We start from the raw sequence: 55,627 nt of genomic DNA on the forward strand, positions 1-55,627 counted from the left end.
GAGGTCCTGCACCGCCGCGTCGAGCTCGTCGGCCGGTACGACCAGGTTGGCCAGCCCGACCCGCTCCGCCTCCTCGGCATGCACGAAGCGGCCCGTCGCGCAGATCTCCAGCGCGCGGGCATAGCCCACCAGGGCGGTCAGCGGCTGCGTGCCCGCCAGGTCCGGCACGAGGCCGAGGCTGGTCTCGCGCATGGCGAACTGAACGTCGTCCGCGACCACCCGCAGGTCACAGGCCAGCGCGAGCTGGAAGCCGGCGCCGATCGCGTGCCCCTGTACGGCGGCGATGGAGACGATGTCGTTGCGCCGCCACCAGGTGAAAGCCTCCTGGTACTCGGCAATGGTGGAGTCGAGCAGTTCGTCCGAACCGCGCGCCAGATCGAGGAAGGACGGCTCACCCTCGAAACCCTCGGGGGTGAACGCCTGCCGGTCGAGTCCGGCGGAGAAGGACTTGCCCTCACCGCGCAGCACCACGACCCGGACGGTGCCCGGCAACGACCTTCCGGCCTCCGTCAACGCCCGCCAGAGCGCGGGGGACTGAGCGTTTCGCTTGGCCGGATTGGTCAGTGTCACCGTGGCGACCGAGTCGTCCACGGTGAGCCGTACGCCGTCCTTGTCGAGCAGAGCCATCTGTGTGCCTCCGGTGTGCAGTCGGCCGCATTCCCGGCCTAAGTGACTGCACAGTAACCACCCGGTCGGCCGCGGGGCCGACCGGGGGTCACCGAAGGAACCGCGGTGTGGGCAGGCAAGCGTCATCCACCCCGGCCCCGGGCCTCACGGCCTGGGGGTACCCCCCAGCGGCAGCCGGGGGAGATCCGGGTCAGGCCGAAGCCGCCTTCTTGCCGCGCGTCGCGCCACCGCGACCACGCAGCACGACTCCGGACTCGCTCAGCATCCGGTGGACGAATCCGTAAGACCGGCCGGTTTCCTCGGCCAGCGCACGGATACTCGCACCGGAGTCGTACTTCTTCTTCAGGTCTGCCGCGAGCTTGTCGCGCGCGGCGCCGGTTACCCGGCTGCCCTTCTTCAGAGTCTCGGCCACCCGTGCCTCCTCGTGGGAAGTGCGCTCTGGACTTCTCATGATCACCCCTCCCCGGCTTCCTGGCCACCCATTCAGCAAGGTCGGTGCGACGGCATTTCTCGAGCAGTGGACGCACGATCAGAACGGAATCTTCTCTTCCGCTGCATGACGTCCGTCACACTTCTCCGCCCTCACCGGGAATCGCCAGGTCAGGGGCCAGATGCCGAAAAACGACGGCCCCGGCCGCATGCCCGGGCGGGCACGGCCGGGGCCGTCGTACAGAACGCAGAGGTACGAGACCGTCTCACTCAGATGATGGATCACACCTGAGCCGAATGATCCATAAGGAACTGGATCAACCCGCCGGGCGCCTGCCGGGCACCCGCCAGGCACTCTCCGGGCGCCGGTCGGGCTCCCTTCGGCGGACGTCAGGCGAGGGCGACGAGGTCCCGGTAGTCCGGGCCCCACAGGTCCTCGACGCCGTCCGGGAGCAGGATGATCCGCTCCGGCTCCAGCGCCTCGACCGCGCCCTCGTCGTGCGTGACGAGGATGACCGCGCCCTTGTACGTGCGCAGCGCGCCCAGGATCTCCTCGCGGCTGGCGGGGTCCAGGTTGTTGGTGGGCTCGTCGAGGAGCAGCACGTTCGCCGAGGAGACGACCAGCGTCGCCAGGGCCAGACGGGTCTTCTCGCCGCCGGAGAGCACCCCGGCCGGCTTGTCCACGTCGTCGCCGGAGAACAGGAACGAGCCGAGCGTCTTGCGTACGGCGACCAGGTCCAGGTCGGGCGCGGCGGAGCGCATGTTCTCCAGGACCGTACGCCCCGGGTCGAGCGTCTCGTGCTCCTGGGCGTAGTAGCCGAGCTTGAGGCCGTGGCCCGGGGTGACCTCGCCGGTGTCCGGCTTCTCGGCGCCCGCGAGCAGCCGCAGCAGCGTGGTCTTGCCGGCGCCGTTGAGGCCGAGGATGACCACGCGGGAGCCCTTGTCGATGGCCAGGTCGACGTCGGTGAAGATCTCCAGGGAGCCGTACGACTTCGACAGGCCCTCGGCGGTCAGCGGGGTCTTGCCGCAGGGCGCCGGGTCGGGGAAGCGCAGCTTGGCGACCTTGTCGGAGACGCGGACCGCCTCGAGGCCCGACAGCAGGCGCTCGGCGCGCTTGGCCATGTTCTGCGCGGCGACGGTCTTGGTCGCCTTGGCGCGCATCTTGTCGGCCTGCGAGTTCAGGGCCGCGGCCTTCTTCTCGGCGTTCTGGCGCTCGCGCTTGCGGCGCTTCTCGTCGGCCTCGCGCTGCTGCTGGTAGAGCTTCCAGCCCATGTTGTAGACGTCGATCTGGGAGCGGTTGGCGTCCAGGTAGAAGACCTTGTTGACGACGGTCTCGACCAGGTCGACATCGTGGGAGATCACGATGAAGCCGCCGCGGTAGTTCTTCAGGTAGTCCCGCAGCCAGACGATCGAGTCGGCGTCGAGGTGGTTCGTGGGCTCGTCGAGGAGCAGGGTGTCGGCGTCCGAGAAGAGGATCCGGGCGAGCTCGACACGGCGCCGCTGGCCGCCGGAGAGGGTGTGCAGCGGCTGGCCGAGTACGCGGTCGGGCAGGCCGAGGGCGGCCGAGATGGTCGCGGCCTCCGACTCGGCGGCGTACCCGCCCTTGGTGAGGAACTCGGTCTCCTGGCGCTCGTACTGGCGCAGCGCCTTCTCGCGGGTGGCGCCGGAGCCGGTGGCGATGCGCTCCTCGTTCATCCGCATCTTGCGCAGGAGGACGTCGAGGCCGCGGGCGGAGAGGATCCGGTCGCGGGCGAGCACGTCGAGGTCGCCGGTGCGCGGGTCCTGCGGGAGGTAGCCGACCTCGCCCGAGCGGGCGATGCTGCCGGCGGCGGGCTGCCCCTCGCCCGCGAGGCACTTGGTGAGGGTGGTCTTGCCTGCTCCGTTGCGGCCGACCAGGCCGATGCGGTCGCCCTTGGCGACACGGAAGGAGGCGGACTCGATGAGGACGCGGGCGCCGGCGCGCAGCTCGACGCCGGTGGCGGTGATCACGGAAATACTCCAGGGCGGGGGGACGGCGGAAGGGGGGCAGGACGCGATGCTTCGACGCCGCTAATCCGCGAGGAGATTTGCCATGGGATTCATTCTACCGGGGGTGCGCAACTAGTTATGGGGGCGTCCGCCCCTTGACGCGCGCCCTTCGACCTGCCCGCCGGCCCTCCCGTCCGCAGGTCCCGTCCGTCCCCCGTCGGGCGCGCGGATCGTCCCGCTGGGCCATGGCGCGTATCAGGATGGACCGGGTGATACCCGCCACAGAGGCGGCGACCTTGGACGCGGCGGGCGCGGTCGGCGACGACCGGATCCAGGAGGAGTTCCAGGCCGGGTGATCCCGGAGTCCTGGACGCACGGCTCGGCCCGCAAGCGCCGGCAGTGGCTCTGCCAGGGCTGCCGCACGGGGCGAGTTGACGCAGTGCAACACCTTCCGCCGACCGCCTTCCCCCGGGCTGTCAGTGCCGCCTGCCATGCTGTGCCGTGGGTCACATTCACGAGCACGAGAAGGAGTGATCGCCATGGCAGGCGTTCCGTCCGTCTTTCCGACACTGCTCTACCGCGACGCCAAGGCCGCGATCCAGCAGCTGACGGAGGCATTCGGATTCACCCAGGTCGCGGTGTACGAGGGTGACGACGGCGCCGTGATGCACGCCGAGCTGTCGTACGGGAACGGCGCGGTGATGCTCGGCAGCAAGGGCCGCGGCGGCGTGTTCGACAAGGCGATGGAGAACGCCGGGCCGGCCGGGGTCTACGTCGTGGTCGACGATGTGGACGCGCACCACCGCCGGGCCGCCGACCACGGGGTGGAGATCCTGATGGAGCCCACCGACCAGGAGTACGGCTCGCGGGACTACATGGCCCGCGACGCGGAGGGCAACATCTGGAGCTTCGGTACGTACGCGCCGCAGGTCTGATCTCCACGGCGGCGCGTACGTCCGGCGGTACGGGGGCTACACCCCGCCGGTGTGGACCTGGAAGGCGGCCCGGCGGACCGCCTTGGCCAGGGCCGGGTCCGGGTGCGCGGCGGCCAGGGCGACCAGGACCTGGACGGTGCGGGGATGGCCGACCGCGCGGACCTCGTCCAGCAGCCGCGGGACGGTGGTCCGGACGGCCGAGTCGAGGTGGCGTGCCAGCAGGTCCGCCTCGCCGTGGTCGGCGATGGCGGCCGCGGTGTCCACCCAGAGCCAGGTCGACTCCTCGGCGGTGAGCACGTCCTGGGCCTCGTCGGGATCCACCCCGTCGTGCTCGGCGAGCCAGAGCAGGGCATAGGGGCGCAGGGCGGGATCGCGGACGGCGGCGCGCACCTCGGGTTCGGCCGGGGCGCCGACCACGCGCAGGGCCTCGAAGGCGAGGCCGCGCAGCAGGGCGTCCTCGCCGCGGGCGGCGTGCAGCAGCTCGCTGACGGCGTGGCCGACGGGGCGGGCGGCGAGCCAGGCCTGGTACTCGGCGCGGGCCGGTCCCGGGGTCAGCCGGGCGCAGCCGTGCAGCATCGCGGCGGCGGACTGCTCGATGTTCCCCGCGGGGCTCTGCGCGGCGACGCAGATCTGCTCGAGCTTGACCCAGACGGCCCAGCTGCCGAGCGGGGTGAGGGCGGCCTGCGCGGGGCCGAGTGTGACGGCGTCGACGGCGGCGAGCCCGCCGAGCGCCCAGCGCAGCAGCCGGGCGAGCGGAACGGGGACCGTGTGGGGGACGGCGGCCTCCGCGACGGCGGCGGCCGCCTCGGAGCCGCTGGCTCCGGGGCCGGCCGCCGGTGCCGTGGCTGCCGTGGCTGCCGTCCCGTCAGAGGGCGAAGTCTCGCGCGCCGGGGCGTCGTAGGGGACCTCGCACCGCTCGTCGCGCAGTTCGGTGACCCGCTGGCCGAGCAGGTCCAGCAGATCCGGGACGGTCACGGGACCGGCGGACAGCTGGAGCAGGGACAGCAGTTGGGGCATCGACTCGACCACCTCGGCGACGACCGCGGGCGCGATGTCGGCGGGGGCCGGGTGGACCAGAGACCAGGCGTCGAACAGGGCGACCCAGCCGCGCAGTACGGCAGTGTCGTCGCGGTCCCAGGCGCGCAGTCGCCAGCCGGGGCGGGCGTGGCCGCCGTGCACTTCCACGAGGCCGGCGAGCCGGGCGCGGTCCCAGCCGACCCGGATCTGTCCGTGTGTCAGGTCCAGTTCACCGGCGGCCCGTTCGACATCGGCGGCGGGCAGCGCTCCCGCCGGGGCGGGCCGGCCTCCGCCGCCGGCACCGAGGTTGAGCTCGGCCCAGCGGGCGAGCCGTACGGCGTCGGCGAGCGAGGCCCGGGCCCGGTTCGCGAGTTCGCCCGTGGCCGGGGTACCCGCCGGGGGCCGGGAGGCGGGACGGGCGCGTCGGTCGGTCACCGCCTTGCGGGCCGCGGCGACGGAACGCGGGGAGACGAGTCGGAGTCTGGAGTCGCGAGCCAACTGCTCATCAGGCTTTCGGGACGTCACGGAAGCAGTCTCGCCCGTCACCGGCCGAAAGCCCAAACGGAACCAGCCATTATCGCCGGTCTCCATGGGGACATACCGGGAAATTGGCCACTCCCTGCCCCTCCGGGCACACGGCCTTCACATAAGAGGGGTCAGGAAGCGCCGCAGGGCTTCCTCATATCCGGCCGGATCAGCGTTCCACATCGCCCCGTGCGGGGCTTCGCGGACGGTCCTCAGGGCGACGAGGTCGGGGCGGGCGGCGGCGAGCCTGCGGGAGGGCTCCCAGGGGGCGAGCGTGTCGTCCGGGCCGTGGAAGATCAGGACGGGGACGCGCAGCGCCGCGGGGTCCGCCGCCGGCCCCCCGCGGTCGGCGCGCAGTCCGGCGCGCCCCTCGGCGGCCCGCACCGCGAACGGCACCAGCGCGGCCGGGGTGCGGCGGGCGGCGACGAGCGCGCGCAGGGTGGCGTGCCGGTCGAGCACCGGCGAGTCCAGCACGAGCCCGGAGATCCGGTCGGCGAGGGCCGAGCGCCCGGCGGCGTACAGGGCCATGGCCGCCCCCGTGGACCAGCCGTGCAGGACGACCCGGCGGGCGCCGTAGCGCAGGGCGTAGCGGATGGCGGCGTCCACGTCCCGCCACTCCGATTCGCCGAGGTGGCCGAGGCCGTCCGGTGAGGCCGGGGCGCCGAGGTCGCCGCGGTAGGCGAGGGCGAGGACGGGCATCTGGTGGCGGTGGAGGAAGGGCATGACCACCATCGGGTGCTCGCGGCCGGCGCCGAGCCCGTGCACGGCGATCACCCAGGTGTCGCGGGCGGCGGGCACGAACCAGGCGGGCAGCGCGCCGAGCTCGCCGGGGACGTCCACGTCGGCGTGGTCGAGCCCGAGGGCGGTGCCGGGATTGCCCTGGTGGACCTGGGGGGTGAGGGCCACCCGGGTGCCGGGGTCGAGGCTGCCGTGGGTGACGGAGAGGAGCCGGCGTACGACGGTGTCCGGGCCGTGCGCGGCTCCGTCGAGGACGGGCCCGACCACGGCGTGCACCCCCGGGGCGGCGAGCCCGTACGTACCGGGGCGCAGGGAGGCCAGCGAGCGGGTCAGCTCGATCTCCCCGGAGCCCGCGGAGTGGACGCTGAGCCGCGGCCCGCCGGGCAGGGGGCGACCGGGTTCGTGCCGCAGGGCGGCGTCGGCGGCGCAGCGGCCGGCCGCGACCGCGGCCGCGGCGGCGCCGACGAGGGTGGTCGCGACGGCCGCGGCCGTCGCTGTGGCGGTACGCACCGCTCCAGTGTCGAGGCGGCAGCCCGGGCCGGCCACTGGAGCGGAATACTCCGAATACGGCCGGGCGGGGTCGGGAAGGGATCACGAAGAGCCCCCCACAGGCCGGCCGGCGGAGTGATCTGGATCACTTCCCGAGCCCCTCCGGGGCGGACCCGGGGGCTTCCGGCCCCCTGCGGAGCCGTTCATTCACCCTGCTTTGACGTGCGTTAATCGGTATATCAGCCAAAAAAACCGGACGAAGGTCCCGATGGCACGACGGGCCAGTACACCGCTCCGCCCAAGTCAGTTCATCTTCCGTTCACTCAGGTTGCCTACGGTCGCCGAGCCACTGACGTCAAACAGAAGCCTGGGTAAATGGAGCACATAACGCTTCTCCTCGGGATCGTGATCATTACCGCTCTCGTGTTCGACTTCACGAACGGTTTCCACGACACAGCCAACGCGATGGCCACCACCATCTCGACCGGCGCCCTCAAGCCCAAGACGGCGGTGGCCATGTCCGCCGTGCTCAACCTCGTCGGCGCGTTCATGTCCGTGGAGGTCGCCAAGACGATCTCCAAGGGCCTGATCAACGAGGAGGGCATCCAGCCGGAAGTGATCTTCGCCGCGCTGGTCGGCGCGATCCTCTGGAACCTCGTCACCTGGCTGGTCGGACTCCCCTCCAGCTCGTCCCACGCCCTGATGGGCGGCCTGATCGGTGCCGCGGTCGCCTCCGCCGGCATCGGCGCGGTCAACGGCAGCGTGGTCGTCACCAAGGTGCTCATCCCCGCCGTCGCCGCCCCGATCGTGGCCGGCGTGGCCGCGATGCTGGCCGCGAAGGTCACGTACAGGCTCGGCGGCAAGGTCGGCCAGAAGACCTCCACCAAGGGCTACCGCGCCGGCCAGATCGCCTCGGCCGGTCTCGTCTCCCTCGCGCACGGCACCAATGACGCGCAGAAGACGATGGGCATCATCACCCTCGCCCTCGTCGCGGGCGGCGCCCTGGACTCCGGCGCGAACCCGCCGGTATGGGTCATCATCTCCGCCGGCATGGCCATCGCGCTGGGCACCTCCCTGGGCGGCTGGCGCATCATCCGCACCCTGGGCAGCGGTCTGACCGACCTGCAGCCGCAGCAGGGCTTCGCCGCCCAGACCTCGGCCGCCAGCGTCATCCTGGCCTCCTCCAGCCTCGGCTTCTCCCTCTCCACCACCCACGCGTGCTCCGGCGCCGTCATGGGTGCGGGCCTGGGCCGCAAGGGCGGTGTGGTCCGCTGGTCCACCGCCACCCGCATGTTCATCGCCTGGGGCCTGACCCTGCCGGCCGCCGCCGTCGTCGCCTCCGGTGCCGAGCTGGTCATGCGCACCGGTGACATCGGCGTCGCAGCCGTCGCGCTCTTCCTGATCGCCTCCTGCGTCGCCATCTGGGCCATCTCGCGCCGTCAGGTCGTCGACCACAGCAACGTCAACGACGCGCAGCCGGCCGCGGCCGAGGAGCCGGGCGTCGTCACCACGGCCATGGCCGCCGTCACCGTCCCGCCGACCATGGCCGCCGAAGCCGCCGCCGGTACGACCGCCGCGGTCACGGACGACGCCCTGAAGGCCACCATCCCGGCGGCCCCTGCGGCTCCGGCCGCCGCGGTCTGACCCCGAGAACGACAGAGGAATCCGCAGTATGAAGATCGACTGGGCAGCACTCGGCTCCGTCTTCGGGGTCAGCCTCTCCGCCACCGTCGCGCTCGTGGCCCTGTTCACGATGGGCCTGGTGGGCCTCTCCAAGCACGAGGCCGCCACCGAGCAGGGCGCCGCCGCCACCCTGGCCCGCAGCGGTGCGTACGCCTGCTTCGCGCTCGTCGCGGCAGCGGTGGCGTACGGGTTCTACCTGATCGTCGCCTGACCGGGCTCGGGCACGGCGTACGAAAGCTCCCTCCGGGTTTCCCGGGGGGAGCTTTCCCGTCCCCGTGACCTGTTCCTGTGACCTGCCTCGCCGCAGGTCAACGGCGAGTTGACGGGCCTTCGCGGTGCGTGGTGGACTGCCCGAGCCAATACGGCGGCATGGAGAGGAAGTCCGGTGCGAATCCGGCGCGGTCCCGCCACTGTCACCGGGGAGCACGCGGCACGTGCGCCCCGGGAGCCAGGAACTCCCACCGCCGGACACGTCGAACCAGGGCGCGGACCCTGAGTGAGGACATACCTGCCACCATGCGTGCCGATCGCGTCTTCGCGTACGGCGCCACGGCGGGCCTGATCGGCGACCGGATCCTCGGTGATCCGCGCCGAGGGCACCCCGTGGCCGCCTTCGGACGAGCCGCCGCCGCCGTCGAACGCGCCCTGTGGCGCGACGACCGCGCCCGGGGCCTCGTCCACACCTTCGTCTGCGCCGGGGGCGCGGCCGCCGTCGGTGCGCTGGGCGCCCGCGCCGTGCGCTCCCGGCCCGCGGCCGCCCGTATCGCCCTGACCGCAGCGGCCACCTGGGCCGTCGTCGGCGGCACCTCCCTGGGCCGCGAGGCCCGCGCCATCGGCGGCGCGCTCGCCGCCGGGGACGCCGAGGTGGCCCGCGAACGGCTGCCGCACCTGTGCGGGCGCGACCCGCAGGCCCTGGACGAGCGGCAGATGGCCCGCGCCGTCGTGGAGTCGGTCGCCGAGAACACCTCCGACGCGGTGGTCGGGGCCCTGGTGTGGGGCGCCGCAGCCGGTGTCCCCGGGCTGCTGGCGTTCCGCGCCGTGAACACCCTGGACGCGATGGTGGGCCACAAGTCGCCGCGGTACCTGCGCTACGGCTGGGCCTCGGCCCGGCTCGACGATCTCGCGGGCTGGCCGGGCGCCCGGCTGACCGCCCTGGCCGCCGTACTGGCCGGCCCCGACCGGCGGGGAGCCGTACGGGCCTGGCGTGCGGACGCCGCCAAGCACCCGAGCCCGAACGCCGGGCCCGTGGAGGCCTCGTTCGCCGGGGCGCTCGGCGTACGGCTGGGGGGCACCCTGGCGTACGGGGGGCGGGTCGAGCACCGGGCCGTGCTGAACGGCGAGGCGGGGCGGCCGGTGGAGGTCGCGGACATCGAACGGGCCGTGCGGCTGTCACGGCAGGTGACGTGGCTGGCCCTCGGGGCGTGTGTGGCACTGCGCTGTGCGGTGTCACGTCGGGCTGGGAGGGGACGCCGATGAGCGGCGGGAAGCTGGGCGGAGGACTCCTCGTCGCCGGCACGACATCGGACGCGGGCAAGAGCGTGGTCACGGCGGGCATCTGCCGCTGGCTGGCCCGGCAGGGCGTGAAGGTGGCGCCCTTCAAGGCGCAGAACATGTCGCTGAACTCGTTCGTGACGCGCGAGGGCGCCGAGATCGGGCGTGCCCAGGCGATGCAGGCGCAGGCGGCGTGCGTGGAGCCGACGGCGCTGATGAACCCGGTGCTGCTCAAGCCCGGCAGCGACCGCAGCAGCCAGGTGGTGCTGCTGGGCAAGCCGGTGGGCGAGATGAGTGCGCGCGGCTACCACGGCGGGCGCCAGGAGCAATTGCTCGGCGTCGTCACGGACTGTCTGGAGCAGCTGCGGGGCACGTATGACGCCGTGATCTGCGAGGGGGCGGGCAGTCCGGCCGAGATCAACCTGCGCCGGACCGACATCGTGAACATGGGCATCGCGCGGGCCGCGCGGTTCCCGGTGGTCGTGGTCGGGGACATCGACCGGGGCGGGGTCTTCGCCTCGTTCTTCGGTACGACGGCGCTGCTGTCGCCGCAGGACCAGTCGCTGATCGCGGGATACATGGTGAACAAGTTCCGCGGCGACGTGTCGCTGCTGGAGCCGGGCATGGAGATGCTGCGTTCCCTCACCGGGCGGGGGACGTACGGCGTCCTCCCCTTCCAGCACGGCCTGGGCATCGACGAGGAGGACGGGCTCCGGGTCTCCCTGCGGGGCGCGGTGCGCGAGTCGGTCGTGGCGCCGCCGGTCGGCGAGGACGTCCTGCGGGTCGCGGTGTGCGCGGTGCCGCTGATGTCGAACTTCACGGACGTCGACGCGCTGGCCGCGGAACCGGGCGTGGTGGTGCGGTTCGTGGACCGGGCGGAGGAGCTGGCCGACGCGGACCTGGTCGTCGTACCCGGTACGCGCGGCACGGTGAAGGCCCTGGAGTGGCTGCGCGAGCGCGGCTTGGCCGACGCCTTGGCGCGGCGGGCCGCGCAGGGCCGGCCGGTCCTGGGCATCTGCGGCGGCTTCCAGGTGCTCGGCGAGCACATCGAGGACGAGGTCGAGTCGCGGGCGGGCTCGGTGGACGGCCTCGGCCTGCTGCCGGTGCGGATCCGCTTCGAGCGGGAGAAGACCCTGGCGCGGCCGGAGGGTTCGGCGCTGGGCGAACCGGTGACGGGCTACGAGATCCACCACGGGGTGGCCGAAGTCCTCGGCGGGGAGCCGTTCCTGGACGGCTGCCGGGTCGGGTCGGTCTGGGGCACCCACTGGCACGGCTCGCTGGAGTCGGACGGCTTCCGCCGGGCGTTCCTGCGGGAGGTGGCCTCGGCCGCGGGCCGCCGGTTCGTCCCGGCGCCGGACACGTCGTTCTCCGCGCTGCGGGAAGAGCAGCTGGACCTGCTCGGCGATCTGATCGAGGAACACGCGGACACCGCCGCCCTGCTCCGCCTGATCGAGGGCGGAGCCCCGTCGGGCCTCCCCTTCCTCCCGCCGGGGGCGCCGTGACGGGCCGGGCCCCGCGGGCGGCCCGCCCCAGCCGGCCGGATCCGAACTGCCGTAGGCACATCCGTACAGAAGGAGTGAGCAACGCATGAGCACGCCCTACCCGTTCACCGCAGTGGTCGGCCAGACCGACCTGCGGCTGGCGCTCCTGCTCAACGCCGTGAGCCCAGCGGTCGGCGGCGTGCTCGTGCGCGGCGAGAAGGGCACCGCCAAGTCCACCGCCGTCCGCGCGCTGTCCGCGCTGCTGCCGCAGGTCGACGTCGTCCCCGGCTGCCGGTTCTCCTGCGCGCCGGGCGCACCCGACCCCTCGTGCCCGGACGGCCCGCACGAGGCCGGCCCCGGAACCGCTCGCCCCGCCCGGATGGTGGAGCTGCCCGTCGGCGCCTCCGAGGACCGCCTCGTCGGCGCCCTCGACATCGAACGTGCCCTCGCCGAAGGCGTGAAGGCCTTCGAGCCCGGTCTGCTGGCCGACGCGCACCGCGGGATCCTGTACGTCGACGAGGTCAACCTGCTCCACGACCACCTGATCGACCTGCTCCTCGACGCCGCCGCGATGGGCGCCTCCTACGTCGAGCGCGAGGGCGTCTCCGTACGCCACGCCGCCCGCTTCCTGCTCGTCGGCACCATGAACCCCGAGGAGGGCGAGCTCCGCCCGCAGCTCCTCGACCGGTTCGGGCTGACCGTCGAGGTGGCGGCCTCCCGCGAGCCCGTCCAGCGCGTCGAGGTGGTGCGCCGCCGGCTCGCGTACGAGGACGACCCGGCCGGCTTCGCGACCCGCTGGGCCGGCGACGAACAGGACGTGCGCGCCCGTGTCGTGGCCGCCCGGGCCCTGCTCCCGCAGGTCCGCCTCGGCGACGCCTCGCTGCTCCAGATCGCCGCGACCTGCGCCGCCTTCGAGGTCGACGGCATGCGCGCCGACATCGTGATGGCCCGTACGGCGACCGCGCTGGCCGCGTGGGCCGGGCGGACCGAGGTGCGCAAGGAGGACGTACGGCAGGCCGCGCTGCTGGCGCTCCCCCACCGACGCAGGCGTGCCCCCTTCGACGCGCCGGGCCTCGACGAGGACAAGCTCGACGAGATCCTGGACCGGTTCCCCGACGAGGAGCCGGAGAACGAGCCCGACCCGGAGCCCGAGGGTCCGGACGACGGCGGCCCGGACGGCGGAGGCCCGGACGGCGGAGGCGGCGGGGTCCCCCCGCAGGGCGGCGGACCCGGGGCGCCCGAGGCCCCTGAGTCCCCCGAGGCCCAGGACGACGCGACCCCGCCGGCCCCGGACGCACCGGAGGCCCCCGAGCCGCAGCCCGCCTCCCAGGACGGCGCCGCGCCCGAGCAGGCCGCCGTACGGGCCGCCGAGCCGTTCCGGACCAAGATGCTCAGCGTGCCGGGCCTCGGCGAGGGCGCGTCCGGGCGGCGTTCGCGCGCCCGGACCGCGCACGGCCGGACCACCGGCGCCCAGCGCCCCCGCGGCCACCTGACGAAGCTGCACCTCGCCGCGACCGTCCAGGCCGCCGCCCCGCACCAGAAGGCACGCGGGCGCACCGGGCGCGGGCTCGTCGTCCGCAAGGACGACCTGCGCCAGGCCACCCGGGAGGGACGCGAGGGCAACCTGGTCCTCTTCGTCGTCGACGCCTCCGGCTCGATGGCCGCCCGGCAGCGCATGAGCGCGGTCAAGGGCGCGGTGCTCTCGCTGCTGCTGGACGCCTACCAGCGCCGGGACAAGGTCGGTCTGATCACTTTCCGCGGCGCCGCCGCCGAGCTGGCGCTGCCGCCCACCTCCTCGGTGGACGCGGCCGCGGCCCGGCTCGAGCAGCTGCCGACCGGCGGGCGCACCCCGCTCGCCGCGGGCCTGCTGAAGGCCCACGAGGTGCTGCGGATCGAGCGGATGCGGGATCCGAGCCGCCGTCCGCTGCTCGTGGTCGTCACCGACGGGCGGGCCACCTCGGCCGGTTCCGCCGGCGGCCGGGCGGACGGCACGCCGCGCGAGCTGGCCGGGCGCAGCGCCCGGCTGCTCCAGGCCGAGGGCGTCGCGTCGGTGGTCGTGGACTGCGAGTCGGGGCCGGTCCGGCTGGGGCTGGCCGGCGTACTGGCCGCCGACCTCGGCGGGCCCGCCGTCACGCTCGACGGGCTGCGGTCCGACTCGCTGGCCGGGCTCGTGAAGAACGTACGTACCGCAGTGACTTCCCCGTCTCACCACACCACCAGGAGGGCCGCGTAATGCCGCAGGGACAGCCGACCGTCATTCCGGACGACGGACTCACGACGCGCCAGCGCCGCAACCGCCCGCTCGTCTTCGTCCACACCGGCCCGGGCAAGGGCAAGTCGACGGCGGCCTTCGGGCTGGCGCTGCGCGCGTGGAACCAGGGCTGGCCGATCGGGGTGTTCCAGTTCGTCAAGTCGGCGAAGTGGAAGGTCGGCGAGGAGAACGCGCTCAAGGTGCTCGGCGCCTCCGGCGAGGGCGGCCCGGTCGTCTGGCACAAGATGGGCGAGGGCTGGTCCTGGGTCCAGCGGGACGCGCAGCTCGACAACGAGCAGGCGGCCAAGGAGGGCTGGGAGCAGGTCAAGCGCGACCTGGCCGCCGAGACGCACAGGCTGTACGTGCTCGACGAGTTCGCGTACCCGATGCACTGGGGCTGGATCGATGTCGACGAGGTCATCGAGGTGCTCCGCAACCGTCCCGGTACCCAGCACGTGGTGATCACGGGACGCAACGCGCCGGAGAAGCTGGTGGAGTTCGCGGACCTGGTCACGGAGATGACCAAGGTCAAGCACCCGATGGACGCCGGCCAGAAGGGCCAGAAGGGCATCGAGTGGTGACATCGCTCCGGTTCAGCGTGCCGCGTCTGGTGATCGCCGCGCCGTCCTCCGGCAGCGGCAAGACCACGGTCGCGACGGGCCTGATGGCGGCCTTCTCGGAGCGCGGCCTCGCCGTGTCCCCGCACAAGGCCGGGCCCGACTACATCGACCCCGGCTACCACGCGCTGGCCACGGGCCGGCCGGGGCGCAACCTGGACGCCTTCATGTGCGGGCCGGAGCTGGTCGCTCCGCTGTTCGCGCACGGGGCTGCGGGGTGCGATCTCGCGATCGTCGAAGGCGTGATGGGGCTCTACGACGGGGCCGCGGGGCGGGGCGAGCTGGCGTCGACGGCGCAGGTCGCGAAGCTGCTGCGGGCGCCGGTGGTGCTGGTGGTCGACGCCTCGTCGCAGTCGCGGTCGGTGGCGGCGCTGGTGCACGGCTTCGCGTCGTTCGACCCGCAGGTGCGGCTGGGGGGCGTGATCCTGAACAAGGTGGGCTCCGACCGGCACGAGGTGATGCTGCGGGAGGCGCTGGAGGAGGCCGGGATGCCGGTCCTCGGTGTCCTGCGGCGGGCTCCGCAGGTGGCTGCGCCCTCGCGGCACCTGGGTCTGGTGCCGGTCGCCGAGCGGCGGTCGGACGCGCTGTCCTCGGTCGCGGCCCTGGCCGAGCAGGTCCGGGCCGGCTGCGACCTGGACGCCCTGATGGCCCTGGCCCGTTCCGCGCCGCCGCTGACCTGCGAAGTCTGGTCCCCGGAGCAGGCTCTGTCCGGCGCCGCCGGGCGCGGTTCGGCCCCGGGGGCGTTGGGGGCGCCGGGGGTCTCCCCGGCGGTGGTCGGGGGAGGGTTCGGGGGCAGCGCCCCCGACAGCTGCGCCGCACCCGTCATCGCCGTCGCGGGCGGACCGGCGTTCACGTTCTCCTACGCCGAGCACGCCGAGCTGCTCACCGCCGCCGGAGCGGAGGTCGTCACCTTCGACCCCTTGCGGGACGAAACGCTCCCGCCCCGCACCACCGGCCTGGTGATCGGCGGCGGGTTCCCCGAGGTGTACGCCCCCGAGCTCGCCGCCAACGAGCCGCTGCGCAAGGCCGTCGCGGGTTTCGCCGCGGACGGCGGGCCCGTCGCCGCCGAGTGCGCCGGGCTGCTGTACCTCGCGCGGTCGCTCGACGGGAAGCCCATGTGCGGGGTCCTGGACGCCGACGCGCGGATGTCGGAGCGCCTGACCCTCGGCTACCGCGAGGCCGTAGCGGTGTCGGACAGCGCCCTCGCCGCCACCGGTACCCGGCTGCGCGGCCACGAGTTCCACCGCACGGTGATCGAGCCCGGCGCAGGTGCGGCCCCCGCCTGGGGGTTCACCCACCCCGAACGCCGGGTCGAGGGCTTCGTACAGCAGGGTGTGCACGCCAGCTATCTGCACACGCACTGGGCGGCGGAGCCCTCCGTCGCCCGCCGCTTCGCGCAAGCGGCGGCAGCGTACCGGTGACATCAGTCCGCGAGGCCCACCACCAGCCAGATCCCGGCCACCCCGCCCACCGTGCACATCAGCGTGGACAGGGCGGGGTGCTTGTGGTGCGCCTCGGGCAGGATCTCGGCGGCCGCCAGGTACAGCAGGGCCCCGCCGAAGAAGCCGAGGTACGCCCCGAGCGGTTCCTCCGGAAGGGTGAACAGCAGCGTGGACGCCGCGCCCAGCACCGGGGCGACCGCGTCCGCGAGGAGCATCATCACGGCCTTGCGGCGGGCGTTCCCGTACAGCCGGGTGAGCGTGTACGTGTTGAACCCGTCGGCGAAGTCGTGCGTGATGACGGCCAGCGACACGGCCGCCCCCATCCCGCCGCCGACCTGGAAGGCCACGCCCAGGGCCACTCCGTCGGCGAAGCTGTGGCCGACCATCGCCGCGGCCGCCGTCAGCCCGACCTCGGGGACGCGGCCCCCGTTCTCGGCTCCGTGCGCGGCCTGCCGTACCGCCAGCACGCGTTCCACGACGTGCGCGATCAGGAACCCGGCCACGAAGAGCAGCAGCGCGAGCGGGACGCCGAACACCTCGCGGCCCGCCGCGCGCAGCGACTCCGGCAGCAGGTCGAGGCCCACGACGCCGAGCATCAGCCCGCCGGCCAGGCCCAGCACGAGGTGGCGGCGGTCGGTGACGCGTTGCGCCGTCCATCCGCCTGCCAGGGTCATCAGGAACGCGCCCAACGCCACGATCACGGCCATGTGCCCCTGAATACCGACTCCTCGCCCCGTGCGCACGTGTGCGCGCGGGCGGCGGGCCACGAACCATTGACGACTACGGAGGGGACATGATCCCGGTGGGCGAGTACGCGACGCAGCTGGTGGTCGGGGTCGGCGGACGCGCGGGGGTGTCCGTGGCGGAGGTCTGCGCGCTGGTCGAGGAGACGCTGCGGGGGGCCGGGCTGGCCGCCGGGGCGGTGAAGGCACTGGCCACGGTGGAGTCGAAGGCGGGCGAGGCCGGGATCACGGGCGCGGCGAAACGTTTCGGCGTGCCGCTGCTCAGCTATCCCGCCGAGGAGCTCGCGGGCATCTTCGTACCGCACCCCTCCGACGCGGTCCGCGACGCCACCGGGACCTCCTCGGTGGCGGAGGCCGCGGCGCTCGCGGGCGGCGGGGAGCTGCTCGTACCGAAGCGCCGGTCGGTGGCGGCTACCTGCGCCGTGGCCACTGCGCAGGCCCACGACCTGCGCCATCACGGGGACGCGGAGGTGCGCGGCGACGGCGGCGCGCTGGTGGACCTCGCGGTGAACGTACGGGCGCACACCCCGCCCGAGTGGCTCAGGCAGCGCATCGCGGCTTCGCTCGACGCTCTCTGCGCATACCCCGACGGGCGGACCGCCCGCGCGGCGGTGGCGGCTCGGCACGGGCTGCCGGCCGATCGGGTGCTGTTGACGGCCGGGGCCGCGGAGGCGTTCGTGCTGATCGCGCGGGCTCTTGGTGCGCAGCGGCCGGTCGTGGTGCACCCGCAGTTCACGGAGCCGGAGGCGGCCCTGCGCGACGCGGGGCACACGGTGGAGCGGGTGGTGCTGCGGGCGGCGGACGGGTTCCGGCTGGACCCGGCGGCGGTGCCCGAGGACGCGGACCTGGTGGTGGTGGGCAACCCGACGAACCCGACGTCCGTCCTGCACCCGGCGGCGGCGCTGGCCGCGCTGGCCCGGCCGGGCCGGATCCTGGTCGTGGACGAGGCGTTCATGGACGCGGTCCCGGGTGAGCGGGAGGCGCTGGCCGGGCGGACGGACGTGCCGGGTCTGGTGGTGCTGCGGAGCCTGACCAAGACGTGGGGGCTGGCGGGGCTGCGGATCGGCTACGTGCTGGCCGAGCCGGAAGTGATCGCGAAGCTGGCGGCGGCGCAGCCGCTGTGGCCGGTGTCGACGCCGGCGCTGGTGGCGGCGGAGGCCTGCGTGGCCCCGGCGGCGCTGGCGGAGGCGGAGGCCGCGGCCCGGCAGATCGCGGTGGACCGGGCGCATCTGCTGGCGGGGCTCACGGAGTTCGAGGAGATCACGGTGTCGGGGGTGGCGGAGGGGCCGTTCGTCCTGATCCAGGTGGAGGGCGCCATGGAGATCCGGACCCGGCTGCGCGCCCTCGGCTTCGCGGTCCGCCGCGGGGACACCTTCCCGGGCCTGGACCGCTCCTGGCTCCGCCTGGCGGTCCGCGACCGCGCCACGACGGGCCGTCTCCTCCAGGCCCTCGACCACGCCCTCGCACTGACCGCCCGCTGACCTGCCCCTCCCCGACCCGCCCCTCCCCGACCGCGGCAGCCGAACCGCCCACGCCGAGCGGCCGATGCCTCTGACCTGCGGCGCCGCGAATATCCGGACGGTCCGGCTCCGTTGGCGGGGCGGGGCGGGGGTAGGCGATGATCTCCGCACCAGCAGGGACACCCGGGGGGGCGGAATGAAGTCAACAGCAAAAACGGGCGCGGCACTGGCCGCGGTGGCGGTCGTGGCCGGCGGGATCCTCGCCATGCCGAGCCTGCTCGACCACGGCAAGGACGCCGGCGAGCAGCGGCTCCAGGGCAAGCCCGGCCAGGGCAAGGCGAGTCCCACGGCGCCCGCCGGCGCCAAGCCGTTCACGCTGGTCGCGACCGGCGACATCATCCCGTACCCGTCGATCATCCAGCGGGCCGCGGACGACGCGCAGGGCAGCGGCCAGAGCCACGACTTCCGGAAGATACTCGCCGGGGTCAAGCCCCTGGTGGCCGCCGCCGACCTGGCGATATGCCACCACGAGATACCGTACGGCCGGCCCGGCGGCCCCTACACCGGATATCCCGCGTTCAAGGCCCCGCACCAGCTGGCCGACGCCCTGAAGGACGCCGGGTACGACAGCTGCTCGACCGGCTCGAACCACACCCTGGACGACGGATACGACGGCCTCGTCCGCACCCTGGAGCACCTGGACCGGGTCGGCATCAAGCACGTCGGCTCGGCCCGCAGCGCCGACGAGGCCAAGGCCCCGGCGGTGCTCTCCGCCGGCGGCGCCAAGGTCGCCCAGCTGGACTACACGTACGGGACGAACGGCATCCCGGTGCCGGCCGGGAAGCCCTGGTCCGTCAACCTGCTCGACCAGAACCGGATCATCGCCGACGCCCGCGCGGCCCGGGCGGCCGGCGCGAACGTCGTCGTCCTCAGCGTCCACTGGGGCACCGAGTGGCAGACGGCACCCGACCAGCAACAGCACGATCTGGCGCAGGCGCTGACCGCCTCGCACGGCCCGGACGGGCTCCCCGACATCGATCTGATCCTCGGTACGCACAACCACGTGCCGCAGCCCTACGAGAAGATCAACGGAACCTGGGTCGTCTTCGGCATGGGCGACCAGGTCGCCAGCTTCTACGAGGCCGACAAGGCGCGCGGCAACATGTCCTCGATCCCGCGCTTCACCTTCGCCCCGGCGGCCGCCCACCCCGGCCGCTGGGAGGTGGCCAAGGCCGAGTACCTCACGCAGTACTCGGACATGACCCCGCCGTTCCGCGTCGTCTGCGCCTCCTGCGCCCCCTCCGACTCCGGGCTCGGCGCCGCCAAGCAGGCCGCGTACGCCGCCGTCGACAAGCAGGTCAGCGCCGCCGTGCTGTCGCGCGGAGCCGACAAGCAGGGCCTGGAGCACGCCACCCGCTGATCCACGGCACCACGGACTCCGTCAGGAGGCCGCGAGGCCGCGAGGTCACGAGGTCACGAGGTGCGGCCGCGCCGGGTCACGACCAGCGCGGTCACACCGGCGCCGAGCAGGACCAGGGCACCGCCCGCGACGTACGGGGTCAGCGAACCGCCGCCGGTCTCGGCCAGGTTGGCGTCGGCGGTGATGCCGGCCCCGGTCCCGGAGGCGGCCGACTGCGCCTTGATGTCGGGCTTCGCCGACGGCTCCGGGGCCGGCCCGGCCGGGGATTCGCAGTGCGCCTCGGCGAGCACGACCTCGCCCTCGACCTGCGCCACGTTCAGGTCCAGCGGGTTCACCGACACCTTCAGCCGGAGCGCGGCCGCGGCGGCCGTGGTGGAGGTGGTCTCGGTGCCGGAGAGCTCCAGGCTGACCAGGCCCACCTTGGGGATCTCGACCTTGGTCGGGCCGCCCGCCGAGAGGGTGACCTTCTTGCCGAGCACGGTCACCGTGCCCAGCACGTTCGAGCCGGCCACGGGCTTCTTGCCCGCCTCGCACACGGCCTTGGAGGTGACGTTCTCCACCTGGATCAGGGAGAGCAGCGGCAGCCCCGGCACGTGCACCTCGGCGTTGGCCAGGTGGACCTCCGCCTCGGCGCGGTTCTTGTCGGCGGTGGCCTTGGAGGTGGCCACGTCCGCGCGCAGCACGCTCACCGGCCGGCCTCCCTCGACCCCGTCCAGGGTCACGGAGAGGGCGGTCTTCTCGGCCGTCGCGGGGGCGCTGACCTCGTTGAGGGTGGTCTTCAGCGGCAGGTCGACGGTCTTGTTGAGCAGGCCCACGTCCAGTCCGGCGCGCAGGACGACCGCACCGGCCTTGCCCTCACCGCCGCCCGTGGAGCCGCCGCCTCCGGTGGCGAAGGCGGGCGGGGCGGTGAGCAGGGCGACCGCTCCCGTGGCGAGCAGGACGGCTGCGGGCATGCGGAAGGTGTTGCTGTTCAAGATGGTGGAACCCCCGGGGAGATGGGAGCCGTCGCGCCGCCAATGGGGGACATCGCGCGCCGACGGCCTCTAACCCTCGGAATCTTTACGCACGGAGAGTGAACGGGCGGCAACCTGGGGTGAGTTCACCCCAAAGGGTGGTTTCCATGCAGGTATTCGATTCACTGCGCATCACGAGGAACGGGAGTTCTTTTCCGCCACGAATCCGAGGGGAATACGCCGACGCCGGCGCCCCGGACGGCCACTCATAACGACCACCGTGGCACCGGCGTCACGCGGTGCGTCAACCAGCGCGTCAGCCGCCGCGCCAACCCTGCGCTCAGGCGCGGACCTTGCCGTTCACGACCACGCGCCGCGGCTGCGCCAGCGCCCGTACGTCGGCCCGCGGGTCGGCGTCGTAGACCACCAGGTCGGCCGGCGCCCCCTCGGTCAGACCTGGCCTGCCGAGCCACTCGCGTGCCGCCCACGTCGTCGCCGAGAGGGCCTCCAGGGCCGGGATCCCGGCCCGCACCAGCTCCGAAACCTCGGCCGCGACCAGGCCGTGCGGCAGGGAACCCCCCGCGTCGGTGCCGACGTACACGCCGATGCCCGCGTCGTAGGCGGCCCGTACGGTGTCGTACCGGCGCTCGTGCAACCGCCTCATGTGCGCCGACCAGCGCGGGAACTTCGCCTCGCCGCCCGCCGCCATCTTCGGGAACGTCGCGATGTTCACGAGCGTCGGGACGATCGCCACCCCGCGCTCCGCGAACAGCGGGATGGTGTCCTGCGTGAGCCCCGTGGCGTGCTCGATGCAGTCGATGCCCGCCTCGACCAGGTCGCGCAGCGAGTCCTCCGCGAAGCAGTGCGCGGTCACCCGGGCGCCCAGCCGGTGCGCTTCGGCGATGGCCGCCTCGACCTCGGCCCGCGGCCAGCAGGCCGCCAGGTCCCCGACCTCGCGGTCGATCCAGTCCCCCACCAGCTTCACCCAGCCGTCGCCGCGCTGCGCCTCGCGGCCCACGTACGCGACGAGGTCGGCGGGCTCGATCTCGTGGGCGAAGTTACGGATGTAGCGGCGCGGGCGGGCGATGTGCCGGCCGGCCCGGATGATCTTCGGGAGGTCCTCGCGGTCGTCGATCCAGCGGGTGTCGGAGGGGGTTCCGGCATCGCGGATGAGCAGGGTGCCGGCGTCGCGGTCGGTCAGGGCCTGCCGTTCGGCGGTCTCCGCGTCGACCGGACCGTGGGCGTCCAGCCCCACGTGGCAGTGCGCGTCGACCAGGCCGGGCAGGGCCCAGCCGGACACCGTGGTGATCTCGCGGGCCCCGTGCGGGCGTTCGTACGAGATCCGGCCGCCGACCACCCAGAGCTCGTCGCGCACGTCGTCGGGTCCGACGAGCACACGCCCCTTCACATGCAGCACGTCATCGGTCATGTCCCGCACTGTACGTGCGTGCTGGGTAGGCTCTTGCGGTAGCCCCGGACGAAGAGAGCACCGCCGTGAACCACCCCCTCCTGGACCTTCCGCCGCTCACCGCGGAGCGCTTCGCGCAGATCGAGCAGGGGGTCGCTGACCTGCTCGGCACCCGCCAGGACGTGGTGATCACCCAGGGCGAGGCGCTGCTGCCGCTGGAGGGGTGCATCCGCTCGGGGGCGCGGCCCGGTTCGACGGCGCTGAACATCGTCACCGGCCCGTACGGGACCACCTTCGGCAACTGGCTGCGCGACTGCGGGGCGGCGGTGGTGGACCTGGCCGTGCCCTTCGACACCGCGGTGACCGCAGGCCGGGTCGCGCAGGCGCTGGCCGAGCACCCGCAGGTCGACTTCGTCTCGCTGGTGCACGCGGAGGCGGCGACCGGCAATACCAACCCGGTCGCGGAGATCGGCGAGGCCGTACGGGCCCACGGCGCGCTGTTCATGCTGGACGCGGTGGCGTCGGTGGGCGCGGAGGCACTGCTTCCGGACTCGTGGGGCGTGGACCTGTGCGTGATCGGCGCCCAGAAGGCGATGGGCGGCCCGGCGGGCGTGTCGGCGGTGTCGGTGTCGGAGCGGGCATGGGCCCGGTTCGCGGAGAACCCGGCCGCGCCGCGCGGCTCGTACCTCTCCCTCCTGGACTGGAAGGATCGCTGGATCGACGGCGGGCGCAAGGCGCTGCTGCACGCTCCGGCGCAGCTGGAGATGCTGGCGCTGGAGGCCTGCCTGGACCGGATCACGGCCGAGGGCCTGCCCGCGGTCATGGCCCGTCATGCGGCGGCCGCGGAGGCGACCCGCTCGGGCGCGGTGGCGCTGGGCCTCTCCCCGTACGTCGGCCGGGCCTCGGAGGCGGCCCCGGTGGCCACCACGCTGCGGGTGGCGGACGCCTCGCTGGTGGTGGCCAAGGCCCTCGCCGCCGACCCGGCTGCCCCCCTCGCGGCGGGCGGCGGCGCGCTGGCCCGGGAGATGGTCCGGGTGAACCACTACGGCCGGGACGCGTCGCTGTCGGCGGTGCTGTCCTCCCTGACGGCCCTCGCCACCGCCCTGCGGGCGGACCCGGCCGAGGCGCTGGCCGCTGCGGAGGCGGCGTGGGCCGAGGCGCTGCACTGACCCCGTCCTCCTCGTAGTGCGTGCGGGCGGGCCTTTCGGTCGGCCCGCACGCACGCACGCATCACGAGGAGACGCCGTTGTCAGGCCTGCCGCGGGGCGGCGCAGGCGCCGCCGGGCTCGCAGGCCTCGGCCCCGGCGGCGGGCTCGGCGACCTCGCGGCCCGCCCACGCCTGCTCCAGCGCCCGGGTGAACACCTCGGCGGGCTGCCCGCCGGAGATCCCGTAGCGGCGGTCGAGGACGAAGAACGGCACGGCGTTGGCGCCGAGTTCGGCCGCCTCGCGCTCGTCGGCCCGCACCTCGGCGGCGTACGCGGAGTCGTCGGCGAGGACGGCACGCGCCTCCGCCTCGTCCAGCCCGGCCTCGACGGCGAGCGCGACGAGCACCTCGGCGTCGAAGACCGACCGCTCCTCGGCGAAGTTCGCACGGTAGGCGAGGTCGAGCAGCTCCTCCTGGCGGCCGCGGGCGGCGGCCAGGTGCAGCAGACGGTGGATGTCGAAGGTGTTGCCGTGGTCGCGGCCGTCGGTGCGGTACGTCAGCCCCTCGGCGCGGGCGCTGCCGGCGACGTGCTCCTCCATGCCGCGCGCCTCCTCGAGGGTGCGGCCGTACTTCTTGGCGAGCATCTCCAGGACCGGCGCCGTGCTGCCCTTGGGGCTGTTCGGGTCGAGCTCGAAGGACCGGAAGACGACCTCCACCTCGTCGCGGTGCGCGAACTCGGCCAGCCCCTTGGTGAAACGGGCCTTCCCGATGTAGCACCAGGGGCAGGCGATGTCGCTCCAGATCTCGACGCGCATGATCCTTCTTCTCTCCGGGTTCGTCGGGGCACCGCGGCTGCGAGCCGCGGCGGTTTCGTGTTCAACCACCTGGCGGAGCGTCTCATTCCCCGGACCCGGACGGCGGGCCGACGCTGAGCCAGAGCGTGAGGTGCGAGGCGGACCGGGCGGCACCCGCCGGATCCGGGCGCCAGCCGTGGCGGGCGTAGAAGGCCTGGGCCCGCAGGTTGTGCTCGTAGACCTCCAGCCGGACCCGGTCGACGCCGGCCCGCCGCCAGGCGTCGAGGCAGGCGGCGTGCAGGGCGGCCCCGGTGCCGCGGCGCCAGTGGACCGGGTCGACGTGGAGCTGGGTGAGGGTGGTCTCGCCGCCCTCGGTCCGGAAGGCGGCGACCCCCGTGAGCTCGCCGTCCCGCTCCGCGCAGAACACCCCGCCGTCGGCGGCGGCCCGCGCGACCGCCCGGGACCAGCCCTCGCGGGTCCGCGCGAGTTCGGCTTCGCCGGCGTAGGCCTGCTCGGGGACGCGGCCGCGGTAGTAGGTGGCCCGGGCCCGGGTGTGGAGGGCGGCTATGGCGTCGAGGTCTGCGGATTGCGCGGTCCTGATCATGGGAAAGGAAACGCGCCGGGAACCGTGTCGGTTCCCGGCGCGTCACGCGACGCCCGGCGCGGCTACTTCTTCAGCCACGCCTCCATCATCTTCTGGGCGATGGGGGCGGCGAGCCTGCCGCCGCCGATCTCGGAGCGGTCGGTGTCCGAGTTCTCGATCACCACGGCAACCGCGATCTGCTTGCCGCCCTGCTTGCCGTACGAGGTGAACCAGGCCAGCGGCGGCAGGCTGTTGTTCACGCCGCGCTGCGCCGTACCGGTCTTGCCGCCCACCTCGGCGCCCGCCACCTGCGCGGGCTTGCCACCGCCTTCGGTGGCGACGGTCCGCATGGCGTCCTGCAGCATCGACGCGGTCTTGCCGCTCATGACCTGCTCGGACTTCGGGTTCTTGAAGCTCTCGAGCACGTTGCCGTTCGCGTCGGTGACCTCGGAGACCGAGTGCGGGGCGACGAGCTTGCCGCCGTTCTCGATCGCGGCGGTCACCATCGCCATCTGGAGCGGGGTGGCCTGCACGTCGAACTGGCCGATACCCGTCTGCGCGACCTGGTCGACCGACATCTTGTTCGACGGGTACTTGCTCGCCGGCCGGGCGGTGACGGGCGTCGCGGTCTCCGTGTTGAAACCGAGCTTCTCGGCCATCGCCCGCATCTTGTCCTGCCCGAGCTTGTGCGCCAGCTCCGCGAAGACGTTGTTGCAGGACAGCCGCAGGGCGGTGCGCGCCGAGACGTTGTTGCAGGCCGCGGATCCCGCCTCGCTGGGCAGCAGGGTCCGGGTCCCGGGAATCGTGTACGGGTCCGGGGTGCCGGTCGGCGCGTCGAGGTTGGTGACCAGCCCGTTCTCGATGGCCGCCGCCAGGGTGACCAGCTTGAAGGTGGAGCCCGGCGCCTGCGGCTTGCGCAGGGCCACGTTCTCCATGGCCTTGCCCTTGTCCTCGATCAGCTTCTCCCAGGCCGCCTTGTCGTTGGCGCCGGTGATGCTGCCCGGGTCGTAGGAGGGGTTGTTCACGATGGCGAGGATCTCGCCGGTCGCCGGGTCGATGGCGACGGCGGCGCCCTGCTTGCCCTGGAGCGCGTCGTACGCGGCCTTCTGGACGTCCTTGTCGATGGTGGTCAGCACATTGCCCGGCGCGGCCCGCTTGTTGGTGAGCATGTCCATCACGGTCTTGAGCCGGTCGTCGGACCCGTTGAGGATCTTCTTGTAGACGCCCTCCAGCATGCTCGTGCCGAAGGCCTGGGAGCTGTAGCCGGTGATCGGCGCGTAGAGCGGACCGTCGACGTACGTGCGCTTGTACCCGAAGTCCTTGCCCTCCGTCTTCACCGAGCCGGTGATCGCCTCCCCGCCCACGATGATGTTGCCCAGCGGGTTCTCGTACTGCCCGATGAGGTTCCGCCGGTTGTTCTCGTTGTCTGCGAGGGCCTGGCCTTGGTAGGCCTGCACCCAGGTGACCCGCACCAAAAGGGCCAGCACCAGGAGCAGACAGAAGACCGACGCACGCCTGATCGTCTTGTTCATCCCCCAGAAGGACGCACCAAGGCCCCCGGTCGTTCCGCTCTGCCCCGATTGTGGCCGGGTTCTCAGCTTTTCTTCATGATGAAGCCGCCCTCGTAGGCCGCGATGACCGCCTGGGTGCGGTCGCGGGAGCCGGTTTTGGACAGGACCGCGGCGACGTGGGTCTTGACTGTCTGGGGGCCGACGCCGAGGCGTTCGCTCATCTCGTGGTTGGACAGTCCGGTGGCCATCAGGCGCAGTACGTCGGCCTCCCGCTCGGTGAGCCGGGCCACCCAGGGGGCGGCGGGGCCCGGGGCACCGGGGGCGTGGGCCGCGGCCAGGGAGCGGACGGCGGCCGGGAAGAGCAGGCAGTCGCCGCGGGCGACCAGGCGGACCGCGCCGACCAGCTCGTCGGGATCGGCCCGCTTCAGGAGGAACCCGGCGGCGCCCGCGCGCAGCGCGTCGTAGACGTACGCGTCGTTCTCGAAGGTGGTGACGACCACGATCCGGGGCGGTTCGGACATGGTGGCGATGATCTGCTCGGTGGCCCGGATGCCGTCGATCTCGGGCATCCGGACGTCCATCAGCACCACGTCGGGGGCCAGGGAGCGGACCACCGGGACGGCTTCGGCGCCGGAAGCCGCCTCGCCGACGACCTCGAGGTCCGGTTCGGCCTCGAGGATGACCCGCAGGGCGGTGCGGACCATGCGCTCGTCGTCGGCGAGCACGATGCGCAGCGGCGGCCGGGGCGCAGCGGTCATCGGGCTCCTCCGCCGAGCGGGAGGACGGCCCGCAGCCGCCACAGCCCCTGGTGCGGGCCGGCTTCGACGCGGCCGCCCAGCAGGGTGGCCCGCTCGGCGGCGCCGTGCAGCCCACGGCCCCCGGTGGTGCGGGGCTGCTGCCCGTCGGCGGTGTCCGGCGGATTGGTCATGGTGATCTCCAGTTCACGGTGGGTGCCGTCTTGCCTGCCTTGTACGGCGATCCGCAGCTCGATCGGGCTCGTACCGTGGCGCAGGGCGTTGCTCAGGCCCTCCTGGACGATCCGGTACGCCTCACGGGAGGTGATCGCCGGGAGCTGCGCCCAGTCCCCTGCCGGTCCGGGGGCCTGGTGGGCGGTGACGGTGGTGCCGGCGGCCCGGGTCCGGGCCAGCAGTCCGTCGAGGTCGGCGGAGAGGGTCGGCGCGGGTGCGGCGTCGGGCCGGGCCGGGTCGCCGTCCCGCAGCAGACCCAGTACGGCGTCCAGCTCGCCCACCGTCCGCCGGGTGGTGTCCTCGATCGCGGCCAGTGCCTCCCGTACGAACTCGGGGTCGCTGTCGAGCACCCGCCGGGCGGCGACCGCCTGGAGGGTGACGGCGCTCAGGGCGTGCCCGACCGCGTCGTGCAGCTCCCGGGCCAGCCTGTTGCGCACGGCCAGGTCGGCGGTCCGCTCCTCGGCCGCGGCCAGCCGGTCCGCCGCCGTCGGCCCGAGGAGTACGGGTGCCACCCGGGCCAGCAGCGCCCCGGCCCCGGCGGCGCACAGGACGAGCCCGCACAGCAGCCCGATCCCGAGCAGCGGGGCGGTGTACGGCGCGGCGCCGGTGCTGAACCAGCCCATCCCCATCCGGGCGTCCCGCAGCCCGCTCACGAACGGCAGCGCGATCAGCACCACCGCCATGGGCGGCACCGCGAGGCTCATCCCGCTGATCACCGCACCGACCCCGAGGTGCAGGGTCCACCAGGCCGAGGTCCGCCCCCGGGCCGCCCAGGACCGGGCCGGCCCCTCGGCCAGCCGCTCGCCCGGCACCCCGCACAGGGCCCGTACGGCGCCCACCGACATCGGCCGGACGAGCCCGAACACGGCGGTCACCGCGACCAGCGGCAGGGAGAGCCCGTAGGCGGCGAAGGTCAGCGGGGTGGAACCGAAGACGTTGCCCCCGCCCGCCGCGACACTGACCACCACCTGGGCGAGGAGGAAGTACGGCATCAGCAGGGCCCCGCCGAGGATCAGGTGGACCCAGCGCAGCCGGGCCCGCGCCCCCAGCAGCCGGCCCACGCCGGCCCGTGTCCCCGTCCGCATCCCGCTGCCCCCCGGCGTCCCGCTGCCCCCGTCGGTCCTCTCCCGCTCGAGCCGGTCCCCGTCACGCAGTGCGGCGTGAGCCGAGGAACCGGGTCAGGACGACGGCGGCGAGCAGACCGGTGATCATCTGGCCAGCGTAGGTCAGGACCATCACGGTGGTGACCTCCTTCGCGGGATCGGTGGTGCCCATCGAGGAGATCAGCAGCCACAGGCCCCAACCCGCCGCAGCAGCAGACCCGATCCACGCGACGGCCAGTGCCCACCGGGCCTGTCGGGCTCCGCCCCGGGCCAGGTTCACCGCGCCCGCCCCCGCGACCAGCAGGCATATCCCGTGGGTGGCGAACACCGCGCCGGTCTGGGGACTGAACTGCGATATCTGCGAAGCGCTCAGCCCGACCGTGCCGCCGAACGCCCAGGTGAGATGCATCGCCGCCGCGGCCACGGCCAGCACCGCCGCGGCTCCCGCCACCACCCCCGTGGGTGACGGGAGCCGCTCGCCCTGGACGCCCTGCCACCGGCTGCCCCAGCGCTCCCGCGCATAGGGGACGAACAGGCCGGCCAGGGTTATGGCCTGCACGATGAAGCCGCTGTAGACGACGTTGAACACCCAGGGGTCGAGGAAAGGCTCCTTGGCCGCCTGCGCGGCCGCATCCGGCCCCAGTCCCACTGCCCCCAGGAGGAGTTGGGCGGGAAAAGCCACGACGATCGGGACGAGCAGCCCGGTGGCGATGAAGACCGGGACGGTCAGCAGCCAGGACGGCACCCGCATGCCCCAGGGCCGGGTGAACACCAGCACGAGCACGATGACGGCCGCGTCCATGACCAGCGTGACGGCGTTCGCCACTTTGAAGAACATCCCGGTCCCCAGCAGCACGCTGCCGTCCGGTATCCCGATGCGGCTCCCCGCCACCCAGGCGCCCTTGAGGCACAGGTACGGCACGGTGGCGGCCAGGGCCGCCGCCCGCAGGACGCCGCGCGCGGTCCCCGGCCCGGGGGCCGACGGCCGCACCGGGTACGTCTTCTCGCTGGTGTGCACCGCTCGTGTGGTCATGACTCAACGGTCGCGTGCGCGCCGCCCCGCCACCTCCCCCATGAAGGTGAACCGCCTCCCCCGCCCGGGGGAGGAAGCTGCCCGTCCACCGCCTCACATGCGGCGGGTCGCCACCGACAGCCGGTCCCGCGCCTCGAACAGCGCCGCCTTGATCCTCTGCTCGTGACCCGCCGTCAGCCGGGCCACCGGCACCGAGCAGCTCACCGCGTCCCGGGCCGGCGTCCGGTAGGGCACCGCCACCCCGAAGCAGCGCAGCCCGAGCGTGTTCTCCTCCCGGTCCACCGCGTAGCCCTGTTCCCGTACCAGCGCCAGCTCCTCGACGAGCCGCTCCCGGTCGGTGATCGTGTGCTCGGTGACCGCCTCCAGCCGCCTGGGCAGGAGCGCCCGTACCTCCTCGTCGGAGTGGGTCGCCAGCAGGGCCTTGCCCAGCGCCGTCGAGTGCACGGGCAGCCGCCGCCCGACGCGGGTGAACGGCCGCAGGTAGTGCTGGGACTGGCGGGTGGCCAGGTAGACGACGCTCGTACCGTCGATCCGGGCCAGGTGGATGGTCTCGGTGGTGTCGTAGGAGAGCCGGTCCAGGGTGGGCCGGGCCGCGGCGACGACCTCGTCCCCGTCGATGTACGAGCTGCCGACGAGCAGGGCGCGCACACCGATGCCGTACCGCGTGCCCGTGGCATCCGTCTCCACCCACCCCAGGTTCACCAGCGTGCGCAGCAGCATGTAGAGGCTCGACTTGGGCAGCGAGAGGTCGTGCTGGATGTCGGCCAGGCTGTGCAGTCCGGGCCGCGCCGCGAAGTGCTCCAGCAACAGGACCGTGCGGACGGCCGATTTGACGGCCGCCGGCGCTCCGGGGCCCCCGGCCGCCGAGCTCCCCGAGATCTCCGGGCTCCCCGGCTCAGCTGTGGTCATTCGCCTTCTTGCCCCTCTTGTCTCTTGTCAACGTGGAAGACCCGGAAATAGAGTCCTGAACGGATGTGATCATTCATCCATCGGAGCGGCGTTCAGAATACTGAACGCCACCGCGCGGGTCAGCGTAGATCCAGGAGGCAGTGCGCCATGGCAGCAACACCAGTCTGGAGTGTGGACCCCCGTAGCGGGAAGCAGCGCGAACAGGTTGCGGTGGAAGCCACATCCGACGAGGTGGACGAGGCCGTACGCGCCGCCCACGCGGCGCGCGGCGCGCTCGCCGACCGCACCACCCGCGCGGCCTTCCTGAGGGCGGCCGCCGAGCTGCTCGACGAGGCCGCGGCCCACGTGATCGAGGCCGCCGACGCCGAGACCGCTCTCGGGCCGGGCCGGCTCACCGGGGAGCTCGCCCGGACCACCGGCCAGCTGCGGGCCTTCGCCGACGCAGTGGACGAGGGCTCGTACCTCGACATCCGCATCGACCGCGCCGATGCCGGCGCCGTCCCGCCGCGCCCCGAACTGCGCCGCTACAAGGTGCCGCTGGGCGTGGTCGCGGTCTATGCCGCCTCCAACTTCCCGCTCGCGTTCTCCGTCCCCGGCGGGGACACCGCGAGCGCACTGGCCGCCGGCTGCCCGGTGGTCGTCAAGGCGCACCCCGACCACCCGGCCACCTCCGAGCTGTGCGCGTCGCTGCTGCGCCGGGCGGCGGTGGCGGCCGGTCTGCCGGCCGAGGTCGTCGCCGTCGTCCACGGGTTCGACGCGGGCCTGGAGCTGATCCGCCACCCCCTCGTGTCCGCCGCCGGATTCACCGGTTCCATCCGGGGCGGGCGGGCGCTGTTCGACGCGGCCGCCGCACGGCCCGTACCCATCCCCTTCCACGGCGAACTCGGCTCCCTCAACCCCGTCGTGGTCACGCCCGCGGCCGCCGCCGAGCGCGCCGAGGAGATCGCCGCCGGGCTCGCGGGCTCGGTCACCCTCGGCGTCGGCCAGTTCTGCGTCAAGCCGGGCCTGGTCCTCGTCCCCGAGGGCGCGGACGGCGACCGGTTCACCGGCGCGCTGACGAAGGCGCTCGGCGAGACCGAGCCGGGCGTCCTGCTCGACCACCGGATGCGGGAGAACTTCATCTCCGGCGTGCGCGAGCGGGCCGCGCTGCCCGGCGTCACCGCACCCGTCACCCCCGGCTCCGGCGGCGAGCACACCGTCGGCGCGGGATACCTGGCCGTGCCGGCCGAGAGCCTCCTCCGGGGCGGCGCGTACGAGGTGCTGCTCGAGGAGTGCTTCGGACCGGTGACCGTGGTCGTCCGGTACGCCGACCAGCGCGAGGCGGGGTCGGTGCTCGGCCTGCTCCCCGGGAACCTGAGCGCCACGCTCCAGCTGTCCGCGGCCGAGGCCGACGGTGGTCCGGGCCCGGCGGGGGAGCTGATCGCGCAGGTCACGGCGCTGGCCGGGCGGATCGTGGTCAACGGCTGGCCGACCGGGGTCGCGGTGGCCCCGGCCCAGCACCACGGCGGCCCGTACCCGGCGGCGACCTCGCACTCCACCTCGGTCGGCGGGACCGCCATCGAGCGGTGGCTGCGGCCGGTGGCCTACCAGTCGGTGCCGGACGCGCTGCTTCCGGAGGAACTGCGCGAGGCGAACCCGCTGGGGCTGCCGCGCCGCGTCACCGGCGGCTGAGGCGGCCCCCACGGCCGGGCCCCGTCCCGACGGGCCCGGCCCCGCCCGTCCCCTCCCCGCGCCGTAAACCCGTTGCCCGCCCCGCCCCCGCGGGGCAGGCTGCCGGTATGCCGTGACCTCACGGGTTCACGTACGAACAGCGCAGCGACAACGGCGTCGTCATCACGCACCAGGGGCGGGCCGCCGGCACCCTGCGGGGCGGGCGGGCCGAGAAGTTCCTCACGGAGGTGGAGTCCGGCGACGCGCAGCTCGTGATGGCCCGCTGGACCGGCGCGTACAAGTTCGGCAACGAGCGGACGGCGCAGAACCACCCCCGCAACCGGCGCTGAAATCCGCCGCGCGGGTAAGGGAACGGCAAAGCCGCTCCGGTCGTTCTCCGGGCATGACCGCTATGACCCCAGGTTCCAACCTGCCGCTCAATACCGTCCGTGTGACGGTGGACGTCGCTGCCCCGGTGCGGCTCGACGTATCGGGACTCCTTCTCGCGGCGGACGGCAAGGTGCGTTCCGACGCCGACTTCATCTTCTACAACCAGCCGTCCGGGCCCGGTGTCAGCTACCGGTCGGGCGGCGGGGCGGCGCCGGACTCGATCACCGTGGACACGGGCGCGCTGCCGCCGGGCATCGAGCGGATCGTGGTCACGGCCAGCCCCGACGCCGCCGGTCAGACCTTCCAGGGCATCGAGCCCACCGCCACCGTGCGGCATGCGGACAGCGGCGCGGTGATCGCCACCTTCACCCCTCCGCAGCTGGGCACCGAGACCGCGCTCGTGGTCGTGGAGGTCTACCAGCGCGGCGGCGTGTGGAAGGTGCGCGCGGTCGGCCAGGGGTACGCCAACGGCCTCGCCGGGATCGCGACCGACTTCGGGGTCTCCGTGGACGAGGAGCCCGCCGCGCCGCAGGCCCCTGCCGCCCCGGTCACTCCTTCGGCCCCGGTCTGGGGCCAGACCCCGGCGGCCCCGTCCGCCCCGTCCGCCTCCTCCTGGCCGAGCGCCCCCTCGACCCCGGCGGCACCGCCCGCTCCCCCCGCTCCGCCCACCGCGTCCCCTGCCGCCGCCGGCACCGGGAAGATCAACCTCGACAAGGGCCGGGTCAGCCTCCAGAAGAACCAGACCGTCTCCCTGGTCAAGAACGGCCGCCCGCTGCTCTCCCAGGTGAAGATGGGCCTGGGCTGGGAGCCGGCGTTCGGCGGCCGGGACATCGACCTCGACGCCTCCGTCATCGCGTACGGCCCGCAGCGCAACCACATCGACAGCTGCTACTTCGGCAAGCTGTCCATCCTGGGCGGCGCCGTCAAGCACTCGGGCGACAACCTCACCGGTGAGGGCGCCGGGGACGACGAGGTGATCGTCGTGGACCTCGGGCGGCTGCCGGCCGAGGCCACGGGCCTGGTCTTCACGGTCAACTCCTTCTCCGGCCAGAAGTTCACCGAGGTCGCCAAGGCCTACTGCCGCCTGATCGACGCGGCGAGCGGGGAGGAGCTGGTGCGCTTCGACCTCACCGGCGCCCAACCGCAGACCGGGGTCATGATGGCCAAGCTGGTTCGCCAGTTCTCGGGCGAATGGGAGATGACGGCCATCGGAGAGTTTGTGAAGTCCCGCACAGTGCGCGGCATGGTCCAACCGGCCTCACAGGCGCTCTGAGCAGGTGGGCGGGCACATGGAGCCACCGTGACCGACCGGCCGAGGGCCGAGGTGATGGATTCCACCCTTAATCCGGAGGTGACTGTCAGTGCCCGCCCGTAGCCTTGAAAGCATGTACAGCACACTCCGGCCCGCGGGTCCCGCCCGTCCGTCCGCCGCCGAGGCGAACGAGGCGATACGGCACCTCGTCGAGACCCGGGTGGACGAGGAGTGGCCCTCCGAGGCGTATGAGTTCCTGCTCGAGGAATGGGCCGCAGCCAGCCGCACCGAGATCGCCGAGGTCGCCGCCGCCCAGTGAAGGGCGGCGGCGCAGCCGTCGATCGTGAAGGCCGGCCGCCGGAATCGGCCGTTCCCCGGATCACCGGCCGTCGGGGTGTCAGTGCGCGCGCCGCCACGGTCCGGTGATGGCCAGCATGATGCCGGGCTCCTGGATGTTGGCGTACAGCGTGCGCCCGTCCGGGGAGAAGCAGACCCCCGTGAACTCGGAGTATTCCGGCGCCTGCGCCGTCCCGTTGTTCAGCTCGTTGCGCGCCAGCGGGTACGTACGCCCCGACTCGGTTGCGCCGAACAGGTGCTGCAGGCCGCTGCCGTCCTCCGCGATGACCAGGCCGCCGTACGGGGAGACCGTGATGTTGTCGGGACCGTCGAAGGAGCCGTCCTTCGCCGGGTCGGCGTTCACCCCGAGCACCACCATCAGCCGGACCGTGCGGCGCTTCGGATCGTAGAACCACACCTGTCCGTCGTGCGCTGCGCCCGGGCTCTCCTCACGGGCGTACGAGGAGACGAAGTAGGCTCCCCCGTCGGCCCACCACATGCCCTCCAGCTTGCGGGCGCGGGTCACCGCGCCGTCCGCGAACTGCTTGCGCACCGACATCGTCCGCGCGTCGCGGTCCGGCACGTCCACCCAGTCGACCCCGTAGACGGTACCGGTCTTCGTCGCGCGCGAGAGGTCGTCGACGAACCGGCCCGCCCCGTCGAAGCACTTGGCGGCGGCCAGCGCGCCGGCGTCGGCCGCGAGGGTACGGAGCTTGCCGCGCCCGTGGTGGAAGCCGCTCGGCGGGGTCCAGCGGTAGAGCAGCCCGTTGGGGCCGGAGGCGTCCTCGGTCAGGTAGGCGTGGCCCTGGCGCGGGTCGATGACCACGGCCTCGTGGGCGTACCGCCCGAAGGCCTTGACCGGCTGCGGGTCGCGGTTGGCGCGGCGGTCGTGCGGATCGACCTCGAACACGTACCCGTGGTCCTTGGTCATCCCGTTCTTGCCGGCGAGGTCCTCGGTCTCCTCGCAGGTCAGCCAGGTGCCCCAGGGGGTGGCGCCACCCGCGCAGTTGGTCGACGTACCGGCGACGCCCACCCATTCGGCGACCTCGCCGCCGCGGCGGACCTCGACGACCGTGCAGCCGCCGGCGGCGGCCGGGTCGTAGACGAGGCCCTCGGCCAGGGGGACGGGGTGGGCCCAGCGGTCGCGCTTGCCCTTGAGCTCGTGGTTGTTGACGAGGAGGGTGACCCCGCGGTGGCCCTCGAAGGCGGCCGTGCCGTCGTGGTTGGACGGCGTGGACTCGCCGGACTCGAGCGTCGTGACACCGCTGTGGGTGATCACGCGGTAGCTGAACCCGGCGGGGAGGGCGAGCAGTCCGGCCGGGTCGGCGAGGAGCGGTCCGTAGCCGGGCTCGCAGGGGCGGCCTTGCTCGTCGCGCCGGGTGCTGTCGTCGGCCGCCAGCGCTCCCGGGGCGGTGGCGAGTGCGCCGACCGTCCCGGTGAGCGCGACTCCCGCGCCGGCGATGACGGTGCGGGCGGTGAAGTCTCTACGGCTGAGCGGCATCGGGTCTCCTGGGGTGGGGAGGTGGTGCGCTTGTCGTACGGTCGTCGGCGCACACGCTCCCGCCCGCACGTGAACGGCGGCTGAACTACCCGCGAAGGGGAACCGGCCCCTTCCCCGTGGCCGCAATGGCCAACTCCGATTCAGGAACGGCGCGTTCCGGCCCTTGCTGCGGCCCTCGCCCCGGCTTTCACACCGGCCCCCGCCCCACCCCTCGCCCTCGCCCTCGCCCCCGCCCGCCCCCGCACCGCGCCCGCATCGCGTCAGGACTGCCGCGAACGGGCCTTGAAGGCGGCCTTGCGGGCCTCCTTGGCGGCCTTCTTGTCCGGGTGCATCCGGCCCATCGCCTCCAGCACGTACGCCGTCGCCGGGTGCTCCACCCGCCAGACCTGGTCGAAGAAGCCGGCGTGGTGCGCGGTCAGCGACTCCATCAGCAGCGGCAGTTCCGCCGCCTCCCCGTCGGCCGCGAGCTGCGCCGCGATCGTGTCGACGGTCAGCCAGAACACCATCGCCCCGTCCGGCGCCGGTACGTCGGCCGCCCCGCGCTCGGACAGCCAGACCCGGGCGAGCCCGCCGAGCTCCGGGTCGTCCAGCACCGCGCGGACCGCCGGCTCGGCGTCCGGACCGGCCGGGGCGAGGGCCTGCTGGCAGCGCAGCCGGCGCAGCGGGCCGCCCTCGTCGGCGCCCCGGGCGGCGGCCAGCAGTTCGGCGACAGCGACGGGCAGTTCGCGGCCCGCGAGCCACTGTTCGATCTCGGCCTGGGCGGCGCCCTCGGGATAGCCGCAGACCCCGTCGAGCAGGGCGTCCGCGCCCTTGTCGGCCAGCTCTCCGACGGCGGGGGCGGCGACCCCGGCCTCCAGCATGCGGGCGCGGATCCCGTAGAGGCCGAGCGGGGTCAGCCGCACCATCCCGTACCGGGAGACGTCCTCGTCGTCGGCCGCGCCGGCCACCGAACCGGCGGCGAACTCCTCGTCGCCCGCCTCCGCCATCAGCGCCTCGTCGACGGGCTGGAACTCGACGAGCCCGATCGGCTCCAGCTGCCGGAACTGGTCGTCGAGGCGCATCATCGCGTCCGAGACCTGCTCCAGCACGGCGTCGGTCGGCTCGCTCATGTCCTCGGGGATGACCATCGAAGCGGCGAGCACGGGCAGCGGAACGGGTCCGTCCGAGGCGCCGCGCTCGGTGACGGTGAGCAGGTAGAGGTTGGCGAGGATCCCGTCGAGGAAGTCCGCCTCGCGGCGCGGGTTCCAGTCGAGCTGGTCGAAGTCGATCTCGCCGCCCGCGTCCAACGCGTCGACGAGGTCGTCCAGATCGGGCACGGCCGCGTCCGCGAGTACGGTGTCCAGGGCCGCCAGCCACAGGGCGAGCACCTCGCCGGGCGCGCCGCCGGCGACCAGGGCCAGGTCCTCGCCGGGCACGGCGGTGCCGGACTCCTCCTCGCCGTCCTCGTCGCCGTCTTCGGGTTCGGTCACGTCGACGAGGCCGGTGTCCACGGCCACCCGCCAGGCCTGGCTCGCGAGCATCGGGCCTTCCTCGCCGGCGGCATCCAAGCCGAGCGCGGCGGCGGCCTCGGGCAGCTGCGCGGCGACGAGTTCGCCGCCGATGTCGACGCGGGTGTCCGGTCCGGCCCAGCGGGCCAGCCGTACGGCGCGGGCGAACAGCGGGGCGACGAGGGCGTCGCGGGCCAGTTCCGCATCGGAGGGCAGCCGGACCGGCGGCAGCGTGGGGTGCGGATCTGCGGACATGGGGCGGTCTCCTCGCGGACGCGGTGGGGCGGTGGGCACGGCCGCTCCGGGGCGGTGGTTCGGCCGCTCCGGGACGGTGGTTCGGCCGCCGCGGGGCGGCCGTCCGGCGCACCAGCGTAGACGCATTTCGGGCGCGCCTGACGGGCCATCTCCTTTGGTTCATCCCACAGTCAGCTCCCGTATCCCTTGGAGGCCTTGACAACTTCCCTGCCCACACAGGAAATTGACGCGCGTAGATCTATGGGGAACCTCCGGGATCCCTGCGGTTCTCCTGCGGCTCGGCCGCGGAAGCTCCGTACGTATCCCGCCAAAAGCACGCATCACCCTCTTCGCTTCCTTCCTCCACACACCGGAGTTCCTGACCATGCGCTCCTCGCATCCCCGTTCCGCCGCCGTCGCGGCCCTCGTCGCCACCGCCCTGGCCACCGGCCTGCTGGCGGGCACCGCCGACGCGGCCGAAGGCGCCGCGTCCGCCGATCCGATACGCATCCACGACATCCAGGGCACCACCCGGATATCGCCGCTCAACGGCAAGCAGGTCGCCGACGTCGCGGGCATCGTGACGGGCGTGCGCACGTACGGCTCGAAGGGCTTCTGGATGCAGGACCCCGACGCCGACGACGACGCGGCCACCAGCGAGGGCATCTTCGTCTTCACCAGCTCGGCCCCGACCGTCGCCGTGGGCGACGCGGTCAAGGTCTCCGGCCTGGTCGGCGAGTACATCCCGGGCGGCGTCTCCTCCGGCAACCAGTCGGTCACCCAGATCTCCAAGCCGGCCGTGACCGTGGTCTCCTCGGGCAACGCGCTGCCCGAGGCCACCGTGATCAACGAGTACAACGTGCCCGCCGAGTACGCCCCGGCGGGCGACCCGGCCGCCGCCGGCAGCATCAACGGCCTGACCCTGGACCCCTCGCGCTACGCCCTGGACTTCTACGAGTCCCTCGAGGGCATGAACGTGAAGATCGGCACCTCCCGCGTGGTCGGCGCCACCGACCCGTACGCGGAGCTGTGGGTCACGGTGAAGGGCTGGGAGAACACCGCCAAGCGCGGTGGCACCATCTACGGCTCGTACGAGTCCCAGAACACCGGCCGGCTCCAGATCCAGCAGCTCGCGCCGCTGGCGCAGCAGCCCTTCCCGGTGGCCAACGTCGGCGACAAGCTGACCGGCACCACCGAAGGCCCGCTGGACTTCAACCAGTTCGGCGGCTACACTCTGGCGGCCCGCACCCTCGGCACGGTCACGGCGGGCACCCTCGCCCCCGAGAAGACCAAGGCACAGGCCGCGAACGAGCTCGCGGTGGCCACGTACAACGTGGAGAACCTCGACCCGGGCGACCCGCAGCAGAAGTTCGACAACCTGGCGAAGGCCGTCGTCGCGAACCTCGCCTCGCCCGACATCCTGGCCCTCGAGGAGATCCAGGACGACAACGGCGCCAAGAACGACGGCACCGTGTCCGCCGAGCAGACGCTGACGAAGTTCACGGCGGCGATCGCGGCGGCGGGCGGCCCGGCGTACCAGTGGCGCACCATCAACCCGGAGAACGGCAAGGACGGCGGCGAGCCCGGCGGCAACATCCGCCAGGTCTTCCTGTTCAACCCGGCCCGCGTCTCCTTCACCGACCGCGCGGCGGGCGACGCGGTGACGGCGACCGGTGTCGTCAAGGAGCAGGGCAAGGCCGCCCTGACCCACTCCCCCGGCCGGATCGACCCGGCGAACCCGGCGTGGGAGGACAGCCGCAAGCCGCTGGCGGGCGAGTTCGTCTTCCGCGGCAAGACGGTCTTCGTGATCGCCAACCACTTCGCCTCCAAGGGCGGCGACGAGGGCCTGGCCTCCTCCCACCAGCCGCCGGTCCGCAAGTCGGAGGCCAAGCGGCTGCTCCAGGCGCAGGCCGTGAACGGCTTCGTCAAGCAGCTCCTGGCGACGGACAAGAACGCGAAGGTCCTCGCCGTCGGCGACATCAACGACTTCGAGTTCTCCGGGACCGCGAAGGCGCTGGAGGACGGCGGGGCGCTGTACTCGGCGATCAAGTCGCTGCCGAAGTCCGAGCGTTACTCGTACGTCTACCAGGGCAACGCGCAGGTGCTGGACCAGATCCTGACCAGCCCGGCGATCAGGTCCTTCACGTACGACAGCGTGCACATCAACGCGGAGTTCTCGGCACAGAACAGCGACCACGACCCGCAGGTGCTCCGCTTCCGCCCGTAGCCGGGTAGCTGCCCCGAGGCCGCAGGGGGCCCGGACGCCGCCCGGTCCGGGCCCCCTGCCACACTTCTGGCCATGATCTTCCGTACGGCCACCCGTGAAGACCTGCCCGCCGTACTGGCCCTGCTGGCGGACGCCGGCGAGGAGCGGGCCGAGGTCACCGAGGCGCACGAGCGGGCGTTCGCCGCGATCGAGACCGACTCCCGCAACGAGATGCTGGTGCTCGTCGAAGGCGGGGCGGTGCTCGGCTGCCTCCAGCTGACGTACGTCCCGGGCCTCGGGCAGGGCGGGCGGGACCGGGCGCTGGTCGAGGCCGTGCGGATCCGCGCGGACCGGCGGGGCGGGGGGCTGGGCGCGGAGCTGATGCGGCTGGCGGTGGCGCGGGCGCGCGAGCGCGGCTGCGGCCTGGTCCAGCTGACCAGCAACAAGCAGCGGTCGGAGGCCCACCGCTTCTACGAGCGGCTGGGCTTCGCACGCAGCCACGAGGGATTCAAGCTGCGCCTGGCGGACTGAGCGCAGGAGCCGTAAGGGCCGCAGGAGCCACAGGGGCGCTCCGCGGACAGGTCAGGGACTTTCACCCCTGGCGTGACGCTCGACACATCATGACCCATTCGACCCGGGTTGTGGTGTTGAGTGTCCCCACGCTCCACCATGTCCGCCCGTATCCCCGGAGGACCGCGTGTTCCCCTCCATCTCCCCCGCCGAGGAAATCGGTCTTGCCGTCCTGCTCGTGGCCGCCCTCGTCTGGGTTTTCGGCCTCGGCCACATGCGGCGGGGCGCCCGCTTCCACCACCCGGAGCCCGGCGCGTTCGAGGGCATCGCGGTCATCCCGGCCCAGCGCAGTGCCGCCGCGCACCCGATGGAGTCGGTCGAACTGACCGAGGCGGAAGAGGCGGCTTTCGCAGGCCTCATCCGCGCTTTCCCCCACTCCTGACCCACCCGCCCCCGGGAACGCCCTCCCCCGCTCGGGGAGGGAGGGCGTTCCCGGGCACCGGAGACGCCGAACGCCCTCTCCGCCCCCTGTCGGGGCGGGGAGGGCGTTGTGGCTGCTGCCGCCGGGGCGCGGAGGTCAGTTGTGGCTGTGGAGGACCTCGTTCAGGCCGCCCCAGACCGCGTTGTTCGGGCGGGCCTCGACCGTGCCGGTGACCGAGTTGCGGCGGAAGAGGATGTTGCTGGCGCCCGACAGCTCCAGGGCCTTGACGATCTGGCCGTCCGGAAGGGTGACGCGGGTGCCCGCGGTCACGTACAGGCCCGCCTCGACGATGCACTCGTCGCCCAGCGCGATGCCGACGCCCGCCTCGGCGCCGATCAGGCAGCGCTCGCCGATCGAGATGATCTGCTTGCCGCCGCCCGAGAGGGTGCCCATGGTGGACGCGCCGCCGCCGATGTCGGAGCCGTCGCCGATCACGACGCCCGCCGAGATGCGGCCCTCGATCATGGAGGTGCCGAGGGTGCCGGCGTTGAAGTTGACGAAGCCCTCGTGCATGACGGTGGTGCCCTCGGCGAGGTGCGCGCCGAGGCGGACGCGGTCCGCGTCGGCGATGCGCACGCCCTTGGGGGCGACGTAGTCGGTCATCCGCGGGAACTTGTCGATCGAGGTGACCTGGAGGTACAGGCCCTCGGCGCGCGCGTTCAGCCGTACGGCCTCCACCTGGTCCACGGCGACCGGGCCCAGCGAGGTCCAGGCGACGTTGGCGAGCAGCCCGAAGACGCCGTCCAGGCTCTGGCCGTGCGGCTTGACCAGGCGGTGGCTGAGCAGGTGCAGGCGCAGGTACGCGTCGTGCGCGTCCAGCGGCTTGTCCTCGATCGAGGAGATCACGGTGCGGACGGCTACGACCTCGACGTCGCGGACCGCGTCCAGGCGGATCGCCTTGGCCGCGGCGGCGCCCAGGAGCTCCACGGCCTGATCGGCGGTGAGGCGCTCGGTGCCGGCCGGGCCGGGCTCGGCGACCAGCTCGGGGGCGGGGAACCAGGTGTCGAGGACGGTGCCGTCGGCGGCGATGGTGGCAAGTCCGGCGGCGACGGCGCCGGTGGTACGCGTAGCAGTCATGTCCGAAACCTAACCGGCGACGGCCTGAGGTTGCGAACCGGTCTCATGTGCCGGTCGGCCCGCGTGTCGCCCCTGCCGCGCCGACACCCACAGCACCGCCCCGCCCGCGCCCGCCGCCAGCGCCGCGCACAGCGGCCACAGCAGCCCGGGCGCGGCCGCGTACAGGGCTCCGCCCAGCGGCGGCCCGAGGACGACACCGCTGACCGAGACCCCCGCGTACAGGCTCTGGAACCGCCCGATGGCATGCTCGGGCGCCCGGTCGGCGACGTACGCGGTGGCGGTGGTCTTGTACAGGATCTCGCCGAGGCTCAGCAGCACCATCATCACCACGGCGTTCGCGAGCCCGGCCCCGGGCAGCAGCGCCGCGTACCCGGCCCCGACCAGCACCAGGCCGGTCCCGATGACCGGGAGCGGCGGCCGGGCGCGCAGCGCGACGGCGGCCGGGAGCTCCAGCAGCAGGATGACGGCGCCGTTGAGGGCGATCACGAAGCCGAACGCCCGGGTGTCGAGGCCGTGGTCGGCGAGGAAGACGGGGAAGGTGCCGTACTGCTGGCGGTAGACGAGGTCGCTCACCAGGATCGCGCCGAGCAGGACGAGCACGGCCGGGCGGGCCCGGAGTTCCTCCCACACGCCGCGGCCCAGACCCCCGTCCGGGGCCGCGGCGGCGGTGCGTGAGGCGCCGCGGGCCGGGACGGCCCGCGCGGTCCAGAGGGCGAGGAACAGGGTCCCGAGGCCGTCGCCGACGAAGAGCCAGTCGTACGAGAGCCCGGTCGCGATCAGGGCCCCGAGGGGCGGGCCGAGCGTGAAGCCGCCGTTGGAGACGCAGCGGACGACGGCGAAGGCCTGCCGGCGGGCCCCCTCGGGGACGGTGACGGCGACCAGCGCGGAGTTCGCGGCCCGGACCACGCCGGAGGCGTACTGGGCCAGCGGCAGGGCGGCGTAGAGCCCGACGGTGGGCAGGAGCGGGAAGGACATCAGGGTGAGGCCGCCGGCGGTGGAGGCGGCGAGCAGCACCCGGCGGTGGCCGAAGCGGTCCCCGTACCAGCCGCCCGTGAAGTTCCCGGCGACGAGGCCGATGCCGCCGATGCCGGTGACCAGGCCCGCCTGGGCGGCGCCGAGGCCGCGCGGGCCGGTCAGGCAGAGGAACACGAAGACGAAGGTGAAGCTGACGACCGCGTTGACGAACACCCCGGCCGCCAGCAGCCACACCACTCGGGGCACGTCTTTGAAACCTTGCACCACGCCCGCCCGCTCCCCCGCAGATCCCGGCCGAACCCCTAGTGAGTTCCCTTTAGGAACTAACTATGTCAGCATGACAGCCTTGGGTCAACGGACAAAGGAGTGCCCATGGCCCAGCGCACACACCTCGACGACGCGGACTGCGCCATCGCCCAGGCCCTCGACGTGGTGGGCGACTGGTGGACGCTGCTGATCGTGCGCGACGCCGCGCGCGGCGTGCACCGCTTCGACGCGTTCCAGCGCGAGCTGGGCATGTCCCGGAAGGTGCTGGCCGAGCGGCTGAAGCTGCTGGTCGAAGCCGGGGTGCTGACGCGCGAGCCGTACCAGGACCGCCCGGTACGGCACGAGTACCGGCTGACCCCGCGCGGGCGGGGGCTGCTGCCGGTCCTGGTGGCCCTCCAGGACTGGGGAGACGCATGGGTCCTGGGAGAGGGAGAGATGACGGCGACGACGCAGGAGTCCTCGCGCGAGGCGGAACGGGTGCACGCGCTGCGCGGCACGCGGCTGCCCGAGCTGGTGCTGCCGGACCGGTTCGGGGAGGTCCGGGATCCGGTGGCGGACTCGCCGTTCACGGTCCTGTACTGCTTCCCCGGCGCGTACGCCCGGGCCGAGTCCTACCCGCCGGGGTGGGCGGGGATCCCCGGGGCGAAGGGCTGCACGTTCGAGTCGTGCACGTACCGGGACCAGCTGGCGGAGTTCACGGCGGCGGGGGCGACGGTCCACGGGGTGTCGACCCAGCGGCCCGATGAGCAGCGGGAGTTCGCGGAGTCGGAGGGGCTGCGGTTTCCGCTGCTCTCGGATGCGGATCTTTCGCTGACGGCGGCGTTGCGTCTGCCGACGTTCCGGGCGGCGGGGGTGAGCCGGCTGAAGCGGTTGACGCTGGTGGTGGACCGCGGGCGCACGGTGCGCGAGGTGATCTATCCGATCCGGGACATCGAGGCGAGCGTCGCGGCGGCATTGGCCGTGGTCCGGGCCGGCGACTGACGCCGGGGCCGCTGCCCGGCCGCCGGGGCCGGGGGGCGCTGCGCGGGGCTTTCTCCCCGCCCCGGCCCTTCTCCGTTTCCCGGGGCTCTGCCCGGACCCCGCCCCCGGCGGCTCCGCCCCTGAACCCCCGCGCCTCAGACGCCGGCGGGGCCGGAGCCGCCGGCCAGGACCCGGGTCAGGATTTCGCGCGCGCAAGGCTCGTCGTACTCCGTGTCCGTCAGGAGTACCTGCAGGCTGATGCCGTCCATCACCGCCACCAGCGCCCGCGCCGTCTGCGGGTCCACCCTGCGGGCCAGGGCCGCCGACACCGACTCCGACCACTCCGCCGCCACCGGGCGCAGCGCCGGCCGCCGCAGCGCCGCCAGGTACAGCTCGTACTCCAGCTCCGCCCGCGCCCGGTCCGCCGTCAGGAACTGCCCCAGCAGTCGCGCCAACGCCCCCGCCAGATCCGGGTCGTCGACATCCGGCACCGGCACGAAGCCCTCGTTCGCCTGCCGCAGCGCCGCGACCAGCAGGTCGTCCAGCGTCTTGAAGTGGTACGTGGTCGAGCCCAGCGGGACGTCCGCCTCCGCCGCCACGCTGCGATGGCTCAGCCCGGCGATGCCCTTGGCGCCCACCACCCGGATCGCCGCGTCGATGATCCGCTGCCGCCGCTCCGGGTCGTACCTGCGCCCGCCGGTGCCCGCGGGGGCCATCAGTGCGCCCCGCCCAGGTTCAGCAGCACCACGCCGCCGACGATCAGCGCGATCCCGGCGATCTTCGTGGCGGTGGCCGCCTCCCCCATGAGCACCATCCCGATCGCGGCGATGGCGGCCGTGCCGACCCCGGCCCAGATCGCGTACGCCGTGCCCACCGACATCGACTTCAGCGTCTGGGCGAGCAGCGTGAAGGCGACGGCGTAACCGACCAGGGTGCCCAGCGACGGCCACAGCCTCGTGAAGCCGTCGCTGAACTTCATGGCGGTGGTCCCGGCCACCTCGGCGGCGATGGCCGCGGCAAGCAGTACGTAGGGCATGTGTACGAGGGTACACATCGTTGTGTACCCCCGTACACAACAGTCGGCCGGGATCAGTTCAGCGTGAACCAGGCCGCGCGCGCCTTCTTCCACTCCGGGTGCGTCAGGTCCTTGGCCTCGACCCCGTCCCCGTACAGGTCCGCGGACCCGCTGTCCGTGACCAGCTGCACCCGCGCCCCCGCCACCGACAGGTCCGGCACGTCCACGATGGCCTCCCAGCCACCCGGGTCGGTCGTCGGCAGGTCGGTCCGCTTGACCGGGGCGTGGCCCGCGACGCCGTCCCACTGGTACAGCGCGTACGGGTCCGAGTTGTCGTCCGCGGCCCAGGAGCCGGCCAGGATCAGGTACTGGTCCGCCGCGTTCTTGCGGATGTCGCGGACCGACAGGCCCCCGAGGTCGAGCTCGATGCCCGCGCCGAACGTCGCCTCGGCTCCGCTCGACAGGACCTTGTCGAAGTTGGTCACCGGCACGATCAGCGCCTTGCCGTCGAGCGCGGCCGGCGTCAGCGGGGCGCGGAAGCCCAGGTACGCGGTCGTGGTCGAGCCGGGCGCGAACTCCAGACCCTCCACGTTGAAGCCGTCGACCTGCTTCGGCGCCTGCCCGTCCGCGGTCCCGGCCGCGAAGCCGTAGCGGTTCCCGTTCGCCGTGTCCCAGGCGACCAGGTCGTCGCGGAGCTGCTGGTACGAGCGCCCGTACGCGAGCTGCGTACCCGAACCGGAGCCGGTCACCGTGGTGGTGAACACCGTGTTCCGGGGCGCCTTGTACACGCCGTCCTTGTTGTTGCCGAGCGAGCCCGTCCAGTAGATGGTGTCGCCGATGCGGGTCGCCCCCTCGATGTCCACCTCCTTGGTGACGCCGAGCTGCGAGCTGAAGTCCCAGGTCTTCACCGGCGCACCCGAGCGGGAACGGTCGTACAGCCGCAGCACGTTGTTCTCGTCGTCGGCGACCACGGTGTAGCCGCCGCCGACGTCCACGGCGGCCGAGGAGTCCGAGGCGCCGGTGAAATAGCGTGCGTCGGCCGGGTTCTGCACGGCGGCCGAGGCGGCGTAGTACAGGGTCTTGGTGGCGGTCTTGCCGCCCAGCCCGGTCACCTTGACGGTGAGGTTGGTGTAGCCGCGGCCGCGCGCGGTGACGGCCAGCTGCCGCACCGCCCCGGCCCCGGTGACGGTCACGTCGCCCGTGCCGGCGACCGAGGCCTTGCTCGACGCGGACGCGCTGACCGTCAGCGCGGACACGTCGGCGCCGCTCTGACCCACGGTCACGTTCACCACGGGGTCGCCGACCGCGCCGATGGCGCCGGACAGGTACGCCGCGGACAGGCTGATGGTCGGCGTCCCGTACGTCACCGCCTGGGCGGGCACGGCCGTGAGCGTCCCGGCGACGACCAGCGCCGCGGTCCCTGCGATACCAAGCTGCTTCTTCATCGGTGTCCCCACGAGTCGAGCCGAGCGCGAACCACACGTCACGCCGTGACGGCCGTCGAGAAGATTCGGCCACCGTGGCCAACTCCCGGTGCACTTCAATCGTCCGCCGGACGAACACGCAGGGCATCTCGGAGCACGCGCTCCCGAAAGCACCCGGAGCGCGCGAAGGGCCCCCGGCGCGGTGCCGGGGGCCCTTCGTGAAGCGATACGGCTCAGACGTTGAAGCCGAGCGCGCGCAGCTGCTCGCGGCCGTCGTCCGTGATCTTGTCCGGGCCCCACGGGGGCATCCAGACCCAGTTGATGCGGAGCTCGTTGACGATGCCGTCCGTCGCCGACTTCGCCTGGTCCTCGATGACGTCCGTCAGCGGGCAGGCCGCCGAGGTCAGCGTCATGTCGAGGGTGGCGATGTTCGCGTCGTCGATGTGGATGCCGTAGATCAGGCCCAGGTTGACGACGTCGATGCCCAGCTCGGGGTCGACCACGTCGTAGAGGGCCTCGCGGACCTCCTCCTCGGTGGCCGGCTTGATCGACGCCTCGGGCGTCGCGTTCTCGGTCATGCCGTCTCCCTCTCCGCGCCGTCGCCCAGTGCCTGAGCGGTCGCGTCCTTCCAGGCCATCCAGCTCAGCAGAGCACACTTCACGCGAGCCGGGTACTTGGAGACGCCGACGAACGCGACCGCGTCCTCCAGCACCTCCTCCATGGCCTCGTCGGGCTCGATCTTGCCCTTCGACTGCATCATCTCCAGGAACACACCCTGGATCTTCTGCGCCTCGGCCAGCTCCTTGCCGACGAGCAGCTCGTTCAGCACGGACGCGCTGGCCTGGCTGATGGAGCAGCCCTGGCCCTCGTACGAGACGTCGGTCAGCGTCTCGCCGTCGTACTTCACGCGCAGCGTGATCTCGTCGCCGCACGTCGGGTTGACGTGGTGCACCTCGGCATCGCCGTCGCGCAGGCCACGCCCGTGCGGGTGCTTGTAGTGGTCCAGGATCAGTTCCTGGTACATCGAATCCAGCTTCACTGCGGCCCCAACGCCTTCGTCGTGTTCCTCGTCATCCGAAGAAGCTCCGTACGTGCTCCAGCCCGTCGATCAGTGCGTCGACATCGGCCGGAGAGGAGTACAGGTAGAAAGACGCTCGCGTGGTCGCGGGAATTCCGTAGCGCAGGCAGACCGGGCGCGCGCAGTGGTGTCCCACACGGACCGCGATGCCCTGCTCGTCCAGAACCTGGCCGACATCGTGGGGGTGGATGTCACCGAGCGTGAAGGAGATCGCGGCGCCGCGGTCCTCGGCCGTGGTGGGGCCGATGATCCGCAGGTCGGGGACCTCCAGGAGGCGCTTCACCGCGTACTCGGTGATCGCGTGCTCGTGCGCGGCGATCTTGTCCATGCCGATCGCGGTCAGGTAGTCCACGGCCGCGCCGAGGCCGACGGCCTGGGCGATCGGGGGCGTACCCGCCTCGAACTTGTGGGGCGCCGGGGCGTACGTCGAGGCGTGCATCGACACGGTCTCGATCATCTCGCCGCCACCGAGGAACGGGGGCAGGTCCTCCAGCAGCTCCTGGCGGCCCCAGAGCACGCCGATGCCGGTCGGACCGCACATCTTGTGGCCGGTGAAGGCCACGAAGTCGGCGCCGAGCGCCTGCACGTCCAGCGGCATGTGCGGAGCGGCCTGCGAGGCGTCGATCAGTACCAGCGCGCCGACCTCCTGCGCGCGGCGGACGATCGCCTCGACCGGGTTGATCGTGCCCATGATGTTGGAGACCAGCGTGAAGGAGACGATCTTCGTCTTCTCCGTGATGACCTCTTCGATGTTGGACAGGTCGAGCCGGCCGTCGTCGGTCAGGCCGAACCACTTCAGCTTCGCGCCGGTGCGCTGCGAGAGCAGCTGCCACGGGACGATGTTGGAGTGGTGCTCCATCTCCGTGATGGCGATCTCGGTCTCGCGGTCGACCCGGTAGGGCTCGTCCGCCCAGCCGAGCATGTTCGCGACCAGGTTGAGCGACTCCGAGGCGTTCTTGGTGAAGATCACCTCGTCGCGGCTCGGCGCGTTGATGAAGGCGGCGACCTTGTCGCGGGCGCCCTCGTACAGCGCCGTGGCCTCCTCGGCGAGCACGTGCACGCCGCGGTGGACGTTGGCGTTGTGCTGCTCGTAGTACTCGTTCAGCGCGTCGAGCACCTGGCGCGGCTTCTGCGAGGTCGCCGCGTTGTCCAGGTAAACGATCTTCTTCCCGTCGTGGACCACACGATCCAGAAGGGGGAAGTCCTTGCGGATCGCCTCGATGTCGAGGAGGCCAGGCAGCTGTGTCACGCGGTCGCGCCACCCTTCACGTACTTGTCGTAGCCCTCGGCCTCCAGCTGGTCCGCCAGCTCGGCGCCGCCGGACTCGGCGATCCGGCCGTTCGCGAACACGTGCACGAAGTCGGGCTTGATGTAGCGCAGGATGCGCGTGTAGTGGGTGATCAGCAGCGTGCCGACCTCACCGGTCTCGCGGACACGGTTGACACCCTCGGAGACGATGCGCAGGGCGTCGACGTCGAGGCCGGAGTCGGTCTCGTCGAGGATCGCGATCTTCGGCTTGAGGAGCTCCAGCTGGAGGATCTCGTGGCGCTTCTTCTCACCGCCGGAGAAGCCCTCGTTGACGTTGCGCTCGGCGAAGGCCGGGTCCATCTGGAGCTGCTCCATCGCGGACTTGACCTCCTTCACCCAGGTACGCAGCTTCGGCGCCTCGCCGCGGATGGCGGTGGCCGACGTACGCAGGAAGTTGGAGACCGAGACGCCGGGGACCTCGACCGGGTACTGCATGGCGAGGAAGACGCCGGCGCGGGCGCGCTCGTCGACGGACATCTCCAGGACGTCTTCGCCGTCGAGGGTCACGGTGCCACCGGTGATGGTGTACTTCGGGTGACCGGCGAGCGAGTACGCCAGGGTGGACTTGCCGGAGCCGTTCGGACCCATGATGGCGTGCGTCTCACCCTGCTTGACGGTGAGGTCGACGCCCTTGAGGATCTCGCGGGCGCCGTTCTCGGCCTCGACGGAGACGTGCAGGTCGTGGATTTCAAGCGTTGCCATGGATACCTCAGGACTCCTGGGTGAGGGAGACGAGCACGTCGTCCCCTTCGATCTTTACGGGGTATACGGGAACGGGGCGGGTCGCGGGCAGACCGGACGGCTTGCCGGTGCGCAGGTCGAAGGCCGACCCGTGCAGCCAGCACTCGATCATGCAGTCCTCGACCTCGCCCTCCGAGAGCGAGACGTTCGCGTGCGAGCAGATGTCGTTGATCGCGAACACCTCCCCCTCGGCACGGACGATGGACACCGGCGTGCCGTCGAGTTCCACCCGCTTCGGGGTGTTCTCCTCCAGCTCGCTCAGCGCACAGGCCTTGACGTAGGTCATCAGACGGACGCCTCGAGCTCGGTCTCGATCTTGGCGAGGAGGCGCTCCTCGATGTCCGGGACACCGATCTGCTGGACGAGCTCCGCGAAGAAGCCGCGCACGACCAGACGGCGGGCCTCGCCGGCCGGGATGCCGCGGGCCTGCAGGTAGAAGAGCTGCTCGTCGTCGAAGCGGCCGGTCGCGGAGGCGTGGCCGGCGCCGACGATCTCGCCGGTCTCGATCTCCAGGTTCGGCACCGAGTCGACCCGCGCGCCGTCCGTGAGGACGAGGTTGCGGTTCATCTCGTAGGTGTCGGTGCCCTCGGCGCTCTTCTCGATGAGGACGTCGCCGATCCAGACGGCGTGGGCGCCCTCACCCTGCAGCGCACCCTTGTAGACCACGTGGGACTTGCAGTGCGGGGCGTCGTGCGTGACCAGGAGGCGGTGCTCCTGGTGCTGGTCGGCGTCCGTGAAGTAGAGACCGAGGAGCTCGGCCTCGCCGCCGGGGCCCGCGTAGCTGACCCGCGGGTGCAGGCGTACGACGTCGCCGCCGAAGGTGACCACGATCGACTTGAAGGTCGCGTCACGGCCGACCAGCGCGTTGTGCTGGGAGCAGTGGACGGCGGTGTCGTCCCAGTCCTGCACGGACACGACGGTGACCTTGGCGCCGTCGCCGACCAGGAAGTCGACGTTGGCGGCACGCACGCCGTCACCGGTGTGGTCGATGACGATGACGGCCTCGGCGAAGGCCTGTACGTCGAAGACGGTGTGCCCGAAGGTCGTGCCGCCCTCTCCGTGCAGCGAGACGCGCACCGGCTCGGTCAGGACGGCCTCCTTGGGCACGGTGACGACCGTGGCCTTGGCGAAGGACGAGAACGCCTGGGCGGCGATCCGGTCCACCGGGGTGCCGGCCTTGCCGATGCGCGCGTCGTCGCGCTCCACCGACTCGACGGTGACGCCCTCGGGCGCGTCGATCTGGGCCTTCATGGTGCCGTTGGCGACCGCGGTGCCGTCGTGCAGACCACGCAGGCGCGCCAGCGGGGTGAACCGCCACTCCTCCTCGCGGCCGTGGGGGACGGGGAAGTCCGCCACGTCGAAGGACGGGGGTGCGCTCATCCGGGTGGCGACGGTGGACTCGGCGGCCACCGCGATCGCGCCGGCGGTGGTCGAACCCGCCGGAATGTTCTGAGCCTCAGCCATGGCTGTCGTCTTGCTCGCTCTCTTAAAAGAACAGGGTCTACGTCAAAGGTCGTGCTGCAGATTCGGGGCGGGCGGGATTAACCGACCGAACCCTCCATCTGCAGCTCGATCAGCCGGTTGAGCTCCAGTGCGTACTCCATGGGCAGCTCGCGCGCGATGGGCTCGACGAAGCCGCGCACGATCATGGCCATGGCCTCGAACTCCGTCAGACCGCGGCTCATCAGGTAGAAGAGCTGGTCGTCGGAGACCTTGGAGACCGTGGCCTCGTGGCCCATGGAGACGTCGTCCTCGCGGACGTCCACGTACGGGTACGTGTCCGAGCGAGAGATCGTGTCGACCAGGAGCGCGTCGCAGAGCACGTTCGACTTGGAGCCGTGGGCGCCCTCGCCGATCTCGACCAGGCCGCGGTACGAGGTGCGGCCGCCGCCTCGAGCCACCGACTTGGAGACGATGTTGGAGGAGGTGTTCGGCGCCATGTGGACCATCTTGGAGCCGGCGTCCTGGTGCTGGCCCTCGCCCGCGAAGGCGATGGACAGGGTCTCGCCCTTGGCGTGCTCGCCCATCAGGTAGACGGCCGGGTACTTCATGGTGACCTTGGAGCCGATGTTGCCGTCGATCCACTCCATGGTCGCGCCCTCGTACGCCACGGCGCGCTTGGTGACCAGGTTGTAGACGTTGTTCGACCAGTTCTGGATGGTCGTGTAGCGGCAGCGGCCGCCCTTCTTCACGATGATCTCGACCACGGCGCTGTGCAGCGAGTCCGAGGAGTAGATCGGGGCGGTGCAGCCCTCGACGTAGTGGACGTAGGCGTCCTCGTCGACGATGATCAGCGTCCGCTCGAACTGGCCCATGTTCTCCGTGTTGATACGGAAGTAGGCCTGGAGCGGGATGTCGACCTTGACGCCCTTGGGCACGTAGATGAACGAGCCGCCCGACCACACGGCGGTGTTCAGCGACGCGAACTTGTTGTCGCCGACCGGGATGACCGTGCCGAAGTACTCCTGGAAGAGCTCCGGGTGCTCCTTGAGCGCGGTGTCCGTGTCGAGGAAGATGACGCCCTGCTCCTCCAGGTCCTCACGGATCTGGTGGTAGACGACCTCGGACTCGTACTGGGCCGCGACACCGGCGACGAGGCGCTGCTTCTCCGCCTCCGGGATGCCGAGCTTGTCGTACGTGTTCTTGATGTCCTCCGGCAGCTCCTCCCACGAAGCGGCCTGCTTCTCGGTGGAACGCACGAAGTACTTGATGTTGTCGAAGTCGATGCCGGAGAGGTCGGAGCCCCAGGTCGGCATGGGCTTCTTGTCGAACAGCTTGAGGCCCTTGAGACGGAGCTTCAGCATCCACTCCGGCTCGTTCTTCTTGGCCGAGATGTCGCGGACGACATCCTCGGACAGACCCCGCTTGGCAGCGGCACCGGCCGCGTCGGAGTCGGCCCAGCCATATTCGTAGGTGCCCAGGCCATCGAGCTCAGGGTGAGCAGTCTCCGTGGTCATGCGGGGTTCCTCCCGGCCGTGCTTGCAGATACTGATGTGTCGGTCTGTGCGGTGCCCGCGCCTCGCGGGATGAACGTGGTGCACACCCCGTCGCCGTGGGCGATCGTGGCGAGGCGCTGCACATGCGTCCCGAGCAGGCGGGAGAAGACCTCGGTCTCCGCCTCGCACAGCTGCGGGAACTGCTCGGCGACATGGGCGACCGGGCAGTGGTGCTGGCAGAGCTGTTCACCGCTGTGCGGACCGGGAGCGCTCTTCGCCGTAGCAGCGTACCCGTCGGCGGTCAACGCCTTGGCAAGGGCCTCGGTGCGCTCCGCGGGGGCGGCGGCGTCGAGGCTTTCCCGGTAGGTCTCGGCCTGTGCGTCCATCCGCGCCCTGGCGAAGGCGGCGACGGCCGCCTCCCCCTGCTCGCCTCCGCCGGCGGCCTGCGCGATCCAGCGCAGTGCGTCCGCGGCGAGCGAGTCGTAGGACTGGTCGAACGCGTCGCGGCCGCAGTCGGTCAGCGCGAAGACCTTGGCGGGCCGGCCCCGGGTGCGCGTGCCGTAGACGCGCTGCTCACGGGCTTCGACCACGTCGTCGGCGACGAGCGTGTCGAGGTGGCGGCGGACGGCGGCCTGGGTGAGGCCGAGACGCGCGGCGAGGTCGGCGACGGTGGACGGACCGTGGTCCAGGATGGAGCGCGCGACCCGGTTGCGGGTTGACCGCTCCCCGGTAGCGAGTTCCCCCTGAGGGGTCTCGAGCATCCGTTCGCCGTATTTCACAACGCCATTGTTGCGTAATTAGTCGAGCCCCGACAAGCCGTGACCGACGCCACTCCTGGTGGCCTCTATCACTAAGGGTTACCTAATCTCTCTACGCAGAGTTAATCGGCGGGCAGTGCTCCGTTGCCGCACCGGCCCTCCCGCGAACCGGTTCACGGCCCCCACCAGCAATCCCCTGCCCACGGCGTTCCCCGGCACGGCGAACATCGAACGGCAGAGAAGATCACCGAAACCGACGGGGCCGTCCAGGGCCGCACGGCTGAAAAAGTCATGGATTCGCAGGTTCGTACGCCTCCGACCCCGGGACCCGGGACCCCCTCTCCGGCTCCGTAGACTCACCCGCATGAGCAATGACCCCGCCGTGGAGATCCGCGGACTGGTGAAGCGGTACGGACCCAGAACAGCGGTGGACGGCCTGGACCTCACCGTCGGCAAGGCTTCGGTCACCGCCGTCCTCGGTCCCAACGGCGCGGGCAAGACGACCACCGTGGAGACCTGCGAGGGCTACCGCCGCCCCGACGCCGGCACCGTCCGCGTCCTCGGCCTCGACCCGGTCACCCAGGCCGAGGCGCTGCGCCCGCGGATCGGCGTGATGCTCCAGTCCGGCGGGGTGTACTCCGGCGCCCGCGCCGTGGAGATGCTGCGCCACATGGCCAAGCTGTACGCCGACCCCCTCGACGTGGACGTCCTGGTGGAGCGGCTCGGGCTGGGCGGCTGCGGCCGCACCGCCTACCGCCGGCTCTCCGGCGGCCAGCAGCAGCGCCTCGCCCTCGCCATGGCCGTGGTGGGCCGCCCCGAGCTGGTCTTCCTGGACGAGCCCACCGCGGGTCTGGACCCGCAGGCCCGCCGGGCGACCTGGGACCTCGTACGGGAGCTGCGCGCCGACGGGGTCGGCGTCGTCCTCACCACCCACCACATGGACGAGGCCGAGCAGCTCGCGGACGAGGTCGCCATCGTCGACGCGGGCCGGGTCATCGCCCACGGCAGCCCCGAGCAGCTGTGCCGCGGCGGCGCCGAGAACACCCTGCGCTTCACCGGCCGACCCGCCCTCGACCTCGGCTCGCTCCTGAAGGCACTGCCCGACGGCACCGAGGCCGCCGAGCTCAGCGCGGGCGTCTACCGGGTCACCGGCGCCGTGGACCCGCAGATGCTGGCGACCGTCGCCTCCTGGTGCGCACAGAACGGGGTGATGCCGAGCAGCCTCTCGGTGGAGCGGCACACCCTCGAAGACGTCTTTCTGGAGCTCACCGGTAAGGAGCTGCGCGCATGAGCGCCGGTACGTTCGCCCCCAATCCGGGGGCCGCGCCCGTGTCCCGCATGATCCTGGCGCAGGCCGCGCTGGAGACCCGGATGCTGCTGCGCAACGGGGAGCAGCTGCTGCTGACCGTGATCATCCCGGCGCTGCTGCTGGTGCTCTTCTCGGCGGTCGACATCGTCACCGTGCCCCTTGAGGAGGGGGGAGCCGAGAAGTCCGTGGACTTCCTCGCTCCCGGCATCCTGGCGCTGGCGGTGATGTCCACCGCCTTCACCGGGCAGGCCATCGCCACCGGCTTCGACCGCCGTTACGGGGTGCTCAAGCGGCTCGGCGCCTCACCCCTTCCGCGGTGGGCGCTGATGGCCGCCAAGACCCTGTCCGTACTGGTCACCGAGGTGCTGCAGATCGCGCTGCTGACGGTGATCGCCTTCGCTCTGGGCTGGTCCCCGCACGGGAACCCCCTCGCCGTCGCCGCGCTGGTCCTGCTGGGCACGGCCGCCTTCTCCGGGCTCGGGCTGCTGATGGCGGGCACCCTCCGGGCGGAGGCCACGCTGGCCGCCGCCAACCTGGTGTTCCTGCTGCTGCTGGTCGGCGGCGGGGTGATCGTGCCGATGGAGAAGTTCCCCGGCGCCGTGCAGTCCGTACTCGGTCTGCTGCCGATCTCGGCGCTGTCCGACGGGCTGCGCGAGGTGCTCCAGCACGGGGCCGCGCTGCCCTGGGGGGACGCGGGCGTGCTCGCCGCCTGGGCCGTCCTCGGACTCGGCGCCGCCGCGAAGCTCTTCCGGTGGGAGTGAATCCCCTCCGCCGTTCGTTGGCCCGGCAGGAGGATGGGCGCCGCCCCGCAGGGGCGGTGCACACCAGGACGCCGGGGGGCGGGCATGGCGCAACGGGAAGACGTTCTACGGCTGGACGCGCAATGGGCACGGATCCGGTCGGGGGCCGCACAGGCGGCGCCCGCCGAGGCCGAGGCTCTGCTGACGGAGCTGATCGGCGCGCTGCGCGAACCGGCGCGGGCCGATCCGGAGTGCGCGGCACGGCTGGGCCTTCGCCTGGGTGACCTGGCGGCCCGCCGGTTCGCCGGCGGCGACCGGGCCGGGGCCCTGGCGGCCGTCGAGGAGGGGCTGCGGCACGCGCAGCAGGCGGCCGGCCACGCCCCGGAGTACGCCCGCTGGTACGCCCGGGGCCTGATCAACCAGGGCGTCTGGCTGTCCTGGCCGCTGAGCGACGGGGAGCGGCTGCCCCGCTATCCGCTCGGCCCGGCGGCCGAGACCGGCCCGATCGCCATGCAGCGGGCGGCGGGCGAGCGCGCCCGGGACCTGACCCGGGCGGCGGTCGAGGTCTGGGCGGGCCTGGACCAGCACGATCCGGTCAACCGGCGCGGCCTCGCGCAGGCCAAGGTGTTCCTCGGGGACCGCCTCGCGGAGCTGGGCTCCGCCGAGGAGGCGGTGGCGTGGGCGGTGGACGCGGAAGCCGGTTTCCGCCAACTGCTGCTCGCGGCACCCGGTTCGGAGGAGTCGCAGGAGGCGGAGGAGGCCATCGACCACATCGGCCGCCAGCTGGAACTGCGCCTGCGCTTCCTGTCCTTCGACTCCCTGGCGGGCCTGCGCGCGCGGGGCCTGCTGCCCGACCCCCTGCTGCCCCAGGCCGTGGTGGCGGCCCGGATCCACGGGGTGGCCGAGCCCGAGATCGCGGCCCGGCTGCACCTCGGCGCCGAGCAGGTCCGCACGATGCTGGAGGTCACGCCCTGGCGCGCGGTGTGGCGCTTCGAGGTGCGAGGTCCTGACGGGCTGTGGACCGTACAGGAACATCCGTGGCACAGCGGGACGGACGTAAGAAACAGGACAGCCGAGGATGTAGGCACTGAATTGGCGCACGGGTTCACGAGGTCCGCGGACTACCCCGGCGACGGCGGCCATTGGCGCGTGCGTGTCTGGTGGCACGAGGAAGGCGACCCCGCCGGGGCCCGGTTCCGGCTGGTCGTCGGGCCCGACACGGCCACGGGCGGGCCCGCGGGGACCCCCTCGTGAAAGTTTGCACAAGGC

52 protein-coding genes, 1 pseudogene and 1 riboswitch (2 of these 54 cut by a window edge) are annotated in these 55,627 nt (G+C 72.7%); of the genes and pseudogenes, 23 read left to right on the forward strand and 30 right to left on the reverse strand.

The features are described from left to right. The 3 genes from AB0I68_RS00305 to AB0I68_RS00315 form a co-directional block, all read right to left on the reverse strand. A protein-coding gene (locus AB0I68_RS00305) for an enoyl-CoA hydratase/isomerase family protein (RefSeq protein WP_363174900.1) crosses the window boundary here: on the reverse strand, window positions 1-627 show its 5' portion. The gene continues 153 nt to the left of window position 1, outside the view; only the first 627 of its 780 coding nucleotides appear in the window; its start codon is at window positions 625-627; the stop codon falls past the left edge of the window. 190 nt (window positions 628-817) lie between these two features. Then, window positions 818-1,039 (reverse strand): helix-turn-helix domain-containing protein, encoded by a 222-nt coding sequence (locus AB0I68_RS00310; protein ID WP_005319113.1) that lies wholly within the window; start codon window positions 1,037-1,039, stop codon window positions 818-820. A gap of 407 nt (window positions 1,040-1,446) precedes the next feature. Beyond that, window positions 1,447-3,045 carry an ABC-F family ATP-binding cassette domain-containing protein gene (locus AB0I68_RS00315; RefSeq protein ID WP_363174901.1) on the reverse strand — a complete coding sequence of 533 codons (1,599 nt, stop codon included), beginning with the start codon at window positions 3,043-3,045 and terminating at the stop codon, window positions 1,447-1,449. A 275-nt stretch (window positions 3,046-3,320) separates the two neighbouring features. Between AB0I68_RS00315 and AB0I68_RS00320 the strand changes: the two are divergent. Continuing rightward, window positions 3,321-3,479, forward strand: a pseudogene (locus AB0I68_RS00320) (neutral zinc metallopeptidase); the annotation flags it as partial. 84 nt (window positions 3,480-3,563) lie between these two features. Next, window positions 3,564-3,959, forward strand: a complete 396-nt coding sequence (locus AB0I68_RS00325) for a VOC family protein (RefSeq protein ID WP_363175354.1) — start codon at window positions 3,564-3,566, stop codon at window positions 3,957-3,959. Window positions 3,960-3,995: 36 nt separating this feature from the next. Here the strand turns inward: AB0I68_RS00325 and AB0I68_RS00330 are convergent, their stop codons facing one another. Next, complete coding sequence (locus AB0I68_RS00330; protein WP_363175355.1) at window positions 3,996-5,411, reverse strand: hypothetical protein; 1,416 nt, start codon at window positions 5,409-5,411, stop codon at window positions 3,996-3,998. A 207-nt stretch (window positions 5,412-5,618) separates the two neighbouring features. Then, window positions 5,619-6,749, reverse strand: a complete 1,131-nt coding sequence (locus tag AB0I68_RS00335; RefSeq protein WP_363174902.1) for an alpha/beta fold hydrolase — start codon at window positions 6,747-6,749, stop codon at window positions 5,619-5,621. A 354-nt stretch (window positions 6,750-7,103) separates the two neighbouring features. Between AB0I68_RS00335 and AB0I68_RS00340 the strand changes: the two genes are divergently transcribed. The 7 genes from AB0I68_RS00340 to AB0I68_RS00370 all read left to right on the forward strand — a co-directional run bounded on the left by AB0I68_RS00340 (window position 7,104) and on the right by AB0I68_RS00370 (window position 15,672). After that, window positions 7,104-8,372 carry an inorganic phosphate transporter gene (locus AB0I68_RS00340; protein ID WP_363174903.1) on the forward strand — a complete coding sequence of 423 codons (1,269 nt, stop codon included), beginning with the start codon at window positions 7,104-7,106 and terminating at the stop codon, window positions 8,370-8,372. Window positions 8,373-8,400: 28 nt separating this feature from the next. Further along, a complete protein-coding gene (locus AB0I68_RS00345) occupies window positions 8,401-8,622 on the forward strand; it encodes a hypothetical protein (RefSeq protein ID WP_363174904.1) in 222 nt (73 codons plus the stop codon). Between the two features lie 115 nt (window positions 8,623-8,737). Beyond that, window positions 8,738-8,889, forward strand: a riboswitch (cobalamin riboswitch). Window positions 8,890-8,927: 38 nt separating this feature from the next. Then, complete coding sequence (locus AB0I68_RS00350) at window positions 8,928-9,887, forward strand: cobalamin biosynthesis protein (RefSeq protein WP_363174905.1); 960 nt, start codon at window positions 8,928-8,930, stop codon at window positions 9,885-9,887. Window positions 9,888-9,898: 11 nt separating this feature from the next. After that, window positions 9,899-11,404 carry a cobyric acid synthase gene (locus AB0I68_RS00355; protein ID WP_363175356.1) on the forward strand — a complete coding sequence of 502 codons (1,506 nt, stop codon included), beginning with the start codon at window positions 9,899-9,901 and terminating at the stop codon, window positions 11,402-11,404. Between the two features lie 85 nt (window positions 11,405-11,489). Continuing rightward, a complete protein-coding gene (locus AB0I68_RS00360) occupies window positions 11,490-13,616 on the forward strand; it encodes a putative cobaltochelatase (RefSeq protein WP_363174906.1) in 2,127 nt (708 codons plus the stop codon). Further along, window positions 13,616-14,215 carry a cob(I)yrinic acid a,c-diamide adenosyltransferase gene (cobO, locus tag AB0I68_RS00365; protein WP_363174907.1) on the forward strand — a complete coding sequence of 200 codons (600 nt, stop codon included), beginning with the start codon at window positions 13,616-13,618 and terminating at the stop codon, window positions 14,213-14,215. The genes AB0I68_RS00360 and cobO overlap by 1 nt, the downstream gene beginning before the upstream one ends. Next, entirely contained in the window at window positions 14,209-15,672 is a 1,464-nt protein-coding gene (locus AB0I68_RS00370; RefSeq protein ID WP_363174908.1) for a cobyrinate a,c-diamide synthase, read from the forward strand. Before cobO ends, AB0I68_RS00370 begins: the two co-directional genes overlap by 7 nt. Window positions 15,673-15,674: 2 nt before the next feature. On the opposite strand, the gene AB0I68_RS00375 is transcribed toward AB0I68_RS00370, so the two are convergent. Beyond that, window positions 15,675-16,400: a ZIP family metal transporter gene (locus tag AB0I68_RS00375; protein WP_363174909.1), complete on the reverse strand. Its 726-nt coding sequence runs from the start codon at window positions 16,398-16,400 to the stop codon at window positions 15,675-15,677. A gap of 86 nt (window positions 16,401-16,486) precedes the next feature. Here AB0I68_RS00375 and cobC point away from each other — a divergent pair, with 86 nt between their 5' ends. Together cobC and AB0I68_RS00385 are read left to right on the forward strand one after the other, a co-directional pair. After that, window positions 16,487-17,917 (forward strand): Rv2231c family pyridoxal phosphate-dependent protein CobC, encoded by a 1,431-nt coding sequence (gene cobC, locus AB0I68_RS00380; protein WP_363174910.1) that lies wholly within the window; start codon window positions 16,487-16,489, stop codon window positions 17,915-17,917. A 175-nt stretch (window positions 17,918-18,092) separates the two neighbouring features. Continuing rightward, window positions 18,093-19,316, forward strand: coding sequence for a CapA family protein (locus tag AB0I68_RS00385; RefSeq protein WP_363174911.1), 1,224 nt, complete (start codon window positions 18,093-18,095; stop codon window positions 19,314-19,316). Between the two features lie 53 nt (window positions 19,317-19,369). On the opposite strand, the gene AB0I68_RS00390 is transcribed toward AB0I68_RS00385, so the two are convergent. Then, complete coding sequence (locus tag AB0I68_RS00390) at window positions 19,370-20,290, reverse strand: SCO1860 family LAETG-anchored protein (protein WP_363174912.1); 921 nt, start codon at window positions 20,288-20,290, stop codon at window positions 19,370-19,372. Window positions 20,291-20,609: 319 nt separating this feature from the next. Further along, a complete protein-coding gene (locus tag AB0I68_RS00395; RefSeq protein ID WP_363174913.1) occupies window positions 20,610-21,698 on the reverse strand; it encodes an amidohydrolase family protein in 1,089 nt (362 codons plus the stop codon). Window positions 21,699-21,763: 65 nt separating this feature from the next. On the opposite strand from AB0I68_RS00395, the gene AB0I68_RS00400 reads away from it, so the two are divergent. Further along, a complete protein-coding gene (locus AB0I68_RS00400) occupies window positions 21,764-22,846 on the forward strand; it encodes an aminotransferase class V-fold PLP-dependent enzyme (RefSeq protein ID WP_363174914.1) in 1,083 nt (360 codons plus the stop codon). Between the two features lie 80 nt (window positions 22,847-22,926). Here AB0I68_RS00400 and AB0I68_RS00405 read toward each other — a convergent pair whose 3' ends face one another. The 7 genes from AB0I68_RS00405 to AB0I68_RS00435 form a co-directional block, all read right to left on the reverse strand. Then, the gene (locus AB0I68_RS00405; RefSeq protein WP_363174915.1) at window positions 22,927-23,637 is read right to left on the reverse strand and encodes a DsbA family oxidoreductase; all 711 of its coding nucleotides are present in this window, start codon (window positions 23,635-23,637) and stop codon (window positions 22,927-22,929) included. An 82-nt stretch (window positions 23,638-23,719) separates the two neighbouring features. Next, entirely contained in the window at window positions 23,720-24,220 is a 501-nt protein-coding gene (locus AB0I68_RS00410; protein WP_363174916.1) for a GNAT family N-acetyltransferase, read from the reverse strand. Window positions 24,221-24,282: 62 nt separating this feature from the next. Next, window positions 24,283-25,731: a penicillin-binding transpeptidase domain-containing protein gene (locus AB0I68_RS00415; protein WP_363174917.1), complete on the reverse strand. Its 1,449-nt coding sequence runs from the start codon at window positions 25,729-25,731 to the stop codon at window positions 24,283-24,285. Between the two features lie 62 nt (window positions 25,732-25,793). Further along, entirely contained in the window at window positions 25,794-26,468 is a 675-nt protein-coding gene (locus AB0I68_RS00420; RefSeq protein ID WP_363174918.1) for a response regulator transcription factor, read from the reverse strand. Continuing rightward, window positions 26,465-27,763 carry a histidine kinase gene (locus AB0I68_RS00425; RefSeq protein WP_363174919.1) on the reverse strand — a complete coding sequence of 433 codons (1,299 nt, stop codon included), beginning with the start codon at window positions 27,761-27,763 and terminating at the stop codon, window positions 26,465-26,467. Before AB0I68_RS00425 ends, AB0I68_RS00420 begins: the two co-directional genes overlap by 4 nt. Window positions 27,764-27,824: 61 nt before the next feature. Further along, a complete protein-coding gene (locus AB0I68_RS00430; RefSeq protein ID WP_363174920.1) occupies window positions 27,825-28,814 on the reverse strand; it encodes a hypothetical protein in 990 nt (329 codons plus the stop codon). A 93-nt stretch (window positions 28,815-28,907) separates the two neighbouring features. After that, window positions 28,908-29,723: an IclR family transcriptional regulator gene (locus AB0I68_RS00435; RefSeq protein WP_363174921.1), complete on the reverse strand. Its 816-nt coding sequence runs from the start codon at window positions 29,721-29,723 to the stop codon at window positions 28,908-28,910. Window positions 29,724-29,870: 147 nt separating this feature from the next. On the opposite strand from AB0I68_RS00435, the gene AB0I68_RS00440 reads away from it, so the two are divergent. The 3 genes from AB0I68_RS00440 to AB0I68_RS00450 all read left to right on the forward strand — a co-directional run bounded on the left by AB0I68_RS00440 (window position 29,871) and on the right by AB0I68_RS00450 (window position 33,334). After that, on the forward strand, window positions 29,871-31,394 hold the full coding sequence (locus tag AB0I68_RS00440) for an aldehyde dehydrogenase (NADP(+)) (RefSeq protein ID WP_363174922.1): 1,524 nt from the start codon (window positions 29,871-29,873) through the stop codon (window positions 31,392-31,394). Window positions 31,395-31,785: 391 nt separating this feature from the next. Then, on the forward strand, window positions 31,786-33,036 hold the full coding sequence (locus AB0I68_RS00445; protein ID WP_363174923.1) for a TerD family protein: 1,251 nt from the start codon (window positions 31,786-31,788) through the stop codon (window positions 33,034-33,036). A gap of 112 nt (window positions 33,037-33,148) precedes the next feature. Beyond that, entirely contained in the window at window positions 33,149-33,334 is a 186-nt protein-coding gene (locus AB0I68_RS00450; protein ID WP_363174924.1) for a hypothetical protein, read from the forward strand. A gap of 78 nt (window positions 33,335-33,412) precedes the next feature. Here AB0I68_RS00450 and AB0I68_RS00455 read toward each other — a convergent pair whose 3' ends face one another. Together AB0I68_RS00455 and AB0I68_RS00460 are read right to left on the reverse strand one after the other, a co-directional pair. Continuing rightward, window positions 33,413-34,852: an alkaline phosphatase PhoX gene (locus AB0I68_RS00455; protein ID WP_363174925.1), complete on the reverse strand. Its 1,440-nt coding sequence runs from the start codon at window positions 34,850-34,852 to the stop codon at window positions 33,413-33,415. A gap of 260 nt (window positions 34,853-35,112) precedes the next feature. Next, window positions 35,113-36,594, reverse strand: coding sequence for a hypothetical protein (locus AB0I68_RS00460; RefSeq protein ID WP_363174926.1), 1,482 nt, complete (start codon window positions 36,592-36,594; stop codon window positions 35,113-35,115). A gap of 364 nt (window positions 36,595-36,958) precedes the next feature. Between AB0I68_RS00460 and AB0I68_RS00465 the strand changes: the two genes are divergently transcribed. The 3 genes from AB0I68_RS00465 to AB0I68_RS00475 all read left to right on the forward strand — a co-directional run bounded on the left by AB0I68_RS00465 (window position 36,959) and on the right by AB0I68_RS00475 (window position 39,731). Continuing rightward, window positions 36,959-38,800 carry an endonuclease/exonuclease/phosphatase family protein gene (locus AB0I68_RS00465; RefSeq protein WP_363174927.1) on the forward strand — a complete coding sequence of 614 codons (1,842 nt, stop codon included), beginning with the start codon at window positions 36,959-36,961 and terminating at the stop codon, window positions 38,798-38,800. 72 nt (window positions 38,801-38,872) lie between these two features. Further along, window positions 38,873-39,310: a GNAT family N-acetyltransferase gene (locus AB0I68_RS00470; RefSeq protein WP_363174928.1), complete on the forward strand. Its 438-nt coding sequence runs from the start codon at window positions 38,873-38,875 to the stop codon at window positions 39,308-39,310. A 166-nt stretch (window positions 39,311-39,476) separates the two neighbouring features. Continuing rightward, the gene (locus AB0I68_RS00475) at window positions 39,477-39,731 is read left to right on the forward strand and encodes a hypothetical protein (RefSeq protein ID WP_363174929.1); all 255 of its coding nucleotides are present in this window, start codon (window positions 39,477-39,479) and stop codon (window positions 39,729-39,731) included. A gap of 135 nt (window positions 39,732-39,866) precedes the next feature. Here the strand turns inward: AB0I68_RS00475 and dapD are convergent, their stop codons facing one another. Together dapD and AB0I68_RS00485 are read right to left on the reverse strand one after the other, a co-directional pair. Next, a complete protein-coding gene (gene dapD, locus AB0I68_RS00480) occupies window positions 39,867-40,847 on the reverse strand; it encodes a 2,3,4,5-tetrahydropyridine-2,6-dicarboxylate N-succinyltransferase (RefSeq protein ID WP_363174930.1) in 981 nt (326 codons plus the stop codon). Window positions 40,848-40,856: 9 nt separating this feature from the next. Beyond that, window positions 40,857-42,068, reverse strand: a complete 1,212-nt coding sequence (locus AB0I68_RS00485) for an MFS transporter (RefSeq protein WP_363174932.1) — start codon at window positions 42,066-42,068, stop codon at window positions 40,857-40,859. Between the two features lie 126 nt (window positions 42,069-42,194). On the opposite strand from AB0I68_RS00485, the gene AB0I68_RS00490 reads away from it, so the two are divergent. Continuing rightward, window positions 42,195-43,070: a winged helix-turn-helix transcriptional regulator gene (locus AB0I68_RS00490; RefSeq protein ID WP_363174933.1), complete on the forward strand. Its 876-nt coding sequence runs from the start codon at window positions 42,195-42,197 to the stop codon at window positions 43,068-43,070. A 134-nt stretch (window positions 43,071-43,204) separates the two neighbouring features. On the opposite strand, the gene AB0I68_RS00495 is transcribed toward AB0I68_RS00490, so the two are convergent. The 11 genes from AB0I68_RS00495 to AB0I68_RS00545 form a co-directional block, all read right to left on the reverse strand. Next, window positions 43,205-43,765: a TetR family transcriptional regulator gene (locus AB0I68_RS00495; protein ID WP_363174934.1), complete on the reverse strand. Its 561-nt coding sequence runs from the start codon at window positions 43,763-43,765 to the stop codon at window positions 43,205-43,207. Then, on the reverse strand, window positions 43,765-44,085 hold the full coding sequence (locus AB0I68_RS00500; protein WP_363174935.1) for a multidrug efflux SMR transporter: 321 nt from the start codon (window positions 44,083-44,085) through the stop codon (window positions 43,765-43,767). The genes AB0I68_RS00495 and AB0I68_RS00500 overlap by 1 nt, the downstream gene beginning before the upstream one ends. 53 nt (window positions 44,086-44,138) lie before the next feature. Further along, window positions 44,139-45,509: a DUF3616 domain-containing protein gene (locus AB0I68_RS00505; protein WP_363174936.1), complete on the reverse strand. Its 1,371-nt coding sequence runs from the start codon at window positions 45,507-45,509 to the stop codon at window positions 44,139-44,141. A gap of 212 nt (window positions 45,510-45,721) precedes the next feature. Next, window positions 45,722-46,066, reverse strand: a complete 345-nt coding sequence (locus AB0I68_RS00510) for a metal-sulfur cluster assembly factor (protein WP_030388904.1) — start codon at window positions 46,064-46,066, stop codon at window positions 45,722-45,724. Continuing rightward, on the reverse strand, window positions 46,063-46,527 hold the full coding sequence (sufU, locus tag AB0I68_RS00515; protein ID WP_363174937.1) for a Fe-S cluster assembly sulfur transfer protein SufU: 465 nt from the start codon (window positions 46,525-46,527) through the stop codon (window positions 46,063-46,065). The genes AB0I68_RS00510 and sufU overlap by 4 nt, the downstream gene beginning before the upstream one ends. A 31-nt stretch (window positions 46,528-46,558) precedes the next feature. Next, complete coding sequence (locus tag AB0I68_RS00520) at window positions 46,559-47,815, reverse strand: cysteine desulfurase (protein ID WP_363174938.1); 1,257 nt, start codon at window positions 47,813-47,815, stop codon at window positions 46,559-46,561. After that, window positions 47,812-48,576: a Fe-S cluster assembly ATPase SufC gene (sufC, locus tag AB0I68_RS00525; RefSeq protein WP_053785807.1), complete on the reverse strand. Its 765-nt coding sequence runs from the start codon at window positions 48,574-48,576 to the stop codon at window positions 47,812-47,814. Before sufC ends, AB0I68_RS00520 begins: the two co-directional genes overlap by 4 nt. Before the next feature lie 7 nt (window positions 48,577-48,583). After that, window positions 48,584-48,901 (reverse strand): bifunctional 3-phenylpropionate/cinnamic acid dioxygenase ferredoxin subunit, encoded by a 318-nt coding sequence (locus tag AB0I68_RS00530; protein ID WP_363174939.1) that lies wholly within the window; start codon window positions 48,899-48,901, stop codon window positions 48,584-48,586. Beyond that, window positions 48,901-50,079: a Fe-S cluster assembly protein SufD gene (gene sufD / locus AB0I68_RS00535; RefSeq protein ID WP_363174941.1), complete on the reverse strand. Its 1,179-nt coding sequence runs from the start codon at window positions 50,077-50,079 to the stop codon at window positions 48,901-48,903. The genes AB0I68_RS00530 and sufD overlap by 1 nt, the downstream gene beginning before the upstream one ends. Before the next feature lie 77 nt (window positions 50,080-50,156). Further along, window positions 50,157-51,572 (reverse strand): Fe-S cluster assembly protein SufB, encoded by a 1,416-nt coding sequence (gene sufB, locus AB0I68_RS00540; protein WP_363174942.1) that lies wholly within the window; start codon window positions 51,570-51,572, stop codon window positions 50,157-50,159. Then, window positions 51,569-52,312 (reverse strand): ArsR family transcriptional regulator, encoded by a 744-nt coding sequence (locus AB0I68_RS00545; RefSeq protein ID WP_363174943.1) that lies wholly within the window; start codon window positions 52,310-52,312, stop codon window positions 51,569-51,571. The genes sufB and AB0I68_RS00545 overlap by 4 nt, the downstream gene beginning before the upstream one ends. A 361-nt stretch (window positions 52,313-52,673) precedes the next feature. Between AB0I68_RS00545 and AB0I68_RS00550 the strand changes: the two genes are divergently transcribed. The 4 genes from AB0I68_RS00550 to AB0I68_RS00565 all read left to right on the forward strand — a co-directional run. Then, complete coding sequence (locus tag AB0I68_RS00550) at window positions 52,674-53,600, forward strand: ABC transporter ATP-binding protein (protein ID WP_363174944.1); 927 nt, start codon at window positions 52,674-52,676, stop codon at window positions 53,598-53,600. After that, entirely contained in the window at window positions 53,597-54,379 is a 783-nt protein-coding gene (locus tag AB0I68_RS00555) for an ABC transporter permease (RefSeq protein ID WP_363174945.1), read from the forward strand. The genes AB0I68_RS00550 and AB0I68_RS00555 overlap by 4 nt, the downstream gene beginning before the upstream one ends. Before the next feature lie 84 nt (window positions 54,380-54,463). Continuing rightward, entirely contained in the window at window positions 54,464-55,612 is a 1,149-nt protein-coding gene (locus tag AB0I68_RS00560; RefSeq protein ID WP_363174946.1) for a hypothetical protein, read from the forward strand. A gap of 4 nt (window positions 55,613-55,616) precedes the next feature. Beyond that, window positions 55,617-55,627, forward strand: partial view of a COX15/CtaA family protein gene (locus AB0I68_RS00565; RefSeq protein WP_363174947.1) — the start only. The gene runs 979 nt beyond the window's last position; the window shows 11 of its 990 coding nt (coding positions 1-11); it begins with the start codon at window positions 55,617-55,619; its stop codon lies beyond the right edge, outside the window.

Origin of the sequence: Streptomyces sp. NPDC050448 (genome assembly GCF_040655295.1) — a bacterium.
In the GTDB taxonomy this organism is placed as follows: Bacteria; Actinomycetota; Actinomycetes; order Streptomycetales; family Streptomycetaceae; genus Streptomyces.

Excerpts from the sequence above, each read along its gene's own strand:
- AB0I68_RS00395 (WP_363174913.1), bottom strand. The coding sequence starts at position 21,698 with ATGACCGATGACGTGCTGCATGTGAAGGGGCGTGTGCTCGTCGGACCC.
- dapD (WP_363174930.1), bottom strand. The coding sequence starts at position 40,847 with ATGACTGCTACGCGTACCACCGGCGCCGTCGCCGCCGGACTTGCCACC.
- AB0I68_RS00430 (WP_363174920.1), bottom strand. The coding sequence starts at position 28,814 with ATGACCACACGAGCGGTGCACACCAGCGAGAAGACGTACCCGGTGCGG.
- AB0I68_RS00500 (WP_363174935.1), bottom strand. The coding sequence starts at position 44,085 with ATGCCCTACGTACTGCTTGCCGCGGCCATCGCCGCCGAGGTGGCCGGG.
- AB0I68_RS00440 (WP_363174922.1), top strand. The coding sequence starts at position 29,871 with ATGGCAGCAACACCAGTCTGGAGTGTGGACCCCCGTAGCGGGAAGCAG.
- AB0I68_RS00350 (WP_363174905.1), top strand. The coding sequence starts at position 8,928 with ATGCGTGCCGATCGCGTCTTCGCGTACGGCGCCACGGCGGGCCTGATC.
- AB0I68_RS00555 (WP_363174945.1), top strand. The coding sequence starts at position 53,597 with ATGAGCGCCGGTACGTTCGCCCCCAATCCGGGGGCCGCGCCCGTGTCC.
- AB0I68_RS00385 (WP_363174911.1), top strand. The coding sequence starts at position 18,093 with ATGAAGTCAACAGCAAAAACGGGCGCGGCACTGGCCGCGGTGGCGGTC.
- AB0I68_RS00505 (WP_363174936.1), bottom strand. The coding sequence starts at position 45,509 with ATGAAGAAGCAGCTTGGTATCGCAGGGACCGCGGCGCTGGTCGTCGCC.
- AB0I68_RS00530 (WP_363174939.1), bottom strand. The coding sequence starts at position 48,901 with ATGACCTACGTCAAGGCCTGTGCGCTGAGCGAGCTGGAGGAGAACACC.
- AB0I68_RS00325 (WP_363175354.1), top strand. The coding sequence starts at position 3,564 with ATGGCAGGCGTTCCGTCCGTCTTTCCGACACTGCTCTACCGCGACGCC.
- sufC (WP_053785807.1), bottom strand. The coding sequence starts at position 48,576 with ATGGCAACGCTTGAAATCCACGACCTGCACGTCTCCGTCGAGGCCGAG.
- sufB (WP_363174942.1), bottom strand. The coding sequence starts at position 51,572 with ATGACCACGGAGACTGCTCACCCTGAGCTCGATGGCCTGGGCACCTAC.
- cobO (WP_363174907.1), top strand. The coding sequence starts at position 13,616 with ATGCCGCAGGGACAGCCGACCGTCATTCCGGACGACGGACTCACGACG.
- AB0I68_RS00435 (WP_363174921.1), bottom strand. The coding sequence starts at position 29,723 with ATGACCACAGCTGAGCCGGGGAGCCCGGAGATCTCGGGGAGCTCGGCG.
- AB0I68_RS00550 (WP_363174944.1), top strand. The coding sequence starts at position 52,674 with ATGAGCAATGACCCCGCCGTGGAGATCCGCGGACTGGTGAAGCGGTAC.
- AB0I68_RS00510 (WP_030388904.1), bottom strand. The coding sequence starts at position 46,066 with ATGACCGAGAACGCGACGCCCGAGGCGTCGATCAAGCCGGCCACCGAG.
- AB0I68_RS00495 (WP_363174934.1), bottom strand. The coding sequence starts at position 43,765 with ATGGCCCCCGCGGGCACCGGCGGGCGCAGGTACGACCCGGAGCGGCGG.
- AB0I68_RS00375 (WP_363174909.1), bottom strand. The coding sequence starts at position 16,400 with ATGGCCGTGATCGTGGCGTTGGGCGCGTTCCTGATGACCCTGGCAGGC.
- AB0I68_RS00490 (WP_363174933.1), top strand. The coding sequence starts at position 42,195 with ATGGCCCAGCGCACACACCTCGACGACGCGGACTGCGCCATCGCCCAG.
- AB0I68_RS00405 (WP_363174915.1), bottom strand. The coding sequence starts at position 23,637 with ATGCGCGTCGAGATCTGGAGCGACATCGCCTGCCCCTGGTGCTACATC.
- AB0I68_RS00460 (WP_363174926.1), bottom strand. The coding sequence starts at position 36,594 with ATGTCCGCAGATCCGCACCCCACGCTGCCGCCGGTCCGGCTGCCCTCC.
- AB0I68_RS00545 (WP_363174943.1), bottom strand. The coding sequence starts at position 52,312 with ATGCTCGAGACCCCTCAGGGGGAACTCGCTACCGGGGAGCGGTCAACC.
- sufD (WP_363174941.1), bottom strand. The coding sequence starts at position 50,079 with ATGGCTGAGGCTCAGAACATTCCGGCGGGTTCGACCACCGCCGGCGCG.
- AB0I68_RS00425 (WP_363174919.1), bottom strand. The coding sequence starts at position 27,763 with ATGCGGACGGGGACACGGGCCGGCGTGGGCCGGCTGCTGGGGGCGCGG.
- AB0I68_RS00560 (WP_363174946.1), top strand. The coding sequence starts at position 54,464 with ATGGCGCAACGGGAAGACGTTCTACGGCTGGACGCGCAATGGGCACGG.
- cobC (WP_363174910.1), top strand. The coding sequence starts at position 16,487 with ATGATCCCGGTGGGCGAGTACGCGACGCAGCTGGTGGTCGGGGTCGGC.
- AB0I68_RS00450 (WP_363174924.1), top strand. The coding sequence starts at position 33,149 with ATGTACAGCACACTCCGGCCCGCGGGTCCCGCCCGTCCGTCCGCCGCC.
- AB0I68_RS00410 (WP_363174916.1), bottom strand. The coding sequence starts at position 24,220 with ATGATCAGGACCGCGCAATCCGCAGACCTCGACGCCATAGCCGCCCTC.
- AB0I68_RS00360 (WP_363174906.1), top strand. The coding sequence starts at position 11,490 with ATGAGCACGCCCTACCCGTTCACCGCAGTGGTCGGCCAGACCGACCTG.
- AB0I68_RS00420 (WP_363174918.1), bottom strand. The coding sequence starts at position 26,468 with ATGACCGCTGCGCCCCGGCCGCCGCTGCGCATCGTGCTCGCCGACGAC.
- AB0I68_RS00445 (WP_363174923.1), top strand. The coding sequence starts at position 31,786 with ATGACCCCAGGTTCCAACCTGCCGCTCAATACCGTCCGTGTGACGGTG.
- AB0I68_RS00465 (WP_363174927.1), top strand. The coding sequence starts at position 36,959 with ATGCGCTCCTCGCATCCCCGTTCCGCCGCCGTCGCGGCCCTCGTCGCC.
- AB0I68_RS00415 (WP_363174917.1), bottom strand. The coding sequence starts at position 25,731 with ATGAACAAGACGATCAGGCGTGCGTCGGTCTTCTGTCTGCTCCTGGTG.
- AB0I68_RS00470 (WP_363174928.1), top strand. The coding sequence starts at position 38,873 with ATGATCTTCCGTACGGCCACCCGTGAAGACCTGCCCGCCGTACTGGCC.
- AB0I68_RS00345 (WP_363174904.1), top strand. The coding sequence starts at position 8,401 with ATGAAGATCGACTGGGCAGCACTCGGCTCCGTCTTCGGGGTCAGCCTC.
- AB0I68_RS00340 (WP_363174903.1), top strand. The coding sequence starts at position 7,104 with ATGGAGCACATAACGCTTCTCCTCGGGATCGTGATCATTACCGCTCTC.
- AB0I68_RS00455 (WP_363174925.1), bottom strand. The coding sequence starts at position 34,852 with ATGCCGCTCAGCCGTAGAGACTTCACCGCCCGCACCGTCATCGCCGGC.